Source organism: Mediterraneibacter sp. NSJ-151, assembly GCF_022487435.1.
Taxonomy (GTDB): Bacteria; Bacillota; Clostridia; order Lachnospirales; family Lachnospiraceae; genus Schaedlerella; species Schaedlerella hominis.
In genome coordinates, this window is the sequence record NZ_JAKVPP010000001.1 from 1 (window position 1) to 57,671 (window position 57,671).

General features: G+C 37.3%; 60 protein-coding genes, 2 tRNA genes, 1 rRNA gene, 1 pseudogene and 1 other annotated feature (1 of these 65 running past the window's edge). Of the genes and pseudogenes, 47 read left to right on the forward strand and 17 right to left on the reverse strand.

Annotated elements, in window-relative coordinates; genetic code table 11:
- The 13 genes from LQE94_RS00005 to dnaA form a co-directional block, all read right to left on the reverse strand.
- Window positions 1-339 (reverse strand): 16S ribosomal RNA (locus LQE94_RS00005); the annotation flags it as partial.
- Window positions 340-695: 356 nt separating this feature from the next.
- Window positions 696-783, reverse strand: a tRNA-Ser gene (locus tag LQE94_RS00010).
- A 142-nt stretch (window positions 784-925) separates the two neighbouring features.
- A complete protein-coding gene (locus LQE94_RS00015; protein ID WP_022074925.1) occupies window positions 926-1,480 on the reverse strand; it encodes a Fe-S-containing hydro-lyase in 555 nt (184 codons plus the stop codon).
- Window positions 1,481-1,512: 32 nt separating this feature from the next.
- Window positions 1,513-2,358 (reverse strand): fumarate hydratase, encoded by an 846-nt coding sequence (locus LQE94_RS00020; protein ID WP_022074924.1) that lies wholly within the window; start codon window positions 2,356-2,358, stop codon window positions 1,513-1,515.
- A 114-nt stretch (window positions 2,359-2,472) separates the two neighbouring features.
- Window positions 2,473-3,246 carry an ABC transporter ATP-binding protein gene (locus LQE94_RS00025; protein ID WP_022074923.1) on the reverse strand — a complete coding sequence of 258 codons (774 nt, stop codon included), beginning with the start codon at window positions 3,244-3,246 and terminating at the stop codon, window positions 2,473-2,475.
- Window positions 3,239-4,120: an ABC transporter permease gene (locus tag LQE94_RS00030; protein ID WP_118725187.1), complete on the reverse strand. Its 882-nt coding sequence runs from the start codon at window positions 4,118-4,120 to the stop codon at window positions 3,239-3,241. The genes LQE94_RS00025 and LQE94_RS00030 overlap by 8 nt, the downstream gene beginning before the upstream one ends.
- Window positions 4,121-4,196: 76 nt before the next feature.
- On the reverse strand, window positions 4,197-5,222 hold the full coding sequence (locus LQE94_RS00035; RefSeq protein WP_240576689.1) for an ABC transporter substrate-binding protein: 1,026 nt from the start codon (window positions 5,220-5,222) through the stop codon (window positions 4,197-4,199).
- Between the two features lie 100 nt (window positions 5,223-5,322).
- Window positions 5,323-5,574 (reverse strand) — a binding site (T-box leader).
- 48 nt (window positions 5,575-5,622) lie between these two features.
- The gene (gene gyrA, locus LQE94_RS00040; protein WP_022074920.1) at window positions 5,623-8,130 is read right to left on the reverse strand and encodes a DNA gyrase subunit A; all 2,508 of its coding nucleotides are present in this window, start codon (window positions 8,128-8,130) and stop codon (window positions 5,623-5,625) included.
- Between the two features lie 16 nt (window positions 8,131-8,146).
- Window positions 8,147-10,084 carry a DNA topoisomerase (ATP-hydrolyzing) subunit B gene (gyrB, locus tag LQE94_RS00045; protein WP_022074919.1) on the reverse strand — a complete coding sequence of 646 codons (1,938 nt, stop codon included), beginning with the start codon at window positions 10,082-10,084 and terminating at the stop codon, window positions 8,147-8,149.
- A gap of 11 nt (window positions 10,085-10,095) precedes the next feature.
- The gene (gene recF, locus LQE94_RS00050) at window positions 10,096-11,181 is read right to left on the reverse strand and encodes a DNA replication/repair protein RecF (RefSeq protein ID WP_022074918.1); all 1,086 of its coding nucleotides are present in this window, start codon (window positions 11,179-11,181) and stop codon (window positions 10,096-10,098) included.
- 57 nt (window positions 11,182-11,238) lie between these two features.
- The gene (locus LQE94_RS00055; protein ID WP_022074917.1) at window positions 11,239-11,454 is read right to left on the reverse strand and encodes an RNA-binding S4 domain-containing protein; all 216 of its coding nucleotides are present in this window, start codon (window positions 11,452-11,454) and stop codon (window positions 11,239-11,241) included.
- A gap of 117 nt (window positions 11,455-11,571) precedes the next feature.
- Window positions 11,572-12,681 (reverse strand): DNA polymerase III subunit beta, encoded by a 1,110-nt coding sequence (gene dnaN / locus LQE94_RS00060; RefSeq protein ID WP_022074916.1) that lies wholly within the window; start codon window positions 12,679-12,681, stop codon window positions 11,572-11,574.
- 275 nt (window positions 12,682-12,956) lie between these two features.
- Window positions 12,957-14,327, reverse strand: a complete 1,371-nt coding sequence (gene dnaA, locus LQE94_RS00065) for a chromosomal replication initiator protein DnaA (protein ID WP_117990341.1) — start codon at window positions 14,325-14,327, stop codon at window positions 12,957-12,959.
- Between the two features lie 593 nt (window positions 14,328-14,920).
- Here dnaA and rpmH point away from each other — a divergent pair.
- The 8 genes from rpmH to rsmG all read left to right on the forward strand — a co-directional run bounded on the left by rpmH (window position 14,921) and on the right by rsmG (window position 22,141).
- Entirely contained in the window at window positions 14,921-15,055 is a 135-nt protein-coding gene (rpmH, locus tag LQE94_RS00070; RefSeq protein ID WP_004613283.1) for a 50S ribosomal protein L34, read from the forward strand.
- A 152-nt stretch (window positions 15,056-15,207) separates the two neighbouring features.
- The gene (gene rnpA, locus LQE94_RS00075) at window positions 15,208-15,549 is read left to right on the forward strand and encodes a ribonuclease P protein component (RefSeq protein ID WP_022074914.1); all 342 of its coding nucleotides are present in this window, start codon (window positions 15,208-15,210) and stop codon (window positions 15,547-15,549) included.
- A gap of 55 nt (window positions 15,550-15,604) precedes the next feature.
- Entirely contained in the window at window positions 15,605-15,817 is a 213-nt protein-coding gene (gene yidD, locus LQE94_RS00080) for a membrane protein insertion efficiency factor YidD (RefSeq protein ID WP_022074913.1), read from the forward strand.
- Between the two features lie 12 nt (window positions 15,818-15,829).
- Entirely contained in the window at window positions 15,830-17,113 is a 1,284-nt protein-coding gene (locus LQE94_RS00085; RefSeq protein ID WP_117990339.1) for a YidC/Oxa1 family membrane protein insertase, read from the forward strand.
- A gap of 72 nt (window positions 17,114-17,185) precedes the next feature.
- Entirely contained in the window at window positions 17,186-18,031 is an 846-nt protein-coding gene (gene jag, locus LQE94_RS00090; RefSeq protein WP_117990338.1) for an RNA-binding cell elongation regulator Jag/EloR, read from the forward strand.
- Window positions 18,032-18,118: 87 nt separating this feature from the next.
- On the forward strand, window positions 18,119-19,516 hold the full coding sequence (gene mnmE / locus LQE94_RS00095) for a tRNA uridine-5-carboxymethylaminomethyl(34) synthesis GTPase MnmE (RefSeq protein WP_118738069.1): 1,398 nt from the start codon (window positions 18,119-18,121) through the stop codon (window positions 19,514-19,516).
- On the forward strand, window positions 19,482-21,374 hold the full coding sequence (gene mnmG, locus LQE94_RS00100) for a tRNA uridine-5-carboxymethylaminomethyl(34) synthesis enzyme MnmG (RefSeq protein WP_240576690.1): 1,893 nt from the start codon (window positions 19,482-19,484) through the stop codon (window positions 21,372-21,374). The genes mnmE and mnmG overlap by 35 nt, the downstream gene beginning before the upstream one ends.
- Window positions 21,375-21,427: 53 nt before the next feature.
- Window positions 21,428-22,141 (forward strand): 16S rRNA (guanine(527)-N(7))-methyltransferase RsmG, encoded by a 714-nt coding sequence (gene rsmG / locus LQE94_RS00105; RefSeq protein WP_118725180.1) that lies wholly within the window; start codon window positions 21,428-21,430, stop codon window positions 22,139-22,141.
- A 66-nt stretch (window positions 22,142-22,207) separates the two neighbouring features.
- On the opposite strand, the gene LQE94_RS00110 is transcribed toward rsmG, so the two are convergent.
- Window positions 22,208-23,170 carry an alpha/beta fold hydrolase gene (locus tag LQE94_RS00110; protein WP_240576691.1) on the reverse strand — a complete coding sequence of 321 codons (963 nt, stop codon included), beginning with the start codon at window positions 23,168-23,170 and terminating at the stop codon, window positions 22,208-22,210.
- A 295-nt stretch (window positions 23,171-23,465) separates the two neighbouring features.
- Here LQE94_RS00110 and LQE94_RS00115 point away from each other — a divergent pair, with 295 nt between their 5' ends.
- The 26 genes from LQE94_RS00115 to LQE94_RS00240 all read left to right on the forward strand — a co-directional run bounded on the left by LQE94_RS00115 (window position 23,466) and on the right by LQE94_RS00240 (window position 45,195).
- Entirely contained in the window at window positions 23,466-24,239 is a 774-nt protein-coding gene (locus tag LQE94_RS00115) for a ParA family protein (protein ID WP_186865590.1), read from the forward strand.
- Window positions 24,239-25,174 carry a ParB/RepB/Spo0J family partition protein gene (locus tag LQE94_RS00120; protein ID WP_240576692.1) on the forward strand — a complete coding sequence of 312 codons (936 nt, stop codon included), beginning with the start codon at window positions 24,239-24,241 and terminating at the stop codon, window positions 25,172-25,174. The genes LQE94_RS00115 and LQE94_RS00120 overlap by 1 nt, the downstream gene beginning before the upstream one ends.
- Window positions 25,175-25,221: 47 nt before the next feature.
- The gene (locus tag LQE94_RS00125; RefSeq protein ID WP_118725177.1) at window positions 25,222-25,749 is read left to right on the forward strand and encodes a DUF4446 family protein; all 528 of its coding nucleotides are present in this window, start codon (window positions 25,222-25,224) and stop codon (window positions 25,747-25,749) included.
- A gap of 59 nt (window positions 25,750-25,808) precedes the next feature.
- Window positions 25,809-27,101 carry a serine--tRNA ligase gene (gene serS / locus LQE94_RS00130; RefSeq protein WP_022074903.1) on the forward strand — a complete coding sequence of 431 codons (1,293 nt, stop codon included), beginning with the start codon at window positions 25,809-25,811 and terminating at the stop codon, window positions 27,099-27,101.
- 52 nt (window positions 27,102-27,153) lie between these two features.
- Window positions 27,154-28,029, forward strand: coding sequence for a DUF3881 family protein (locus LQE94_RS00135; protein ID WP_022074902.1), 876 nt, complete (start codon window positions 27,154-27,156; stop codon window positions 28,027-28,029).
- A gap of 380 nt (window positions 28,030-28,409) precedes the next feature.
- Window positions 28,410-28,483: transfer RNA gene (locus LQE94_RS00140), tRNA-Arg, on the forward strand.
- Between the two features lie 326 nt (window positions 28,484-28,809).
- Window positions 28,810-29,775: a ParB/RepB/Spo0J family partition protein gene (locus LQE94_RS00145; protein ID WP_240576693.1), complete on the forward strand. Its 966-nt coding sequence runs from the start codon at window positions 28,810-28,812 to the stop codon at window positions 29,773-29,775.
- Between the two features lie 14 nt (window positions 29,776-29,789).
- Window positions 29,790-30,575, forward strand: coding sequence for a ParA family protein (locus tag LQE94_RS00150; RefSeq protein WP_240576694.1), 786 nt, complete (start codon window positions 29,790-29,792; stop codon window positions 30,573-30,575).
- Window positions 30,565-31,470, forward strand: a complete 906-nt coding sequence (locus LQE94_RS00155) for a ParB/RepB/Spo0J family partition protein (protein ID WP_240576695.1) — start codon at window positions 30,565-30,567, stop codon at window positions 31,468-31,470. Before LQE94_RS00150 ends, LQE94_RS00155 begins: the two co-directional genes overlap by 11 nt.
- A gap of 78 nt (window positions 31,471-31,548) precedes the next feature.
- Complete coding sequence (locus tag LQE94_RS00160; RefSeq protein ID WP_240576696.1) at window positions 31,549-32,547, forward strand: DUF6017 domain-containing protein; 999 nt, start codon at window positions 31,549-31,551, stop codon at window positions 32,545-32,547.
- Between the two features lie 9 nt (window positions 32,548-32,556).
- Window positions 32,557-32,853 (forward strand): hypothetical protein, encoded by a 297-nt coding sequence (locus LQE94_RS00165; protein WP_096240164.1) that lies wholly within the window; start codon window positions 32,557-32,559, stop codon window positions 32,851-32,853.
- Between the two features lie 7 nt (window positions 32,854-32,860).
- Window positions 32,861-33,265 carry a hypothetical protein gene (locus tag LQE94_RS00170; RefSeq protein ID WP_096241593.1) on the forward strand — a complete coding sequence of 135 codons (405 nt, stop codon included), beginning with the start codon at window positions 32,861-32,863 and terminating at the stop codon, window positions 33,263-33,265.
- A 134-nt stretch (window positions 33,266-33,399) separates the two neighbouring features.
- A complete protein-coding gene (bsh, locus tag LQE94_RS00175) occupies window positions 33,400-34,377 on the forward strand; it encodes a choloylglycine hydrolase (RefSeq protein ID WP_173819156.1) in 978 nt (325 codons plus the stop codon).
- A gap of 38 nt (window positions 34,378-34,415) precedes the next feature.
- The gene (locus tag LQE94_RS00180) at window positions 34,416-35,096 is read left to right on the forward strand and encodes a GTP pyrophosphokinase (protein ID WP_005360232.1); all 681 of its coding nucleotides are present in this window, start codon (window positions 34,416-34,418) and stop codon (window positions 35,094-35,096) included.
- 35 nt (window positions 35,097-35,131) lie between these two features.
- Window positions 35,132-36,691 (forward strand): cardiolipin synthase, encoded by a 1,560-nt coding sequence (gene cls, locus LQE94_RS00185; protein ID WP_118062279.1) that lies wholly within the window; start codon window positions 35,132-35,134, stop codon window positions 36,689-36,691.
- Between the two features lie 289 nt (window positions 36,692-36,980).
- A complete protein-coding gene (locus LQE94_RS00190; RefSeq protein WP_055195602.1) occupies window positions 36,981-38,414 on the forward strand; it encodes a phospholipase D family protein in 1,434 nt (477 codons plus the stop codon).
- On the forward strand, window positions 38,393-39,103 hold the full coding sequence (locus tag LQE94_RS00195; protein WP_055195604.1) for a response regulator transcription factor: 711 nt from the start codon (window positions 38,393-38,395) through the stop codon (window positions 39,101-39,103). Before LQE94_RS00190 ends, LQE94_RS00195 begins: the two co-directional genes overlap by 22 nt.
- Entirely contained in the window at window positions 39,103-40,146 is a 1,044-nt protein-coding gene (locus tag LQE94_RS00200; RefSeq protein ID WP_240576697.1) for a HAMP domain-containing sensor histidine kinase, read from the forward strand. The genes LQE94_RS00195 and LQE94_RS00200 overlap by 1 nt, the downstream gene beginning before the upstream one ends.
- Window positions 40,147-40,177: 31 nt before the next feature.
- Window positions 40,178-41,242, forward strand: a complete 1,065-nt coding sequence (locus tag LQE94_RS00205) for an FUSC family protein (protein ID WP_005360242.1) — start codon at window positions 40,178-40,180, stop codon at window positions 41,240-41,242.
- Window positions 41,232-41,804, forward strand: coding sequence for a CDP-alcohol phosphatidyltransferase family protein (locus tag LQE94_RS00210; protein WP_006427153.1), 573 nt, complete (start codon window positions 41,232-41,234; stop codon window positions 41,802-41,804). Before LQE94_RS00205 ends, LQE94_RS00210 begins: the two co-directional genes overlap by 11 nt.
- Window positions 41,805-42,852: 1,048 nt before the next feature.
- Window positions 42,853-43,221: a hypothetical protein gene (locus LQE94_RS00215; protein WP_240576698.1), complete on the forward strand. Its 369-nt coding sequence runs from the start codon at window positions 42,853-42,855 to the stop codon at window positions 43,219-43,221.
- A 126-nt stretch (window positions 43,222-43,347) separates the two neighbouring features.
- A complete protein-coding gene (locus tag LQE94_RS00220; RefSeq protein ID WP_240576699.1) occupies window positions 43,348-43,644 on the forward strand; it encodes a hypothetical protein in 297 nt (98 codons plus the stop codon).
- A 154-nt stretch (window positions 43,645-43,798) separates the two neighbouring features.
- Complete coding sequence (locus LQE94_RS00225; protein ID WP_005611085.1) at window positions 43,799-44,116, forward strand: hypothetical protein; 318 nt, start codon at window positions 43,799-43,801, stop codon at window positions 44,114-44,116.
- Window positions 44,117-44,175: 59 nt separating this feature from the next.
- A complete protein-coding gene (locus LQE94_RS00230; protein WP_005342831.1) occupies window positions 44,176-44,361 on the forward strand; it encodes a DUF6440 family protein in 186 nt (61 codons plus the stop codon).
- Window positions 44,362-44,385: 24 nt separating this feature from the next.
- Window positions 44,386-44,910 (forward strand): flavodoxin family protein, encoded by a 525-nt coding sequence (locus tag LQE94_RS00235; protein ID WP_055057988.1) that lies wholly within the window; start codon window positions 44,386-44,388, stop codon window positions 44,908-44,910.
- Between the two features lie 75 nt (window positions 44,911-44,985).
- Complete coding sequence (locus tag LQE94_RS00240) at window positions 44,986-45,195, forward strand: DUF6219 family protein (RefSeq protein ID WP_008392833.1); 210 nt, start codon at window positions 44,986-44,988, stop codon at window positions 45,193-45,195.
- Between the two features lie 102 nt (window positions 45,196-45,297).
- Here LQE94_RS00240 and LQE94_RS00245 read toward each other — a convergent pair whose 3' ends face one another.
- Complete coding sequence (locus LQE94_RS00245) at window positions 45,298-45,468, reverse strand: hypothetical protein (RefSeq protein WP_240576700.1); 171 nt, start codon at window positions 45,466-45,468, stop codon at window positions 45,298-45,300.
- Between the two features lie 157 nt (window positions 45,469-45,625).
- On the opposite strand from LQE94_RS00245, the gene LQE94_RS00250 reads away from it, so the two are divergent.
- The 13 genes and pseudogenes from LQE94_RS00250 to LQE94_RS00310 all read left to right on the forward strand — a co-directional run bounded on the left by LQE94_RS00250 (window position 45,626) and on the right by LQE94_RS00310 (window position 56,465).
- Window positions 45,626-45,868: a molecular chaperone gene (locus tag LQE94_RS00250; RefSeq protein ID WP_240576701.1), complete on the forward strand. Its 243-nt coding sequence runs from the start codon at window positions 45,626-45,628 to the stop codon at window positions 45,866-45,868.
- Between the two features lie 265 nt (window positions 45,869-46,133).
- Window positions 46,134-46,463: a DUF6442 family protein gene (locus LQE94_RS00255; protein ID WP_005608366.1), complete on the forward strand. Its 330-nt coding sequence runs from the start codon at window positions 46,134-46,136 to the stop codon at window positions 46,461-46,463.
- Window positions 46,460-46,666, forward strand: a complete 207-nt coding sequence (locus LQE94_RS00260) for a helix-turn-helix transcriptional regulator (RefSeq protein WP_003865061.1) — start codon at window positions 46,460-46,462, stop codon at window positions 46,664-46,666. Before LQE94_RS00255 ends, LQE94_RS00260 begins: the two co-directional genes overlap by 4 nt.
- 9 nt (window positions 46,667-46,675) lie before the next feature.
- A complete protein-coding gene (locus LQE94_RS00265) occupies window positions 46,676-46,978 on the forward strand; it encodes a hypothetical protein (protein WP_008121271.1) in 303 nt (100 codons plus the stop codon).
- A 19-nt stretch (window positions 46,979-46,997) separates the two neighbouring features.
- Window positions 46,998-47,795: a YhfC family intramembrane metalloprotease gene (locus LQE94_RS00270; RefSeq protein WP_240576702.1), complete on the forward strand. Its 798-nt coding sequence runs from the start codon at window positions 46,998-47,000 to the stop codon at window positions 47,793-47,795.
- A gap of 78 nt (window positions 47,796-47,873) precedes the next feature.
- Window positions 47,874-48,065 carry a YdbC family protein gene (locus LQE94_RS00275; RefSeq protein WP_055249572.1) on the forward strand — a complete coding sequence of 64 codons (192 nt, stop codon included), beginning with the start codon at window positions 47,874-47,876 and terminating at the stop codon, window positions 48,063-48,065.
- A 330-nt stretch (window positions 48,066-48,395) separates the two neighbouring features.
- Window positions 48,396-48,623 (forward strand): annotated as a pseudogene (locus LQE94_RS00280) (GNAT family N-acetyltransferase); the annotation flags it as partial.
- Window positions 48,624-48,655: 32 nt separating this feature from the next.
- Window positions 48,656-50,578 (forward strand): hybrid sensor histidine kinase/response regulator, encoded by a 1,923-nt coding sequence (locus tag LQE94_RS00285; protein WP_240576703.1) that lies wholly within the window; start codon window positions 48,656-48,658, stop codon window positions 50,576-50,578.
- A gap of 521 nt (window positions 50,579-51,099) precedes the next feature.
- Window positions 51,100-51,339, forward strand: a complete 240-nt coding sequence (locus LQE94_RS00290) for a DUF6061 family protein (RefSeq protein ID WP_006859036.1) — start codon at window positions 51,100-51,102, stop codon at window positions 51,337-51,339.
- Window positions 51,340-51,588: 249 nt separating this feature from the next.
- Window positions 51,589-52,278, forward strand: a complete 690-nt coding sequence (locus LQE94_RS00295) for a response regulator transcription factor (RefSeq protein ID WP_009265522.1) — start codon at window positions 51,589-51,591, stop codon at window positions 52,276-52,278.
- On the forward strand, window positions 52,275-53,306 hold the full coding sequence (locus tag LQE94_RS00300; RefSeq protein WP_006859034.1) for a sensor histidine kinase: 1,032 nt from the start codon (window positions 52,275-52,277) through the stop codon (window positions 53,304-53,306). The genes LQE94_RS00295 and LQE94_RS00300 overlap by 4 nt, the downstream gene beginning before the upstream one ends.
- A 151-nt stretch (window positions 53,307-53,457) precedes the next feature.
- A complete protein-coding gene (locus LQE94_RS00305; RefSeq protein ID WP_006859033.1) occupies window positions 53,458-54,123 on the forward strand; it encodes an ABC transporter ATP-binding protein in 666 nt (221 codons plus the stop codon).
- A gap of 14 nt (window positions 54,124-54,137) precedes the next feature.
- Window positions 54,138-56,465, forward strand: coding sequence for an ABC transporter permease (locus LQE94_RS00310; RefSeq protein ID WP_117593969.1), 2,328 nt, complete (start codon window positions 54,138-54,140; stop codon window positions 56,463-56,465).
- A 195-nt stretch (window positions 56,466-56,660) separates the two neighbouring features.
- Here LQE94_RS00310 and LQE94_RS00315 read toward each other — a convergent pair whose 3' ends face one another.
- Both LQE94_RS00315 and LQE94_RS00320 read right to left on the reverse strand, forming a co-directional pair.
- Window positions 56,661-57,368 (reverse strand): DUF6040 family protein, encoded by a 708-nt coding sequence (locus LQE94_RS00315; protein ID WP_008394183.1) that lies wholly within the window; start codon window positions 57,366-57,368, stop codon window positions 56,661-56,663.
- Window positions 57,346-57,671: the end of a MobA/MobL family protein gene (locus LQE94_RS00320; protein ID WP_107029154.1), read on the reverse strand. Its footprint extends 1,396 nt past the window's final position; 326 of the gene's 1,722 nt are visible here — the last part of the coding sequence; the start codon falls outside the window, past its right edge; the stop codon is at window positions 57,346-57,348. Before LQE94_RS00320 ends, LQE94_RS00315 begins: the two co-directional genes overlap by 23 nt.

Genomic DNA, 57,671 nt, shown 5'->3' on the forward strand with positions numbered 1-57,671 from the left:
AGTCCCAATGTGGCCGGTCGCCCTCTCAGGCCGGCTACTGATCGTCGCCTTGGTAGGCCGTTACCCCACCAACCAGCTAATCAGACGCGGGTCCATCTCATACCACCGGAGTTTTTACCTCTGCACCATGCGGTGCTGTGGTCTTATGCGGTATTAGCAGTCATTTCTAACTGTTATCCCCCTGTATGAGGCAGGTTACCCACGCGTTACTCACCCGTCCGCCGCTCAGTCACAATACTCGTCATTCCGAAGAAATCCAAGTAAAGTGCTTCGCTCGACTTGCATGTGTTAAGCACGCCGCCAGCGTTCATCCTGAGCCAGGATCAAACTCTCGTTAAAAGTGTTTGTTCTAGTCAAGATTAACTCTAGCTAATCTATCCTTTTACTGTTGTTTTGGTTTGCTATAAACCGTTCTTAAAAAATTTTCTCTTAAAGAAATTTTCAAGGATCTGTTGTCTATTGTTTAGTTATCAATGTTCTTTGTTTTGTTGTCGTTTGCGACAGCTTTAATAGATTATCACATCTTTTGTCGTTTGTCAACAACTTTTTTATTTTTTTCTGTTTCGCTTCAAGTCACTCTCTCGATGTCTTGTTTGCGACAGCTAAAATAGAATATCATGTTTTTCATCTCTTGTCAACAACTTTTTTAATGTTTTCAAGTTTGATATTCTTTCGATGCATTGTCTTGCATCAAACGGAGAAAGAGGGATTTGAACCCTCGCGCCGGTCACCCGACCTACACCCTTAGCAGGGGCGCCTCTTCAGCCTCTTGAGTATTTCTCCTAGTACTGAATAACACCTATATACCAATAGGATTATTTAGTTCAACGCAACAGCGCAGAATTTATTATATAAGAGAATCCTGCACTTGTCAACGTCTTTTTCAAATTTTTTTACTTCATTTTTGCATTAATTTTATTTTTGTCTATTTTTCAACACAATACTGTTTAATAGCTGTTTCATAAAGATTATTACCCTCGCTGTCAATTACTACTATAACAGGGAAATTTTCTACTGTTAATTTACGAATAGCCTCTGTTCCAAGATCTTCATACGCAACAACTTCTGAACTCGTAATACATTTTGATAATAATGCTCCTGCTCCTCCAACTGCTGCAAAGTATACTGCATCATTTCTCACAATTGCATCAATTACAGCTTGTGAACGTTTTCCTTTTCCTATCATTGCACCTTGTCCAAGATCTAATAGCTGCGGTGCATACTTGTCCATACGGCTTGCTGTTGTCGGACCCGCTGAACCAATTGGTCTGCCTTCTCTTGCTGGAGACGGTCCCATATAATAGATTATCTGTTCTTTAATATCTATTGGTAAGTCTTCACCCTTTTCAAGGATTTCATACATTCTTTTGTGTGCAGCATCACGTGCAGTATAGATTGTTCCTGTTATGTATACATAATCTCCTGCTTTTAATGTTCTTGCTACTTCTTTTGTAATCGGAGCTGTTATATGTTTATCCATTTTTATATCCTTTCTCTTTATCTATGAAAATATTAAATTTCCCGGATTGCATGTCTGTTTACGTGACAACAAATATTTACCCCGACCGGAAGTCCTGCTATATGAGTCGGATATGTATTGATATTAACAGCCAATGCTGTCGTTGTACCACCAAGTCCTCCTGGTCCGATTCCCAGGCCATTAATTTTCTCCAACACTTCTTCTTCCATCTCTTTAACATATGGAATATCTGAATGTGTTCCTACTTCACGAGTCAGTGCTTCTTTTGCCATCAATGCACATTTTTCAAATGTGCCACCGATACCAACACCAACTACCATTGGCGGGCATGCATTTGGTCCAGCATCTTTCACAGCTGTAAGAATTGCCTCTTTCACTCCTTCAATTCCTTCTGCCGGTTTCAGCATGAACACTCGGCTCATATTCTCACTTCCAAATCCTTTTGGTGCGACTTTTATTTTTACCTTATTGCCGGCAACGATTTTTGTATGCAGAATTGCCGGTGTATTGTCTTTTGTATTTTCACGGATCAATGGATCTTTCACAACAGATTTTCTCAAGTATCCATCTACATAACCCTGTCGTACACCTTCATTGACTGCATCTTCAAGCAAACCTCCTTCAAAATGTACATCCTGGCCAATTTCTAAAAATATAACTGCCATTCCTGTGTCCTGACAAATCGGAATCATATCCTCTGCTGCTATTTTTAGGTTTTCCTGTAACTGCCCTAAGATTTGTTTTCCAAGTGGAGATTTTTCTGTTTGCTCCGCCTGTTTCATTGCTTTATCCATATCCGGTGACAGATAATGATTTGCTTCAATACACATTTCCTTTATATTTTTCGTGATTTCATTTACATTTATTGTACGCACCATAGCTCCTCCAATCACTTTGCTTTTGTATTTTTCTTTTACTATCATACTACCACATTGATACACTTCGCAAGAAAAAAGGATGAGTACACACCCGTATCCTCACCCTCGTTATTCTTAATTTCCACATTCAATACTGATTTCATTGAATTTTCCAAGAATATCCTCAATTTGTATTTTCTTTTTTTCTTCTCCGGAGTAATCCATAACTGCTTTTCCCTGATGTAACATCAGCAGTCTGTCGCCATACTCTACTGCATATCGAAGATTGTGTGTTACCATAATTGTTGTCAAATGCTTCTCTTTCACAACCTTATCAGTCAATTCCATAATCAAATCTGCTGTTTTAGGATCTAATGCCGCAGTGTGCTCATCTAAGATCAAAAAACGGATTGGTGTGAGGGTTGCCATTAAAAGTGCCATTGCCTGACGCTGTCCGCCCGACAATACACCTACTTTAACATCCATCTTGTCTTCAAGGCCAAGACCTAACTGACTAAGCTGCTCGCGATAAAAATCCAGTCTTGCTTTATTTTTTCCCATACGAAGACCATATATCTTACCCTTATTATCTGCAAGTGCCATATTCTCTGCAATGGTCATACTTGGACATGTTCCCATTGCCGTATTCTGAAATACTCGGCCAATATATTGATTTCTCTTAAATTCCTTCTCTTTTGCAATATCTTTTCCGTCAATGATAATACTTCCTGAATCAAGAGGAATGCTTCCACAAATTAAATTCAGCATAGATGTTTTTCCGGAGCCATTACTTCCCACCACAGAAACAAATTGGCCATCATCAATTGTTAAGTTGAAATTTTCAAACAAACACATTTCATTGATTGTTCCATGATTATAAAATTTATGAATATTTTTTAACTCAAGCATTGACTTTCACCTTCTTCTTTCTGTCTACACTAACAACTAAAATCACAAGGAACAGAATTGCTGTAACTAATTTTGTTGCTGTTGCTCCTGCAAATTTGAGAGCAAGTGCAACACATAATTTATAAAATATAGAACCTATGATAACTGCTGTTGTTGCTTTTACAAATGACATTTTCTTAAAGAAACTCATTCCAATGATAACACTTGCAAGACCTATGACAAGTGCACCTGTTCCCATTGAAATATCAAAAACTTTTGATTGCTGTGCAAATACACATCCACTCAAAGCAACAAGTCCATTTGAGATTGCAAGCCCAAGAATCTTTACATTTCCCTTATCTTTGGCAAGAGATGTTACAATTACATCATTATCGCCAACCGCACGAAGCAAATATCCTGACTGTGTTTTCATGTACAAGTCCATTAATATTTTACAGATTAATACAAGAACCAAAATAATTACAATATCCATCCATGCCGGAACCTGGTTTCCGAACAGTTTTTTTGTCATTTCATTTCTGAAAATTGTATTGCAGGAAAATAATGGCACATTGTTTGTTCCTGCAATATACAAATTAATTGTATATAATCCTGTCATCATAATGATACCTGATAACAAATCTCTTACCTTAAACTTTACATGAATCAATCCTGTACATATTCCGGCAACGATTCCTGCTGCAAATGCGATAATCAATGTCAGATATGGATTGACACCAACTTTCAATAATGCTGCCGTAACAGCCGCGCCCATTGGAAATGTTCCGTCTACTCCTAAATCTGGAAAATCCAGAATTTTATATGTGATATATACTCCAAGTGCCATGATTCCATAAATCATACCTTGTTCTAATACACTGATTAAAAAATCCATATCTGTCAACCTCTCTACCTTACAACTTTAAAAATCGTTCCTGCTCACATTTTTTGAACAGGAACTTTTTCTTTTTTTAATTTTCTGTAATCTCTGTGAATGATTCTACAGCACGCTCTTTCATTGTATCCGGTACTGTGATTCCAAGATTTTCTGCTACTTTTTCATTTACATAAAGGCTGCTTTCTGTGATCAGTTCATAATCCATTTCAGATGCACTTGCTTCGCCTTTTAAGATTTTTGCTGCCATTTTACCTGTGTCTTTTCCAAGCTGTGTATACTCGATTCCTTCTGCAGCCAGGCATCCAAGCTTAACCTGCTCGATTTCGCTTCCAAATACCGGGATTCCCTTTTCGTTTGCCAATCCCAGAACTGTAGGAAGTGCACTTACAACTGTATTATCTGTCAGGTTTGTAAGACAATCTACTTTTCCGAGCAGATCAGATGCTGCAAGCTGAATTTCTGATGTATTTGTGATACCTGTTTTTTCAATTTTGAATCCATATTTGTCAGCCAGTTTTTCATATTGTTCAATACTGTATACAGAGTTTGCTTCGCTTGTTGTGTAGAGAATACCGATTGTTTTTGCATCCGGCAAGATTTCTCTAATCATCTTAAGCTGTGCTTCAACCGGCAGTTCATCACTTGTTCCTGTTACATTTCCAACTGGAGATTTATCATCATTTGCAAGTTCTGCTGCAACCGGATTTGTAACTGCTGTGTATACAACCGGGATATCCGTTTCCATTGCTGCGTTGTATGCTGCCTGTGCACTTGGTGTTGCGATTGCACAAATCATATCAACTTTATCAGCTACGAACTGATCTGCGATCTGAGCTGCTGTTCCTGTATCTGCATCTGCGTTATTTGTTACAATTTTTAAATTTTTTCCTTCTTCAAGTCCCTCTTCCTTTAAGCCCTCAATAAAGCCTTCACGACAGTTATCTAACGAACCATGTTCAGCAAACTGGCTGATTCCGATTGTATATGTCTTTTCATCACTGTTTGCACTATCAGAAGTTTCTTTTGATGCTCCACATCCTGTCATCATTGCTACTACCATGTTCATTCCCAATACAACTGCTAATACTTTCTTTTTCATAATTTGTTCTCTCCTTTTGATTTGATTTTTAATCTTGACATTTTAGGAAAGATTGAGGGTTCATTCTTCATGAAATAAAGAAAAGCGCCCCAAGCCTTATGCTTGAGACGCTAATAATATCATGTATTATTATCGCGGTACCACTCAAATTGACGAATCGTCCACTTTCCACGTACTGTCATACGCTCCTCATTGATAACGGGTTTGGTTCCCGACAACGCCTACTCTGTAGATTACATTTCAGGCTGCCCTCGAAAGTCCATTCAGCAATTCTCTTCATACAGCAATCCCACCACCTGCTGCTCTCTGAAATGTTGATGAAAAGCTTACTCCTCTTTCTCAACGGTTTATGAATATACACACAATTTAGTACAAATCTTTTGATTTGTCAATACATTTTTTAATTTTCTTCTTCCTGTTGTGATTCTTCTTCAGAAATCTCCACTTCTTCACCATCAATTTCCGCAGATGTTCTGCGTACTTTCGCAATGCTTACTACAGTCTCATTTTCTTTCAGGTTAATAAGTTTCACACCGGATGTAATTCTGCCATACTTAGAAATTGTATCACAAGCCATACGGATGATAATTCCATCGCTGTTGATCATCATAATTTCATCGTCTTCATTTACAGCCTTCATACCAACTACATTACCTGTTTTTTCTGTGATCTTGTAACATTTTACACCTTTACCGCCACGGTTTTGTGCAGTAAATTCGCCCATAGCCGTACGCTTACCCATACCTTTTTCAGATACGATCAACAGACAATCTCCCTGTGTGTCTACCTGCATACCGATCACTACATCACCATCACTGAGATTAATACCGCGTACCCCCATAGAAGTTCTTCCTGTAGTACGGACATCTTTCTCGTCAAAGCGGATACACTGACCATATTTGGTTACAAGAATAATATCTTTTTCATTGTCTGTAATTTTTACTTCGATCAACTGATCGTCATCACGCAACGTGATTGCAGCAAGACCTTTCTTGCGCACATTGACATATTCTCTAAGTGGTGTCTTCTTAACAAGACCCTGCTCTGTTGCCATAAATAAGCACAGATTATCATCATATGCCTTAATTGGGATCATTGCTGTAATCTTTTCTTCCGGCATCAGCTGCAGCATATTAATGATTGCTGTACCTCTTGATGTTCTGGAAGCTTCCGGGATTTCATATCCTTTCAGACGATATACACGTCCTGTATTTGTGAAGAACATAATATAATCGTGTGTAGAGGTCATGAATAATTCCTGGATATAATCATCATCCAGTTTCTGCATACCCTTGATTCCTTTTCCTCCACGATTCTGACTCTTGAATGTGTCGATTGTCATACGTTTGATGTATCCCAATTTTGTCATTGTAATAACGACATCCTGTCTTGGAATCATATCTTCCATCGAGATATCATATTCATCATAGCCAATCTGTGTTCTTCGATCATCACCATATTTTTCAGAAATCACAAGAATCTCTTTTTTGATAACGCCAAGAAGAAGTTTACGGTCTGCCAAAATAGCTCTGTATTCCTCAATCTTTTTCATCAATTCTGCGTATTCATTTTCAATCTTTTCGCGTTCCAAACCTGTCAGAGCTCTCAGACGCATATCTACGATAGCCTGTGCCTGTACTTCTGTCAGTTCAAATTTTTCTATTAATTCTGCTTTTGCTTCCTGCACATTTTTAGACGCACGGATAATACGTATCACTTCATCGATGTTATCTAAGGCGATCAATAATCCCGCTAAAATATGCGCACGTTCTTCTGCTTTATTCAGATCATATTTGGTTCTTCTTGTAACAACCTCTTCTTGATGCTGCAGATAATAATTAAGCATCTCAAGCAGATTCATTACTTTTGGCTGATTATTGACCAACGCAAGCATAATTACACCAAATGTATCCTGTAGCTGCGTATGTTTATATAACTGATTCAAAATAATGTTCGGATTTACATCACGACGCAGTTCAATACAGATTCTCATACCTTCTCTGCTTGACTGATCACTCAAATCTGTAATTCCATCAATTTTTTTATCTCTTACCAGCTCTGCGATTTTTTCAATTAATCTTGCTTTATTTACCATGAATGGAAGTTCTGTTACAACAATACGATTCTTTCCATTCTGCATTGGCTCAATATTAGAAATTGCACGTACACGAATCTTTCCACGTCCTGTGCGATAAGATTCCTCGATTCCTTTTGTTCCCAGAATTTCTGCTCCTGTCGGGAAGTCAGGACCTTTTACAATCTCGAGAATCTCTTCCAGCGTTGTCTCCGGACGATCTTCAATCTGGTCATCAATGATTCTTACTACAGCACTGATAACCTCACGAAGATTGTGTGGTGGTATATTTGTTGCCATACCTACTGCAATACCTGATGTTCCGTTAACCAAAAGATTTGGAAATCTTGATGGCAGTACAGTTGGCTCTTTCTCTGTCTCATCAAAGTTCGGCACGAAATCAACAGTATCTTTGTTGATATCCGCTGTCATCTCCATGGAAATCCTACTCAAACGAGCTTCTGTGTATCGCATGGCAGCAGCACCATCACCATCTACTGAACCGAAGTTTCCGTGACCATCTACCAGAGGATATCTGGTAGACCATTCCTGAGCAAGGTTTACCAAGGCACCATAAATTGAACTATCACCATGTGGGTGATATTTTCCCATCGTATCTCCGACGATACGTGCACATTTACGATGCGGCTTATCCGGACCATTATTCAATTCTATCATAGAATACAGAATTCTTCTCTGTACCGGTTTTAATCCATCTCTTACATCCGGAAGCGCACGTGCGGCAATAACGCTCATGGCATAGTCGATATAAGATGTTTCCATCGTCTTTTTCAAATCGACTTCATGAACTTTATCAAAAATATTATCTTCCATCGTTTATCTCCTTCTGTTAGATATCTAAGTTTTTGACGAATTTTGCATTTTCTTCAATGAACTCACGTCTCGGTTCAACCTTATCACCCATCAGGGTTGTAAACGTCAAATCAAGTTCTGATGACGTCTCATCATCCATTGTAACTCTAAGCAGTACACGATGCTCAGGATCCATTGTTGTATCCCACAGCTGCTCTGCATCCATCTCTCCAAGACCTTTGTATCGCTGGATCTTATTATTTCCATCTCGTCCTACTTCAGCCAAAATATCATTCAATTCTTCATCGCTGTATGCATACCAGACTTTTTTATTTTTTTCCAGCTTATACAACGGAGGCTGTGCCAGATATACATATCCCTGTTTGATCAGTTCCGGCATAAAACGATACAGGAATGTCAACAACAGTGTACTAATATGGGCACCATCCACATCGGCATCGGTCATGATAATAATTTTGTGATAACGCAGTTTGCTAATATCAAAATCATCATGGATACCTGTTCCAAATGCTGTGATCATCGCTTTGATCTCTGCATTTGCATAAATTTTATCCAGACGTGCTTTCTCTACGTTCAGAATCTTGCCTCGCAGTGGCAAAATAGCCTGCGTTGCACGATCTCTTGCCGTCTTTGCAGAACCGCCGGCGGAATCTCCCTCGACGATGTAAATTTCACAATTAACCGGATCTTTATCCGAACAGTCAGCCAGCTTTCCAGGAAGTGACATACCTTCCAACGCGGATTTTCTTCTTGTCAGGTCCCTTGCCTTTCTGGCAGCTTCTCTTGCACGCTGTGCCATTACAGACTTCTCAACTGTCATTTTACCGACAGCCGGATTCTGCTCAAGGAAAATACCAAGCTGAGTACTAACGATATTATCTACCGCCCCCCTTGCCTCGCTATTTCCTAATTTCTGTTTTGTCTGTCCTTCAAACTGAGGGTCCTCAATCTTAACACTGATAATGGCTGTAAGACCCTCTCGGATATCCTCACCTGTCAGATTCGGTTCGCTGTCTTTAAGCAGCTTATTCTTTCTTGCATAATCATTGAATGTCTTTGTCAATGCATTACGGAATCCAACCACATGGGTTCCACCTTCCGGCGTTGTAATGTTATTAACAAATCCATACGTATTATCGCTATACGAATCATTGTGCTGCATTGCAACTTCTACATACACATTATCTTTCATGCCTTCGCAATAAATGATCTGGTCGTACAACGGTGTCTTACTTTTGTTCAGGTAAGTAACAAATTCCTTGATACCGCCTTCGTAATGGAATGTCCGCTCAACCAATTCCTCTTCACGTTCGTCACGAAGAATGATCTTCAGTCCTTTTGTCAAAAATGCCATCTCGCGGAAACGCTGTTTTAATGTGTCATAGTCAAATATTGTCTCCTCGAATATCTCTTTATCAGGCAAAAATGTAACTTTTGTTCCTGATAATTCCGGGTCACATTCTCCGATCACTTTTAATTTATAAATAACTTTACCACGCTCATATCTCTGTTTATAAATCTTTCCTTCGTGATAAATTTCTACTTCAAGCCATTCTGAAAGTGCATTTACAACAGATGCACCTACTCCATGCAGACCTCCGGATACCTTGTATCCTCCTCCACCGAATTTACCGCCGGCATGAAGGACTGTAAATACAACTTCTACTGCCGGAAGTCCTGTCTTATGGTTGATTCCAACCGGAATACCTCGACCATTATCAACAACCGTAATAGAGTTTTCTTTGTTGATCGTAACTGTGATTATATCACAATATCCTGCCAGTGCCTCATCAACAGAGTTGTCGACAATCTCATATACCAGATGATGAAGTCCTCTCCCCGAGGTGCTGCCGATGTACATACCCGGTCTTTTTCGAACCGCTTCTAATCCTTCCAAAATCTGGATTTGATCCGCTCCATATTCAGCGTCAAATTCTGTACCTGTTGCACCCATCTAAAAACCTCCTAATTTTCTTTTGCTACAGTTCCATGCTCTACATGGAATATTTTGTTTATAGAAAACCTGTGATTTACAAACTCATCCAGCCCTGTACAGGTAATGACAGTCTGTATATCGTGGATACTATCCAATAAATAGTTTTGCCTATGTTTGTCAAGTTCAGACAACACATCATCCAATAATAAAATCGGCGTATCTTTGATCAGCATACGCACCAGCTCAATCTCTGACAATTTCAAAGATAATGCGGCTGTTCTTTGCTGCCCTTGAGAACCAAATTTGCGAATATCAATCCCATCTGTACGAAAACACACATCATCACGATGTGGTCCCGCAGAAGTGCTTTTAAACTTAATATCCCGATTTCGGTTTTTCTTTACAGCCTCCTCAAAAGACATGTCCCCAATAGAAGATTCATAGGACAAAACAAGCGTTTCTTTTCCACCCGTCAACTTGTAGTGAATGTCAGAAATAATATCATTCACCTGTTCTATAAATCTTTTCCTTGCTTCGATTACTTTCGTTCCATATTCAACTAATTGCATATCCCATATATCCAATGTATCGATCAGATGCTCCTGATAAGCAATTTCCTTGAGCAAGGAATTCCGTTGATTAACTGCCCGGTTATAATTCGCCAGATTGTTCAGGTATACCCTGTCCAACTGAGATAATTCCAAGTCAACAAAACGTCTTCTTCCAGCCGGTCCCTCTTTGATAATATTCAAATCTTCCGGTGAAAAAAAGACAAAATGAATCAAGCCAAATAATTCACTGGCTTTTCGGATTGGTATTTTATTGACTGCAATTCCCTTTGGACTGTTTTTTTTCAAATGCATGTCGATTTGAAAATCCACTCCATTTTTTTCAACAATAGTCTCAATGTGAGATTCTTCCTCACCAAACCGGATCATATCCCGGTCTTTTGTCCCACGATGAGACTTTGTTGTTCCGGATAAATACAATGCCTCTAGGATATTGGTCTTTCCCTGGGCATTATCCCCATACAAAATATTGGTTCTGGAATCAAACGCCATATTCAACAATTCGTAGTTTCTATAATTTTTAAGCTTTAACGACTTAATTATCATAATTTTTTCCTAACGTTCCAAGCGTATAGGTACGTAATTATTCTACACGCTTTTGCATTATTTTTCAATTTTTATTTGAATACCATCAAATTCGACTAAATCTCCCTCGTATAACTTGCGTCCTCTTCTGGTATCAATCTCGCCATTCACTAAAACAAGCCCTTCTTGGATCACTTCTTTTGCTTCTACGCCGGACTCAACTGCTCCAACAGCCTTTAATGCCTGACCAAGTTTAATAAATTCTTCATTTTGTCTGATTTTTATATGTTCCATCTCTATTCCTTTCATGCAATTCCGTTAATAGTTCACTTTTTAAACACACTTTGTCGTTTTAGAATTATCTGACAATTTGCATTCTGCATATTATGCATATTTATGCATTTTAATTTTTTATGCGACAGCGTTAAAGTTAACCGGCAGGATCAAATAAATATATGATTGCTGTTCATCCTTGATAAAACAAGGTGCTTTTGCATTCATGAAATATAAATCAACCTGTTCATCCTCAATAACACGAAGTGCATCGATCAAAAATTTAGGATTAAATCCGATCAAAAGATCTCTTCCCTCTTTCGAGATAATGATTTCTTCATCCATTGATCCAATCTGCGATTTGATTTTTAGTTCCATTGAACCATCCGCAATGTTGATAATAATTGGTTTTTTATCACCTTCTTTTATCAACAAAGTTGCACGGTCGATACAATCTAAAAGTTCACGTTTATTTACAGTCACTTTTGTTTCATAATCACTGGATAACATCTGATCAATTCTGAAATATTCTCCTTCGATCAGTCTCGATACAACCAAAGTATTGCCAAATTCAAAGACGACATGATTTTGAGTAAATGAAATTTCAACTTCAGCCTCGGATTCGCCCCCAATAATTTTGCTTATTTCCTGAAGAGTCTTCCCAGGAACAATTACTTTTCGAGAACCATAAGAATTTTTCAATTCGATATTGCGAATGGAAATTCTATGACCATCAAGTGATACAACTTTTAATAAATTATCATGGATTTCAAAAAGTTCACCACTCATCATCTTGTTTGTATCATTGTCAGCGATAGAAAAAATGGTCTGACGGATTACTTCTTTCAGTGTAAATTCAGAAATTGTGATGGAATCCTCTTTTTCAATTGCCGGTAAATAAGAAAAATCTTCACCTGATTGAGCTGCAATCGTAAACTTTGCTTTTTCACAAGTGATTAATGTCTGATTATCAGCACCAACTTCAATCACTACATCGTTGTCTGGAAGTTTTCGAACAATTTCTGAAAAAATCTTAGCATTCAAAGCTATAATTCCATGTTCAAGAATCTCACCTTCAATACGTGTTTCGATTCCAAGTTCCATATCATTAGCTGTTAATTTAATAACATTCATGGATGCATCAATCAGAATACATTCAAGAATAGGCATTGTTGTTTTTGAAGGAACTGCTTTAGATACAATACCAACTCCTTTAACGAGATTTGATTTACTGCATATAATTTTCATGTCGAGATCTCCTTTCGTGAAAGTGTGGATAAAACTTTCAGCGTGTGTATTTATATATTTAAAAAGAAAACTTTTCCGCCGTAATCGTCGTAGGGGCTGTGGAAAAGTGGATAACTACCCGCAAGCCTTGAAACACAAGGGCTGAGCCACTTTGATAACTATGTTGAATTCCATGGGATAAGGTGGAAAGTAAATGGGGATAAAAATTTTGCGTTATCCACAGAAATGAAGCTTTCCACTGCTTATCCACAGAGTTTTAACATAGTTATTCACATTTATACGGGATTTATCTTCTTTTTTATAATATTGATAGTATTATTTAACGCTTCATCGGTAGTAATATCGTGTTCTATTTTTTTAACTCCATGGCTAATAGAAGCATGATCTTTCCCTCCAAGGATAGCGCCGATTGCTTTCAATGGCGTATCTGTCATACAACGGCAGAGGTACATGACAATCTGACGTGGAAGTACAATTTCAGCGTTTCGTTTTTTACCTTTGATTTCTGTTACCGGTACATTAAAGTGCTCGGAAACAACATCAATGATCAATTCAGGTGTGATTTCTCTATTATTATCAGGAGATACGATATCTTTAAGAGCTTCAGCTGCAAGAGGAATATCGATTTCTTTTTTCTCAAGATTAGCCAGAGCAATCAGTTTATTTAAAGAACCTTCCAGTTCTCGAATATTGGATTTTACGTTATTGGCAATATATTGCATAACATCATCCGGAATATGATAACGCTCTAATCCGTCCAATTCCTCTTTCTTGCGAAGAATCGCCATTCTGGTTTCGTAGTCAGGAGACGAAATATCTGCGATTAGTCCCCATTCAAAACGGGTACGCAAACGAGCCTCCAAAGTTTCAATGTCTTTTGGTGGCTTATCACTGGAGATAATAATCTGTTTTCCTGCTACATGCAGATGGTTAAATGTGTGGAAAAATTCTTCCTGCGTACTTTCCTTTCCTATAATAAACTGGATATCATCGATTAAAAGTACGTCATTATTCCTATATTTTTCGCGAAACGTGGTCATTGCCAGTTCATTTCCGTTTTTACCGACTTTCAAAGCATCAATCAGTTCGTTCGTAAAAGTTTCACTTGTTACGTAAAGAACCTTTTTTGATGGATCATTTTCTAATATAAAATGTGCAATAGAGTGCATCAAATGGGTTTTTCCAAGTCCAACACCTCCATATAAGAAGAGAGGATTATAGATTTCTCCAGGTGATTCCGCTACTGCAAGGGAAGCTGCATGTGCAAAATTATTGTTGCTTCCTACAACAAATGTATCGAAAGTATAGCGAGGATTTAGATTAGCATTCTCGAAAATAGCGTTCGACTGTTGTTTTTTTGTTGTTGTTTCTTTCTTTTTCTTAATAATAACACTGTCTTCAGTTACAAAAGAGACCTCATATTCCGTACCGGTCACTTCTGCAATACATACCTTAAAAGGAAGAAGATATTTATCTTCAATGTGTTCCAGACTTGCTTTTAATTTCACAAGAATGTATACCGTATCATCGGTAACTTCATAAACAGTAAGTGGTGCAATCCACGTATTGTATGAAATATTCGATGAACAGTACTCTAATTTCATCTTATTTAGGATCTGCTCCCAATTTTTTTCTACGGTGTTCATCAATCGTACTCCTAATCCATATAATATCTCCAAATCTGTTCGTTAGAGAGACTTTTACTTTTATAGTGTACATCAAAATATCCACATAAGCAATGAAAAAAGATGTGAATAACTCTTATGAACACTTTCAACACGTGAAAAAAGTTGAAAAATAAGACTTTTTTTGTGAAAAAAATATTTTTCAACAAGTTATTTTGCAGTTATACACAGGTTTTTCACAGAAATTCACAAAGTTATTCACCCCATGTGGATAACTTTGTGAAAAATCGTGGATAACTGATTCTAAAACACAAGATATAGGGGCGAGTATTCACTTGAAGTAGCAGAACTATGTAAAAAATGAGTTTTCCACAAATGTGAATAACAAAAAAAATGAAGAATATTTAGAAGAAAGCGAGAAATATGGCAGGATTTGCTTGACTTAGAGCAGTTTTTTGAATATAATTAAGAGCAGTGTCTTTCTGGATTTATATATAAGAAAGAACTGAAACTGTAGAAACTATATACTATATTATAGTGATGAACTTGATATTGTCAGGAATACTTAAGAGATTCCTGAAGAACTATATCACACAAAGGGAGGTGTATTCAGAATGAAAATGACATTTCAGCCAAAGAAAAGATCTAGATCTAAGGTTCATGGATTCAGAGCAAGAATGAGCACAGCAGGCGGAAGAAAAGTATTAGCTGCCAGAAGAGCAAAAGGAAGAAAACAGTTATCAGCTTAGGCCGCAATTTTGTGGCCTTTTCTTCTATACAGATTTATCTCAGTCGAGAAGACTCCAACCTCTTCAGGTGGTGAGTAATAGACGTTCGACTTGAATTTTTAGAAGAGATACGTGGAAACGTATGAGGACTTTAATTCGAAAAGGAAATAATTATGAAATTTTCCGAATCTTTGAAAAAGAATAAAGATTTTCAGACTGTTTATCGACAGGGAAAATCTTATGCAAATAAGTATCTGGTTCTATATATTATGGAAAATCAGACAGAGAAAAACAGAATTGGAATTTCTGTAAGTAAAAAAGTAGGGAACAGTGTTGTAAGACATCACCTTACAAGATTGATAAGAGAGAGCTATCGACTTCAAGAAGAATGTTTCCAAAGAGGATATGATTTAGTGGTAATAGCAAGACAGAGTGCAAAAGATGTCACGTATAAAGAAATGGAAAGTGCACTCATCCATTTGGGAAAGCTTCATAAAATATATAAGACTGTTTAGAATACTAAGAAAATTGTAGTTAAACAGTGGAAAAAATAAGAGGAATGTGACGCAGATGAAGAAGATTTGTATCAGTATGATTCGATTCTATCAAAAATATCTTTCACCTATGAAGATGAGATATCATTGCATTTATACTCCTACGTGTTCTCAATATGGAATTGAAGCCATTGAGAAGTATGGTGTATTAAAAGGTGGACTGCTAACTGCATGGAGAATTTTGCGTTGCAATCCATTTGCAAAAGGTGGATATGATCCAGTACCTTAAGGAGGAAAAGATATGTACGGAGTATTGGCTGCCGGTTATGGTGACTGGCCAATCATTCATCAGATAGCATGGTTGCTTGGAAAATTGATGAATGGAATCTATAATATTATGGATGGCGTATTCGGAGTACAGAATATCGGTGTTTGTATTATTATATTTACAATTATTATTTATACGCTGATGATTCCACTTACTGTAAAACAGCAGAAGTGGTCAAAGATGTCAGCGGTAATGAACCCTGAAATTCAGAAAATTCAGAAAAAGTATGCAAATAAAAAAGATCAGGCTTCCATGTTGAAACAACAGGAAGAATTACAGATTGTTTATGAAAAATACGGTGTATCCCCAACAGGTGGATGTCTTCCGATGTTGATCCAGATGCCAATTTTATTTGCGTTGTATCCTGTCATTCAGAATATTCCAAAATATGTTGATGGTGTAAAAGCAGCATATATGCCGGTCGTAGACCAGATTATGCAGGTAGATGGATTCCAGAAAATTATGGAGACAATCGGAGCTGCAAAACCGGTATTAATGAGTGCAACTGCATATGATTATTCAAAAGCCGACACATTGGTTCAGGTATTGTATAAATTCCAGGATTCTACATGGAATTTATTGGTAGATAAGATGCCTTCTATTGAAACTGTAGTAGATGCTACTACAAAGACAATGGGACATTTGAACAATTTCCTTGGAATTAATATTGGTGAGACACCAATGACAATGCTTACAAATTCATTACATCCATTTTCAATTGTTGGAATTATTCTTGCTGTAATCATTCCAATCATGGCAGGTCTTGCACAGTTTATCAGTGTTAAACTCCAGCCACAGCCAGCAATGGATGAGAATAATCAGATGGCAGCATCTATGAAGACAATGACTTATACAATGCCATTGTTCTCAGTATTTCTTGGATTTACACTTCCTGCAGGTCTTGGTTTGTACTGGGCAGTCAGTGCAGTTGTAAGATGTGTACAGCAGGTAGCAATCAACAAATATTTACAGACAAAATCTTTGGATGATATGATCAAAGAAAATCAGGAAAAAGCTGCAAAAAAACGTGAGAAAAAGGGTACATCTGCTAAAGAATTAAATAAGATGGCAACTACAAGTACAAAGAATGTAGAGCATAAGAAAACTTCTACTATGTCAGAAAAAGAAAGACAGGAAAAATTGGAGAAGGCTGCCAGCTATAATAAAAATGCGAAAGCAGGAAGTCTTGCTTCAAAAGCCAATATGGTAAGCAGATTTAATGGCAATAATTCTGGCGATAACAAGAATGAGAAATAGGATAGGGTAGACGAATCGCAATTTCGAAGGGAATGAGTGATTTCGGATTGTTGGAGAAAGGATGGATTCGGGATGAACGGTAGTATCAGAGTTTCAGCAAAAACAGTTGAAGATGCAATTACAGAGGCATCCATTCAGCTCGGAATTACAAGTGATAAACTTGAGTATGAGGTAATTGAAAAAGGAAGTGCCGGATTTTTAGGAATCGGGATGAAACAGGCTGTGATCGAAGCTAGAAGAAAAGTGGAAGAGAAGCAGGAAACTGAAATTGTAGAGGAAGTTAAAAAAGAGATTCAGCAAGTAGCAGCAGAAGAAGTGAAAGCAGAAGAGAAAATTGTTGAAGAAGTAAAGGCTGAGATCGAACATGATGAAAAGCCAAAACAGACTACAGAAAAAGTAGAGAAAAAAGAAGAAATCAAAAATGATGCTCCAGTAAAAAGAGAAGTAGAACTGGCTGAAGTAACAGATGAAACAAAAGAAGCTGTTTCGACATTTTTGAAAGACACATTAAAAGCCATGGGTATGGAAGTGGAGATTGCATTGGATATTGATGAAGATGGATCTCTTAGTATCAATATGTCCGGCCCGAATATGGGTATTTTGATTGGAAAACGTGGTCAGACACTGGATTCTCTGCAATATCTTGCAAATCGTGTTGCAAATAAGCATCAGAGCGGTTATGTAAGAGTAAAGCTTGATACAGAAAACTATCGTGCAAGAAGAGAAGAAACTTTGAAACACCTTGCAAAAAATATTGCACATAAGGTAAAGAGAAATAGAAGACCTGTAGCATTAGAGCCAATGAATCCTTATGAGAGAAGAATTATTCATTCTGCACTCCAGAATGATCCTTATGTAACAACACATAGTGAAGGGGAAGAACCTTATAGAAAAGTAGTTGTCACATTGAAAAAATAGTGATGTAGGTGATAGAGGACGGTTTACGCTTCACGGAATAATTTCGTGAAGTGTGAATCGTTCCTTTTGTTTAAGAGGAGAATTGCGATGTATAGTAAAGAGACGATTGCGGCGATTTCTACAGGAATGTCGAATTCAGGAATCGGGATTGTCCGAATTAGTGGAGAAGAAGCATTTCAGGTAATAGATAAAATATATAAGGGAAAAGAAGTGTTGTCAAAAGTGCAGTCACACACCATACATTATGGGTATATAGTGGATGGAAAAGAGACGATAGATGAAGTGCTTGTCAGTATTATGCGGGCGCCAAGAACATTTACCGGTGAAGATACTGTTGAAATTAATTGTCATGGCGGCGTTTATGTGGTAAAAAGAGTATTAGATACAGTACTTCGAAATGGGGCAAGACCGGCAGAGCCCGGAGAATTTACAAAGAGAGCTTTCTTAAATGGAAAGATGGATCTTTCTCAGGCAGAAGCAGTGATTGATGTGATTACTGCAAAAAATGAATATGCACTGAAGAGTTCTATGAGCCAGTTAAAGGGCAGTGTAAAGAAAAAGATAGAAGAGATTCGAAAGCAGATTATTTATCATACGGCATTTATTGAAACCGCATTGGACGACCCCGAACATATTAGTGTTGATGGTTATGGGGAGCAGTTGGAAGGCGTTGTGGAAACATTGTCGGAAGAATTAAAAGATTTGATTGATTCTTCGGAAAATGGAAGAATCATGAAAGAAGGAATTCAGACAGTTATTCTCGGAAAGCCAAATGCCGGAAAATCGTCTCTTTTAAATGTTCTTTCAGGAAGAGAACGTGCAATTGTAACAGATATAGAAGGTACAACGCGAGATGTGCTTGAGGAACAGATTCAGATTCAGGGGCTGAATTTAAATGTGATCGATACAGCAGGAATACGTGAGACGGAAGATAAGGTAGAAAAAATCGGTGTAGATAAAGCAAAAGAATATGCAGAGCAGGCAGATTTAATTATCTATGTTGTAGATGCATCACGTGAACTTGATGAAAATGATATAGAAATCATGAAAATCATTGCAGGTAAAAAGGCGGTCATCTTATTAAATAAAATGGACCTGAACGTACTCATTTCAAAGGAAAATCTTGAACAACAGCTTCATAAAGAAATTGGCGGGGCGTGCAAAAATATTCCGATGATTGAAATATCTGCGAAGGAAGAACAGGGAATCAGAGATTTTGAAAATCTGTTAAAAAAGATGTTTTTGCAAGGTGAGATTTCATTTAACGATGAAGTATATATTACAAATATGAGACAAAAATCGGCACTTCAGGATGCATATAATTCATTAAAAAAGGTGAAAGAAAGCATTGAGATGGGAATGCCGGAAGATTTTTATTCCATCGATCTGATGGATGCATATGAGGCACTTGGAAGTATTACAGGAGAAACGATAGGAGAAGATTTGGTCAATGAAATATTCAGTAAATTCTGTATGGGAAAATAAAGATTATTATGATGTTGCGGTTGTCGGAGCAGGACATGCAGGTTGTGAAGCAGCACTTGCGACGGCTCGTTTAGGATTCAAAACAGTGATGTTTACGGTGAGTGTCGACAGTATTGCAATGATGCCTTGTAATCCTAATATCGGTGGAAGCTCAAAGGGACATCTGGTGCGAGAACTAGATGCACTTGGCGGTGAGATGGGAAAGGTAATTGATAAGACATTTATTCAGTCTAAAATGTTGAATCAATCAAAAGGGCCGGCAGTACATTCGCTTAGAGCGCAAGCTGACAAAGCAAATTACAGTAGAACAATGAGAATGGTATTACAGAATCAGGAAAACTTAGATATCCGTCAGATGGAAGTGACAGATATTTTGACAGAGGATGGAAAGATAACAGGAGTACAGACCTATTCCGGTGCTATTTATCGTTGTCGTGCGGTTGTATTATGTACAGGAACATATTTGAAAGCAAGATGTATTTATGGAGAAGTAAGTACACAGACAGGACCAAATGGACTCCAGCCTGCAAATTACCTGACAGATAGTTTGAAGTCGCTGGGTATCAAAATGTATCGTTTTAAGACAGGAACTCCTGCGAGAATTGATAAAAGAACAATTGATTTCAGTAAGATGGAAGAGCAGAAAGGCGATGAGAGAGTAGTACCATTTTCCTTTACAACAAACCCGGAAGACGTTCAGATAGATCAGGTTTCCTGCTGGCTGACTTATACAAATGAGAAGACACATGAGATTATAAGAAATAATTTGAGCCGTTCTCCACTGTATTCAGGAATGATTGAAGGAACAGGACCGAGATATTGCCCATCCATTGAAGATAAGGTTGTCAAATTCGCAGATAAAAACCGTCATCAGGTCTTTATTGAACCGGAAGGACTGGAGACAAATGAGATGTATGTCGGTGGAATGTCAAGTTCATTACCGGAAGATGTACAGTATGCAATGTATAGAAGTGTTCCAGGCCTTGAAAACGCCAAAATCGTGCGAAATGCATACGCAATCGAGTATGACTGCATCGATGCCAGACAATTGAAAAATACGCTGGAATTCAAAGCCGTAGAGGGGCTTTTTAGTGGCGGACAGTTTAACGGAAGTTCCGGATATGAAGAAGCAGCAGCACAGGGGTTGATTGCGGGCATTAATGCGGCAAGAAAATTGCAGGGAAAAGAAGGTATTGTGATTGACCGTTCAGAAGGTTATATAGGCGTTTTGATTGATGATCTGGTAACAAAAGAAAGTCATGAACCATATCGAATGATGACGTCAAGAGCCGAATATCGTTTGTTATTGCGTCAGGATAATGCAGATTTAAGATTGACTAAAAAAGGCTATGAGATTGGTTTGATTTCAGAAGAAAGATACCAGAAACTGCTTAGAAAAGAAGAACTCATCCAGAAAGAAATAGAGCGTGTTGAACATATTAATTTAGGAACTTCAGAAGCTGTACAAAATTTATTGAAACAGCATGAAAGTACGCCGCTGACTTCTGGAACAACGATGGCAGAATTGATTCGAAGACCAGAACTGAATTATGAAGCTCTTGCACCGGTAGATCCAAACAGACCAGAATTGGACTATGATGTTGTAGAGCAGGTTAATATTAATATTAAATATGATGGATATATTAAACGTCAACAGCGTCAGGTAGAGCAGTTTAAGAAACTTGAGAGCAAGCTTATACCGGAAGATATTAATTATGATGAGATTCAGAGTCTTCGTATTGAGGCAAAACAGAAATTGAATGAAATGCGTCCGTCCTCCATCGGTCAGGCGTCCCGAATTTCAGGAGTATCTCCTGCAGATGTGTCTGTATTGCTTGTATATTTGGAAAGAAAGTAAAGTGAATTTAATAAATTAACGTGTTAAAGTGAAAGAAAGTAAGAGGCATATAAATGGAGAATAAGTTTGAACAACAATTGCAACAACTTAATATCCAGCTGAACGAAGTGCAAAAAGAGCAATTTCATAGATATTATGAATTACTTGTAGAGTGGAATAAGGTGATGAATCTCACCGGAATTACAGAATATGATGAAGTAAATGAAAAGCATTTCGTAGATAGTCTGGCAATTGTAAAAGCGATTGATATTCAGAATGTAAATACAGTGATAGATATAGGAACAGGGGCAGGATTTCCAGGATTGCCATTGAAAATTGCATTTCCACATTTGAAGGTTGTATTGTTAGATTCATTGCAAAAAAGAGTGAAATTCTTAAATACAGTAATAGAAGAACTGGGGTTGAAAGATATAGAGACACTTCATGGAAGGGCCGAGGACTATGCAAAAAAAGCAGAATATAGAGAACAGTTTGATCTTTGCGTGTCGAGAGCGGTTGCAAATCTCTCTACATTGAGTGAGTACTGTATTCCATATGTAAAAGTAGGCGGAGCATTTATTCCATATAAAAGCGGAGAGATAGAAGACGAATTAAAACAGGCGAAGAAGGCTGTTAAAATATTAGGCGGAAACGTAAGAGATGTTGTTAAATTCCAATTGCCTGGAACAGAGATCGGAAGATCTTTTGTGGAGATTGATAAATTGGAAATGACAAAGAAAAAATATCCGAGAAAAGCAGGATTACCATCTAAAGAACCACTGAGTTAAACCAAAAGGGACAGAGTTAATGGCTTTTTCATTCAGAAAAAGCCATTAACTCTGTCCTTAAATAGTTTATGCGGTTAAATCAAAATAAATCTTAATGTTTTCTAATACATCTGTTGGAGCTTCAAGCTGTGGCAGATATTTTGTCTTATCAATCTCACAAATTTCAATTGCAGGTAATTGATTTTGATACTGGCTTGCTGCAAGACTATATTCTGGATTGCCATTTCCTACAATAATAAAGATACTATTGTCAATTTTTGACAGACAGTTTAATACATTTGCATTTGTAAAATTAGAACAAATATTAGCGTATAAATATCTTCCGTGAGATTTCTCAGACTGAGATGCTTCTACATATGCGGCTAAATCCCTCTTCTTGAATTTACAATGATCATAGAAATAATCAGTCATAAAATTCTCTTCAATACGATCTTTACTTACTAATAAATTGTAAATAAACGTTCCGATTATAGGAGTGCAGAGAATATATTTTAACACTTTATTATAATGCTTTGGTGTTTTTGAAGCATCAATAATACTCTCAGGATTAATCAATAAAATACGATCAATAACAGTATCATCATTTGCACAAGTCATCAATGCGATAGATGCGGAATGACCGGTGGATATAATATCTGTTTTTTCGCCAATGACATTTTTAATAAAATCTGTCAGTAACTGTACATACAAATAATTTGTATAAGTCAAATTTGGCTTTTCAGACAATCCGCAACCAAGCAAATCAATAGTGTATACAGTATTTGTCTTTGCAAGATCATTTTTTATCTTATTCCATTCGTAAGAAGAACTACAGACATTTAAATCATGAACTAACAAAATCGGAGAACCGGAGCCTTCTTTTGTATAAAAAATGCGGCCGTAAGTCCAATCGTAATAATTCTCACCATTCTTGGCAAGAATATTATCTATAGTAGAAATATGATATATGAATCGATTAAATATATGAAGTGCACTTAATGTACCAGCTGTTATTGCAGATAAAGTTAAAAATTTCTTTTTAAAACTCAAAAAAATCAACCTCCTGACATTTTGAAATAGTGTATTTGGATTTTTACTTTTTGAATTTACAGTTGTAAAATCATATCTATTATACTACAAAATGAGAATGGATAAAACCTTTTCCAGATGAAAAAACTAAATTAATAAATTGCAAAATGTTTCACGTGAAACATTTTTGTGAAACTTCACAACAGAACAATAAAATAATGTTTCACGTGAAACATTTTAGAGAAAAAAAGATTTGCAGTAGAATCTCTTTTGGTTTGGTGATATAATATGGAAGTAACGCGAAAGGAGTACAAAAATGAGTAGAATTATCGCTATTGCAAACCAAAAGGGCGGAGTTGGAAAAACAACAACGGCAATTAATTTATCATCTTGTCTTGCAAGTTTTGGAAAAAAAGTTTTGTCAATTGACCTCGACCCACAGGGAAATATGTCGAGTGGACTTGGCGTAGATAAGGATGAAGTGGAATATAATGCGTATGATTTAATCATAGGTAATGCAAAAATAGAAGATTGTATTTGTAAAAATGTAATTGAAAACTTAGATGTACTTCCTTCTAATATAAATCTGTCGGCAGCAGAAATTGAATTAATCGGTGTTGATAATAAGGAGTTTATTATTCGAGACGAAGTGGCAAGAGTAAGAGATAATTACGATTATGTTATTATTGATTGTCCACCGGCATTGAGTATGCTTACAATTAATGCAATGACTACAGCGGATTCAGTTTTGGTTCCAATTCAATGTGAGTATTATGCATTGGAAGGATTAAGCCAATTAATTCATACAATCGAACTTGTTCAAGAAAGATTAAATCCTTCTTTGAAAATTGAAGGAGTAGTCTTTACAATGTATGATGCACGTACAAATCTTTCGCTGCAGGTTGTAGAAAATGTAAAGGATAATTTGGATCAAACGATATATAAAACAATTATCCCAAGAAATATCAGACTGGCAGAGGCTCCTAGTTATGGTATGCCAATTAACCTGTATGATCCAAAATCTACAGGTGCAGAAAGTTATATGTTACTGGCCGAAGAAGTAATCAACAAAGGGGAGGAAGACGACTGATGGCGGTAAAGAGAAATGGACTTGGAAAAGGACTGGACAGTTTGATTCCAAATAAAAGCGATAAGCTGACAAAACCGGAAACGAAAAAGAATAATAGTGAAGTAAAAGTATCTCCGGCTAAAAAAATAAAAGAAGACCCGAAAGCTAGTGAAATATTATTAAAGATTAATCAGGTCGAGCCGAATCGTGATCAGCCAAGAAAAGAATTCGATGAAGATGCATTATTAGAACTTGCAGATTCAATCAAACAATTTGGTGTTTTACAGCCATTATTAGTTCAGAAAAAGAAAGATTATTACGAAATCATTGCAGGTGAAAGAAGATGGAGAGCTGCAAAACTGGCGGGATTAAAAGAGGTGCCGGTTTTAATCAAATCTTATACAGATCAGGAAATAGTTGAAATATCATTGATTGAAAATATTCAACGTGAAAATTTAAATCCTATAGAAGAAGCAATGGCATTTAAACGTTTGTTGGAGGAATTTCATTTAAAACAAGATGAAGTGGCAGAAAGAGTGTCAAAGAGTCGTACAGCAGTAACGAATTCTATGCGACTTTTGAAATTATCAGATAAAGTAAAACAAATGATTATAGATGATATGATCAGTACAGGACACGCTCGTGCACTTCTTGCAATTGAAGATGAAGAACAACAATATTTACTTGCTACAAAGATTTTCGATGAGAAACTGAGTGTTCGAGAAACAGAGAAACTTGTTAAGTCTTTAAAGAATCCTAAAAAAGAGGTAAAAAAGACAACTTCGGAACATCAGTTTATATATAATGATATTGCTGAAAAAATGAAATCCATTATGGGTACAAAAGTAAATATCAATGCGAAAGCAAATGGAAAAGGAAAAATAGAAATTGAATATTATTCGGAAGAAGAACTTGAGAGAATATATGATTTGATGATGACAATCCATAATGTATAAATGTAAAAAGAAGATATATAGATAGTGAAAGGTGGATTTTGTCAAATATGAAAATAGATCCGATGTATTTGATTATAGCGTTGTTTTTAGTGCAGGTAGTTCTGTTTATACTTTTAATCAATATCAATATGAAGTATAATCGATTAAAAGCAGCCTATACAACATTTTTGAAAGGAAAAGACGGAAAGAATCTCGAAGAGAGTTTCTTTGAAAAATTTAGTTTATTAGATGAAGTAGAGAAAATTGCAAAAGAAAACAAAGAGGAAGTCAGAAATCTTAGAAAACAAGTGCAAAAGACATACCAAAAAGTTGGAATTGTCCGTTATGATGCATTTAACGAAATGGGAGGGAATTTAAGTTTTGTACTTACTATGTTAAATGATCAAAACAGTGGATGGCTATTAAATGCAATGCATAGTCGTGAAGGTTGTTATACTTATATTAAAGAAATAATAAACGGAAAGAGCTATGTGGAATTAGGTGAAGAAGAAAAAGAATCTTTGGAGCGTGCAATTTTCCAAGAAGTATATGATATAAAAGATGTAGATTTTAAGAAAACAGCAAAAAGGGCATAATTGTCCAAAATAATTAAAATGTATAAAATCTCAAAACAGAGTAAGAGGAGGAAGATGAGATGTTAGATATTAAATTTGTGAGATCAAATCCGGAGGTTGTAAAACAGAATATTCGTAACAAATTCCAGGATGCAAAATTACCATTGGTAGATGAAGTGTTAGAGTTAGATGCAAGAAACCGTGAAATTAAACAGGAAGTAGAAGCTCTGAGAGCTGAAAAAAATAAAATTTCTAAACAGATCGGTGCATTGATGGCACAGGGCAAAAAAGAAGAAGCAGAAGAAGTAAAGAAACAAGTTGCTGCTAATGGAGATAGAATCGAGGCTCTTTCAAAAGAAGAGAAGGAAGTAGAAGAAAAACTGAAAAAAGATATGATGACAATTCCAAATATCATCGATCCATCTGTACCGATTGGTAAAGATGACAGCGAAAATGTGGAAGTAGAACGTTATGGTGAGCCAGTTGTTCCAGATTTTGAAATTCCATATCACGCAGAGATTATGGAAAGTTTTGATGGTCTTGATCTTGACAGTGCAAGAAAAGTTGCAGGAAACGGATTCTATTATCTGATGGGAGATATCGCAAGACTTCACTCAGCAGTAATCTCTTATGCAAGAGACTTTATGATCAACCGTGGATTCACATATTGCGTACCACCATTTATGATCAGAAGTAACGTAGTTACAGGTGTTATGAGTTTTGCAGAGATGGATGCAATGATGTACAAAATCGAAGGTGAAGATTTATATCTGATCGGAACAAGTGAGCATTCTATGATTGGTAAATTTATCGATACACAACTTACAGAAGATCAGCTTCCACAGACATTGACAAGTTACTCACCTTGCTTCCGTAAAGAAAAAGGAGCACATGGTATTGAAGAACGTGGAGTATATCGTATTCACCAGTTTGAAAAACAGGAAATGATCGTTGTCTGCAAACCAGAAGACAGCAAAGAATGGTATGATAAATTGTGGCAGAACACAGTAGATCTCTTCAGAAGCATGGATATTCCAGTACGTACATTAGAGTGCTGCTCTGGAGACTTAGCAGACTTGAAAGTAAAATCTGTGGATGTTGAAGCATGGTCTCCAAGACAGAAGAAATACTTCGAAGTAGGAAGCTGCTCAAACCTTGGCGATGCACAGGCTAGAAGACTTGGAATTCGTGTGAAAGGAAATGATGGAAGCAAATATTTTGCACATACTTTGAACAATACAGTAGTTGCACCACCAAGAATGCTGATTGCATTCCTTGAAAATAACCTTCAGGCAGATGGTTCTGTGAAGATTCCAGAGGCATTACAGCCATATATGGGTGGAAATACAGTTATCGTTCCAAAACATAAATAATAAGAAGATAAAGAAAAATCCCGGAGCAATCCGGGATTTTCTGGAGAAATAGATGCATCAATATTTAAAAGCTATTGGCTTTGGAAAAATTCAGTCGAAGAAAGAATTAAAGCAATTATTAAATCAGGTGGAACAGGAATGTACACATCAGATGGTTGTGTCGTATTCAGACGATACAGATTACTGTGAGCTGCAAAAAGAATATGGACAGTGTATGGGAATTACAGTTTGCGGTGAGTTAGATGGAGAAGATTGTTTTGAAGCAGATTACTATTTCCCGTATTTTGAAGGTAGCGGAATTACAACATATTCTGAAGTATCGATAGAAAGAAGAATTGAAAAAGAAGCATATGTAGGGATATGTGAAGATTCAAAAGTAGGAATCAGTTTGATATTTCATGTGCAGAACGGCGTGGAATACATGAAAGAAAAACAGCTTGGTTTTCTTTCGCAAGAACAAACATCTGTAACCTTTTCAGGACTTGCTCTTGACGGAAAAATTTTATTTCCAATAAAGAAAAGCGAAGTGCAGGTCAAGCAGGAACAAGAAAATTCTAGGAATCGTAAAAATCTGCTAAATGCAGCCAGACAAGGAGACCCAGGAGCAATCGAAACATTGACATTGGATGATATGGACATATATTCTAAGGTATCCCGAAGACTTATCACAGAGGATGTATTTTCAATCGTAGATACATATTTCATGCCACATGGTGTAGAGTGTGATGTGTATTCAATCATGGGTGAAATATTGGCAGTTCGTGAGCGGGAGAATGTGCTTACAAAAGAAGTGGTATATCAGATGAAATTAGATGTAAATGAGCTGCAGTTTGATATTTGCGTACCAAAGAGTAAGGTGCTTGGTGAGCCGGAAATCGGGCGCAGATTCAAAGGAAAAATCTGGCTGCAGGGATATATTAATTTTTAAAAAGGATATATAAATTTAGTTGAATTTAGAAGGCACGAGTGTTAAAATAGTAAACGTGATGCACTCGTGCATAAATAAAAAGAGAATAAATTCTCTCAAATAGGATGTGTCGTCATAGCTCAGCTGGATAGAGCACTCGCCTCCTAAGAGAAAGCCGAGGCATTCCCCAAAGGGAAAAAATGAAAAACAACTTTCAGTTCGAATCTATTCTGAAAAATGCTAATGGTGACAACAAAGCATTCTCCAAATTGGGGAACGTTCTAATGTTACCAAATCAAAAAAATCTGTAGATTGACAACTCGAAAAAGAGTTGATAATCTTATATATGGCCGAAGGAAAAAATCCCAGAAACCCAGTAAAATCAAGGGTTTGCGGCATGTGTCGTCATAGCTCAGCTGGATAGAGCACTCGCCTCCTAAGCGAGGGGTCGGAGGTTCAAATCCTCTTGGCGACGGGCTTCAAAGCGTTCGAAAATGTTAGCTGGATTAGCTGACAGCGAACGCTTTTGTTATTTTCTAATCACGTTCGTGACATGAAATTCCATTCAAAATGATTAATTTCCAGCTAACGCAATCCGATTTTTGTTAGCTGACAGCTAATCAAAATTACCGGTTTGCAAACATGGGTTTTAAGAAGTCCAGCTAACATTTGGGTTCCGCTCCGTTGTCACCCCTTATTCGGGGATGTAAATCAGAGAAAAGGCGGAAAAAGAAACAATCTCTCCCAAACCAGCAAACATGAATTAGCTGAAACAGTATTCAATTCTATTAGCTACAGCTAATGGTCAAACAGCAATGTCTGTTTGGAACTTTACTATCTATAAAAGTTCCAGGCAGGCATTTTTTAGTTCCTGAATCCTGGAGGAAAGGAGTCAAGATGACTGAACCAAACAGGCAATCAGGAGTAAACGAAGAAAGAATCATAGAAATTGAGATTGAGCGTCTTCGACCGTTCAAAGAGCATCCGTTTCAAGTGAAAGATGATAAGGAAATGTTTCTTCTGCAGGAAAGCATTGAGAAGTATGGAATATTAAATCCGCTGATCGTCAGACCGGTACCGGATGGCTACTATGAGATCATATCCGGCCACAGAAGAAAACATGCTGCGGAGAAACTGGGATATCGTAAAGTACCGGTGATTATCCGGGTATTAAGTGAAGATGATTCCATTTTAAGTATGGTGGATTCTAATCTTCACAGAGAACGGATCAGCTATAGCGAAAAAGCTTTTGCTTACAAACTGAAGAATGACGTACTAAAAAGAAAAAGTGGTCGAAAAAAGAGCCAAGTTGACCACAAAACACCAAGAAAACGATCGATAGATATTATCAGTGAGGATTGTGGTGATAGCCCAAAACAAGTGCAGCGTTATATATCACTGACAAAGCTTATACCGGAAATGTTGCAGAAACTGGATGATGAGATTATTTCTTTTTGTTCGGCAGTAGAGATTGCTGCATTGAAAGAAAATGAACAAAGAGAACTGCTTAAAGCAATGGATTATGCACAGGCGATTCCGTCACTCTCACAGGCCCAGAGGATCCGGCAACTGAGTAAAGAAAAGCAGTTGTCACTGGAAAAGATGGAAGAAATCATGTGTGAAGTTAAAAAAGGTGAGATCACCAGAGTAGCATTTACCAATGAGCAGCTACACAAGTATTTTCCAAATTCTTATACACCGGCAATGATGAAACGGGAAATACTGGCACTGCTAAAATTATGGAAAAAAGAATCATGGGAAAGTTAAAGGAGGAAGAAATCATGTGTAAAGTTACATCCGTAGTAAACCAGAAAGGTGGAGTCGGCAAGACCACCACAACCGTAAATGTAGGTATTGGACTGGCAAGAGAAGGAAAGAAAGTGTTGCTGATCGACGCGGATCCACAGGGAAGTTTAACCGCAAGTCTTGGATATGAGGAACCGGATGATCTTCGCATCACATTGGCAACGATCATGATGGATGTCATCAACGAAGAAGAAATCTCTCTGGAAGATGGGATTTTACATCACCAGGAAAATGTAGATTTTCTCCCGGCAAATATTGAGCTTTCCGCACTGGAAGTAACGATGGGAAATGTTATGAGCAGAGAAATGATCATGAAAGAATATATCGATGCGATACGATGCCGATACGATTATATCCTGATTGACTGTATGCCGAGCCTTGGTATGATGACAATCAATGCACTGGTCTCTTCCGATTCTGTGTTGATACCTGTGCAAGCCGCATATCTGCCGGTGAAAGGACTTCAGCAGCTGATCAAGACCATTCTTACAGTAAAGAAAAGACTGAACCGGAAACTGGCGATTGAGGGCATTCTCCTGACCATGGTAGATTCCAGAACCAATTACGCAAGGGATATTGCATCGAGAGTACATACAACCTACGGAAGTCAGATCGAGGTATTTGAAAATGTGATCCCGATGTCTGTAAAAGCTGCTGAGACCAGTGCAGAGGGAAAAAGCATCTACATGCACTGCCCGAAAGGAAAAGTTGCCGAAGCATATAAGAACTTAACACAGGAGGTTTTGAAAAATGAAAAATAGAAGTGGCGAAAAGATTAAACTGGCAAGCATTGATGAACTGCTGGGTGTGGTAAATGAAGAATCTGCAATGGAGATAGAAATCAGTAAGATCCATCCGTTTAAAAATCATCCGTTCAAGGTGCTGGATGATGAAAAGATGCAGGATCTGGTTGAAAGTGTAAGGATCAATGGAGTACTGACACCGGTACTGCTTCGAATGGATGATAATGAAGAATATGAAATGGTATCCGGTCACAGAAGAATGCATGCAGCACAGCTTGCAGGACTGACGACAATTCCGGCAATCGTAAGAGAATTATCGGATGATGATGCGGTGATTGCGATGGTGGACGCTAACATTCAGCGAGAGGAACTGTTACCGAGTGAGAAAGCATTTGCATATAAGATGAAAATGGATGCTATGAGAAGAACAGCAGGTCGTCCGACAAAAGAAAATACCCGACAAAATGTCGGGAATTATGAGACGGCAGATCTCATTGGAAAGGATAATGGAGAAAGTGGACGACAGGTTCAAAGATATATTCGCCTCACGGAATTAATACCAGAACTTTTAGATCTGGTAGATAAGAAAAAGCTCCAATTTACAGTTGCTATTGATATCTCCTACATCGATAAGGAAGTACAGGAATGGATCTACGAATATATCCGCGACACCGGATTTATCAAGCCAAAGCAGATTGCAGCACTTAGAAATCAGCTAAATGATGGACCAATCAATCAGATCCAGATGTTATCAATTTTCAATAACTGTGTGATGGCAAAGAAAGTATCCCGGTCTCTTACTTTCTCAGAAAAGAAACTGACAAAGTATTTTCCGGATGATTATACAGCCAAAGATATGGAGCAGGTGATTGAATCATTATTAGAAAAGTGGATGCAGGAACAGTCCTGTTAAGGAGAGAAAAAGCTAAGAAAACAATGTCAAAGAAGTTTAAAAAGAGGACTTCTTAGCAGAAAATGAAAGGAGGAAACTATGGAGAAAAAAATGACATTTAATTATTTTTACGGTACCGAAGCTGATCAGTTCAGCTTCTACCGCATACCAAAAGCATTATTTACAGACAGTTATTTTAAAGATTTATCGAGCGATGCTAAAATTTTATATGGACTGATGTTGGATCGAATGTCTCTTTCCATCAAGAATCAGTGGTTTGACGACAAAAACAGAGCATATATCTACTTTTCCATCGAAGATATCATGGAATTACTGAACTGTGGCAGAAATAAAGCCATTAAATCCATGAGAGAACTGGATGACGAAACAGGGATTGGCCTGATTGAGAAACGCAGACAGGGATTTGGAAAGGTGAACGTTATCTACGTGAAAACCTTTATGCCTGAGAAAACAGATGAGAAAAAATTTGAAGAGGAATTAAAGAAGTTTAAAAAACAAACTTCTGTGGAAAATGAGGAATCTACAGAAGTTTACATTTCAAACTTCATGAAGTCCCAAAATCAAACTTCTAGAAGTCCCGAAAACAAACTTCAAGAAGTTTACATTTCAAACCCTAATAATACTAATCTTAGTGATACTGAAATGAATGATAATAAATCTAATCCTATCATATCTGTGGATGAGAAAAGATTTGATAGCGATAATTGCTCTGAGGATTATCAGGCTTATGAAAACCTTGTCAAAGAGACCATTGATTATGAATCACTGGAAGTAACCCATCATGACGATATGCGACAGGTAGATGAAATCGTGAACCTGATTGTAGAGACTGTGATGTGTAAAAATGACAAGATCTTGATTGCCAGCAACTGGTATCCGGCATCACTGGTGAAGAAAAAATTTCTGATGCTGACCTATTCACATATCGAGTATGTCTTACACTGTATGAGTGGTAACACCACAAAGGTGAAGAACATCAAGAAATATTTATTAGCAGCCCTGTTTAATGCACCGTCAACGATGAACGGGTATTATCAGGCAGAGGTGAACCATGATATGCCAGGACTGGCAAGATAGGAGGTGCACATGTTTATTTTAAAACTTGCTGGGAAGATATTATTACTGCCGGTATGGCTGATCCTTTTTGTGATCGGCCTGGCAGTAAAGATGACAGTACAGACTTATGCGGTTGTCAGAGGGATCCTTGGGTTTATATTCACTTTGTTGATTATAGCGACTGCATACTGTTACCATGACTGGGCACAGGTTGCATTTCTGTTTTCGCTGAGTGTAATTCTGTATCTGATCCTTTTTGCAGGAGTGTTCGTAGATACTGTACTGGACATGACAAGAGAACGTATTATTGATTTTATTATATCGTGAGGAGGACATGAAAATGAGCGAAAACAATGATTATATTCAGTTACCACCACTTAAAAAAGACACACCGTCCGATGTGATAGCATTTATGTGGGAGTACATGAAAGTACCGGAGGATTCAAGAGAAAAAGTTAAGAATCTGCTTAAAGATGCAAATGAAAATGGCGTAAAATTAAGTCATCAGGCACCAACACTGTATGATGTTGTCCCAAAAGAAGAAATTGCTGAATTTGAAGAGCTTATGCGCAAAACCATAGCTGACATTGTATCAGAAGCCAGTAGCGTTGCCTGTTGGGTGTATGTGCAGAAATATGTGAAGCACAAAACCCTAAACGAAATGCTGCAAGAATTGCCAGACGTAGGTCAATTCATCCTAGCTATGGATACCTGGTTTGAAAAACTGATGGAGAAATAATCTAGGAAAATAGTTTAAAGTTTACATGTTATGATCATGTATGAAGTTGGAACAAAATAAAAGAATTGTGATATAATATTGTTCAAGAAAAAGCTCATTGACATATTTCAATCTATTTAGGAGGATAAACGATCATGTGTACAGCAGCAACTTATAAAACAAAAGATTTTTACTTTGGACGAACCCTCGATTATGAATTCTCTTATGGTGATCAGATAGTAATTACACCACGTAATTATGCGTTTAATTTTCGCCATGTTGGCGATATGAAAAATCATTATGCAATTATTGGAATGGCTCATGTTGCTGAGGATTATCCTTTGTATTATGATGCTATGAATGAAAAAGGAGTGGCAATGGCAGGACTGAATTTTGTCGGAAATGCTGTTTATGCCGCGATTAAGCCAGATGTGGAAAATATTGCACAGTTTGAATTTATTCCGTGGATTTTAAGTCAGTGTTCTTCTTTAGTTGAAGTTTGCGAGCTTCTTGAACGAATTAATATTGTTAATACTCCTTTCAGCGAGCAATTACCATTAGCACAATTACACTGGATCATTTCTGATGAGAATGAGTCAATTACGGTAGAATCTATGTCAGATGGTTTGCATATTTATGACAATCCAGTAGGAGTGCTTACGAATAATCCGCCATTTCCACAGCAGATGTTTCAACTAAATAATTATATGTATTTATCTCCTAAACAGCCCAGAAATACTTTCTGCGAAAATTTGGCTCTTGATGCATATAGTAGAGGTATGGGAGGATTAGGTCTTCCGGGAGATCTCTCATCTTCCTCACGCTTTGTACGTGTAGCTTTTACAAAGGTAAATGCAATTTCAGGTGAATCAGAGGAAGAAAGCGTTAGCCAATTCTTCCACATTCTCGGATCTGTGGATCAGCAACGAGGATGTTGCGAAGTAGCGGATGGAAAATATGAAATCACATTGTATACGTCGTGTTGTAATGTTACAAAAGGTATTTATTATTACAATACTTATGAAAACCATCAGATCAGTGCAGTAGATATGCATGTAGAAAATCTGGATAGTGATAAAATGATTTGTTATCCAGTAATTCAAGGAGAACGAATCAACTATCAAAATAAATAATGTTTTGAAATCAGGGATGAGGTAGAAAGGAAAGTTCCATGACAAAAGATGAAGTAAAAAAACTCAGGATGAACAGTCCGGAATCACTACAGTTTTTAAATAATGCTACAAAATTTTATAATTTAATGATGATGTATCGTTGTGCTATTCGGGAGATACAAACTAAACTTGAGGTTTTGGATGATGAATTTTCAGTTGAGAACAATCGAAATCCTATTTCTTTTATAAAAACAAGAATTAAGCAGCCCAATAGTATTTACGATAAACTACAGAAGATGGGATATGAATTTACAACAGAAAATATACAGACATATCTCAATGATGTAGCAGGCGTTCGAATAGTTTGTGCGTTTATTGACGATATTTATATGATATCAGATTTGATTACCCAACAGGATGATATTAAAGTTATTGAAATAAAAGATTATATAAAAAATCCAAAATCGAATGGTTATCGAAGCTATCATATGATTGTTGAAATACCAGTATTTTTTGCTAAGGGTAAAACACCTATGCGTGTAGAATTACAGATTCGAACCAATGGTATGGATTTCTGGGCAACATTGGAACATCAACTTCGCTATAAAAAAGGAATTGAAGAAATGCCTGGCTATGATGAGATAAGTGAAGAATTACTTCATTCTGCAAGAGCTATCATTGAAGCAGATAATGAAATGCAGAGAATAAAAGACAAAATTGGTATGTTCCACGAAATTTAGGGTGAAAACTGAGCAAGTAGGAAGGTGGAATATATATGAAACAAGATACTTTAGAAGGCAAAGCAAAAACAAAAAATGGGGTAAAACGGCTGTGTTTTTCCATAATCTGCATTCTTCTGGAAGTGATTTTTATTATTACTATCGTAACACGCTTGAATGAATATGCAGAAATCATAAATTTATTTACAAGGATTTTGGGTGGAATCTTGGTTTTGGGATTGTACGCATCAAATAAGACATCCTCTATGAAAATGCCTTGGGTCATCTTAATTCTAATTTTCCCAATTATGGGTGTAGGCCTGTATTTGTTGATTGGTTTGAATGGTGGCACACATAAAATGCGTGAGCGATACGCAGAAATTGATAGCAAATTGTTACCAATGCTTCCGGACAGTCAGGAGTGTTTGAGCAAAATAAAAGAAACAATTCCGAAAGCAGGAAATATAGCAAGTTACATACAAAGAAATTCGCAGTATCCAATCTATCAGAATACGGACATTGTGTATTTTGATGAAGCAGTGAAAGGACTAGAGGCACAGCTTAAGGATTTGGAGAAAGCACAGAAGTTTATCTTTATGGAATATCATGCGATAGAAGACGCTGAAGCATGGCATAAGATTCAAGATGTTCTGGAAGAGCGAGTAAAAGCAGGTGTGGAAGTTAGAGTATTCTACGATGATATGGGTTCTATAGGCTTTATTAACACAGATTTTGTGAAAAAGATGGAAGCAATAGGAATTCATTGCCGTGTATTCAATCCGTTTATGCCAGGTTTAAATCTGTTTTTGAACAATCGTGATCATAGAAAAATAACAGTTATTGATGGAAAAGTCGGATTTACAGGTGGATATAATCTAGCAAACGAATATTTTAATTACACACACCCGTATGGACAGTGGAAAGATACAGGTATTCGTTTAGAAGGAGATGCTGTTCAGTCGCTTACGGTGACATTTTTGGAAATGTGGAATGCAGTAAGTGATAAGGATGCTAATGATTCTGATTTTAGTAAATATCTTTTCCACTATGATTATGCGGCACAGCAAACTGGGTTTGTTCAACCTTATGCAGACAGCCCTATGGATAATGAGCAAGTAGGAGAAGAAGTTTATATCAGTATGATAAATAAAGCTGAAAAATATTGTTGGTTTATGACTCCATATCTAATCATAACAGATGAAATGACGCATGCGTTATGTCTGGCTGCTAAGCGAGGGGTAGACGTAAGAATTATCACACCTGGTATCCCTGATAAAAAATTCATTTATAATATAACTCGTTCTTTTTATCATGGATTAGTTAAACATGGTGTTCGTGTTTATGAGTGGACTCCTGGTTTCTGCCATGCAAAAATGAGTGTGGCAGATGACTGTATGGCAACTTGTGGAACAATTAATCTGGATTATCGAAGTTTATATCACCATTTTGAAAACGGCTGTTTTATGGCAGATTGTCAGGCAGTTGTGGAAATAAAAAATGATCTGATAAGAACGATGGGAGAATGTCGTGATGTGACAGACCAATATCAAACCGGACGAAGTGCATATTTGCGACTGGGACAATTATTTATGAGATTATTTGCTGGATTGCTATAAGAATCTGATGAAACGACCTTTCAAAAAACAGTTGATTTAGAAGTTAACTGTTTTTGAAAGGCCGTTTTTGCTATATCTAACAGTCTGTTGTACAAAGAAGATTTTGCATGGATAGTGATTAATACAACGGAGTAAGAAAAGCTCCTTCATATATTAGAATAAAAATATGACTGTTTCATTAAAAAGAAGCCGGTCATATTTTTTATGAAAAATAAATTTTGTTGAGGTTAAATTGAGATTGACTTTGTATTGTATAAGTATGAAATAAAAAGGAATCAGGTGATGTACAATGAAAAAGCATAAAATATGTAAAATCCTTCTTGTTATACTGGCAATTTTTTTATGTGTGGCTTTTTATGAATTGCTCGGAATCTGCGTTGCATATAAAAAGCAGCCGGAAGTGTCCAATACAACCAAAAAAGAAACAAAAAATGGGTCATGGAACGAATGCAGTGAAAATACAGAACGGGCAGTAATCATAGAAAAGAATCCAGAAGCGCTTTTACAAAGAGTGCGTTTGATTAAGAATGCAAAAAAGGAAATTATTCTTTCTACTTTTGCATTTCAATCCGATGAAAGTGGAAAATTGATTTTAGGAGCACTGCATGATGCGGCAGACAGAGGTGTACATATTCGTCTGTTAGTAGATGGAATGGAGAGCTGGATTGATATGGAAGGAAATCCGTATTTCTATGGATTATCTTCCCATGAGAATGTTGAAATTAAACTGTATAATAAGGCCAATCCGTTGAAACCGTGGAAAATGATGGGTAGAATGCATGATAAATATTTGATTGCAGATGGAAAGAGATATATTCTTGGGGGAAGAAATACATACAATTATTTCCTGGGTGATTTTCCGGGACATAAGAACTATGACAGAGACGTGTTAGTGGTTTGCGATGAACCTGAGAAAGAAAATTCAGTTAACCAGTTGTCAGAGTATTTTGAAACCATATGGAATCAGGAAGACAGTGATTATTTTCATGACAATAAAAAACTGGCAAATAGAAAATCTGTAAAGAACGCAGTTTTAGAGCTGCAGAACGGCTATCAGAAATATTTTGAAGAGAATAAGGAAAGAATCTGCGATACTGATTACACGGACGAAACTTTTGAGACAGAAAAGATTGCATTAGTGTCAAATCCTATTCACACAGGTTCCAAAGAACCAGTAGTGTGGTATCAGTTGGGAGAATTGATGAAAAATGCAAAAAATCGTGTGAAGATCCACACGCCATATATTATCTGTAATGATATGATGTATAATACATGGGAGGAGATTGCAGAGAACGTTTCAGATTTTTCTATCATGACAAATTCAGTTGCGAATAATGGGAATCCATTTGGGTCTGCCGATTATGCGAAAAACAGAAATAGAATCTTAAGTACAGGAATTAATATCTGGGAATATGAAGGCGGTTATTCATACCACGGAAAAAGTATTCTGATTGACGATGATCTGTCTGTAATCGGTTCCTTTAATATGGACATGAGAAGTGCATATCTGGATACGGAACTGATGCTTGTAATACGCAGTAAAGATATTAATAAACAGTTGGAAGAGGGCATGATGGAATATGAAAGAGTGTCCCGCCAGGTATTGGAAGATGGAACCTATCGTGATCCATATCATGTAGAGCCAATCGAATTAACAAAGAAACGTCAGAGAAAAATATTTTTGGTACAGCATCTGCTTGGATGGGCAAGGTATCTGTTTTAATAAGGAGGAAGGAAAACGTGTTTCAAATATTGATTGTAGAAGATGATAAAGAATTAAGCCAGCTATTCCAAAAAGTGCTTGAGAAGAATGGATATCAAGTCAAAAGTGCATCGGATGGAGCACAGGCATTAGAAGTATTGGATAAGGAATATATTGATCTGATCATTTCTGATATTATGATGCCGGTTATGGATGGCTATGAACTGGTGTCAGAACTTCGCTCAGCAGGATATCAGATACCAGTGCTTATGATCACTGCGAAAGGTTCCTTTGATGATATGCGCCAGGGATTTCTTTCGGGAAGTGACGATTATATGGTAAAACCGGTAAATGTGAATGAAATGGTTTTAAGAGTCGGAGCACTGCTTCGCCGTGCACAGATACTGAATGAACACAAAATTGTGATCGGTTCAACAGAGTTTGATTATGATGCAATGACGGTTACAACTGATAAGGAAAGTCTTGTTTTGCCTAAAAAAGAATTCCTGCTTTTATATAAGCTTGCAACTTCGCCAGGCAGAACATTTACAAAACAACAGTTGATGGATGAAGTATGGGGATACGAGACGGAGGCAGACCCACATACGATAGAGGTACATATAGGAAGAATCAGAGAGCGTTTTAAAGATAACCCGGATTTTGAAATTGTAACAATGCGTGGAATTGGATACAAGGTGGTGAAAAAATAATGGAACAAAAGAAAGAAAAAGGATTGCGGATCCGATCCTGTCTGACTGGTGCAATCTGGCTGGCACTTGTATTTTCAACAGTTATATCTGCTTTATTATTTGCTTTTTTGAATCATTTTTTTAATCTGCCGGGCAGCATACCTGTGCTTGGCTGGCTTTTGATTTTCAATACATTGATTGCAGGGCTGATCACTTCCTTTATTAATGCAAAGTTACTGGAACCAATTACTAGGCTTAGTAAAGCAATGAAGGAAGTTTCTCGGGGAGATTTTGAACAGCATTTGGAAACGAACAGCCGTATAGCAGAAGTTGGAGAATCTTATCAAAGTTTTAACGTTATGACAAAAGAACTTCGTGCAACAGAGGTGCTGCAGATGGATTTTGTATCTAATGTTTCTCATGAGTTTAAGACCCCGATTAATGCCATTGAAGGATATACAATGCTGCTTCAGGGAGAAGAACTGTCTCCGGATCAAGAGGAATATGTAGAAAAAATCTTATTTAACACCCAAAGACTTTCCGGATTGGTTGGTAATATTTTGCTGTTATCCAAGTTAGAGAATCAGAATATACCAATGAAAAAAACAGAATATCGTCTGGATGAACAGATCCGCCAGGCATTTCTTTCATTGGAAACAAAATGGACAGAAAAAGAAATTGGTTTTCAGGTAGAATTGGAGGAAGTTAAATATACTGGGAATGAAGGACTTTTTATGCATATCTGGATAAATCTTTTGGATAATGCGATTAAGTTCAGCCCTTCAAAGGGGACAATTACGATGTTTCTGAAACAAGAACAGGGTTCTGTTAAGTTCATTCTGGAAGATGAAGGACCAGGAATAGAGGATGATGTAAAATCCAGAATATTTGACAAGTTCTATCAGGTAGATGGATCTCATAAAGCAGAAGGAAATGGCCTAGGTCTTGCACTTGTAAAACGGATTGTAGATAGTGCCGGAGGAACAATCAAAGCAGAAAACCGTGAATATGGTGGATGCAGATTTGTTGTAGAGCTTCCAATACAGAAAGATGAGGCCATATAAGTTTAAGAAAAACAGATAAAGGAGGAATTACATGACATTTTATCAGGAATTGCAGTTAAATCAGGCAGGTTCTAAAAATCTGTTGAAAAAGAGTGAAACAGTGAAAGAAAAATCATATCATATACTGGTATATTTGGTAAAGATAGCTGTTACAATGGCATTTTGTTTTTTATTTGTTACTATTTTCAGTATCTTATTTGGAAATGAGAATAGTATTGTGGGTGTAGTAGTTTTATTATGCCTTATGGTATTTCGGAATGCGGATCTGGGGATCCACACCGGACAATCTACGATGCTTTTGGCTTTGTTCTTTGTAATTATGACTGTATGTCCGCATTTAGCAAATCAGTTTTCACCGGTATTGGGAATGCTGTTAAATATTGCGGCACTGGCTGTGTTGATTCTGTTCGGATGCCATAATCCATTCATGTTTAATCAATCTACATTGGTTCTTGGGTATCTGCTGCTATATGGTTATGATGTTACGGGAAAAAGCTATCAGATGCGATTAGTCGGAATGGCTTTAGGTGCAGCACTTACCTGCTTCGTATTTTATCGAAATCATAAAAACAGAACTTATAAAAGAAATCTGAAAGATCTGATACAAGAATTTGATATCACTTCTTCCAGAACAAAATGGCAGATATGTCAGATTTTATGCGTACCGATTGTCCTTTGCATTGCAGAACTTTGTAATATGCCACGTGCAATGTGGGCTGGTATTGCGGCCATGTCCGCGATTTTGCCATTTATGGAAGATATGCACTACAGAGTCCGTAAAAGGATTGTCGGAAATATTGCAGGTGTTATATGTTTTACAGTATTATATTTTCTGCTTCCTTCGTCAATCTATGCATATATAGGAATTCTTGGTGGAATCGGTGTAGGACTTTCAGCACAATATGGCTGGCAGGCAGTATTTAACACATTTGGTGCTTTAGCCATTGCTGCAGAGACTTATGGACTACAAGGAGCGGTTAGTCTTAGAGTGATTCAAAATGTTTTTGGTGTTGTGTTTGCATTAGCATTTTGTGTTATATTTTATTGGTTTATGTCAAAAAAAAAGGAAAGTGAGGCGACCGTACATGCAGAGTGAAGTGAATCAGGAAGAAAATTTGAATAGAATTATTACGGTTCCTAATCTTCTTTCTTTTTTTCGGCTTTGCCTGATTCCGGTAATTATATGGAGCTATTGTGTAAAGAAAAATCCTCTGTTAGCTGGAGAAATCTTATTGCTGTCTGGTCTTACGGATCTTGCTGATGGATATATCGCAAGAAGATTCCATATGATTAGTAATTTGGGAAAAATACTTGATCCGGTGGCCGATAAGCTGACACAGGCAGCGATGTTAATCTGTCTGTTTACTCGGTTTCCGCATATGCTTCTTTTAATCGTAATAATGGCAGGTAAGGAGCTGTATATGGCAGTCAGTGGATGTCTTGTGATACGAAAGACAGGAAAAGTACACGGTGCAGACTGGCATGGAAAGATAGTAACCTTTTTATTATATGGAACTGCAGCGGTGCATATTATATGGTTCCACATTACACCTATGGTATCAGATCTGTTGATTGGTTTGTGCGCTATAATGATGGTCATATCGGTCGCTCTGTATATTATCCAGAATACCAGGACTCTTAAGGGAGAGACTGTATAAGCAATTTTATATTGCAATGACTAGAAAAATATTTAGGAGAATATTGATGAGATAAAGAAGGATAAAAACTTAACCTGGATAGAATCAGAACAGATAATTTTTGCATGGCTGGATAAAGACAATCAGGTTACTCCGTTAACGGACGAGCAATTAAATCCGGTATGGAAAATACTAAATTACGAAACAGGGAAATATGAATCTGTTCAGAAACACTTCCGAGTATTTGAAGTGTAGAAGTTTTGTGATACAAAGTGTAAACGTAAGAAAAAATAATACATTTGCGGTCAATTTGTTATCGACAGTTGACCGCAAGCACGGTATAATAGACATAGATCTAATAAGAAAACCAAATAATCATTACTGTAAAATGTCAGGTAATGGTAGTCATCATTTATAATTGGAAGGAACAGGTTGGCTTTACCCTAATGGTGGAAAATCCACTATTTTTCCACCCAAACTGTAATTCCTCAGATGAAAACAGGTTTTCTTATCTTTTCTGAAATTGACAGAAAAAGCAGTAAAATCAAGGCTTTGAATGACTTTGATTGACATAGAATGCAAGCTGTTTTCTGTACCAGGATGAACTCCTAAGCGAGGGGGCGGAGGTTCAAATCCTCTTGGCGACGGGCTTCAAAGCGTTCGAAAATGTTAGCTGGATTAGCTGACAACGAACGCTTTTGTTATTTTCAAATCACGTTCGTGACACAAAATTCCATTCAAAATAATCAATTTCCAGCTAACGCAATCCGATTTTTGTTAGCTGACAGCTAATCAAAATTACCGGTTTGCAAACATGGGTTTTAAGAAGTCCAGCTAACATTTGGGTTCCGCTCCGTTGTCACCCCTTATTCGGGGATGTAAATCAGAGAAAAGGCGGGAAAAGAAACAATCTCTCCCAAACCTGCAAACATAAATTAGCTGAAACAGTATTCAATTCTATTAGCTACAGCTAATGGTCAAACAGCAATGTCTGTTTGGAACTTTACTATCTATAAAAGTTCCAGGCAGGCATTTTTTATTTCCTGAATCCTGGAGGGAAGGAGTCAAGATGACTGAGCCAAACAGACAATCAGGAGAAAACGAAGAAAGAATCATAGAAATTGAGATTGAGCGTCTTCGACTGTTCAAAGAGCATCCGTCTCAGGTGAAAGATGCAAATGAAAATGGCATAAAATTAAGTCATCAGGCACCAACACTGTATGATGTTGTCCCAAAAGAAGAAATTACTGAATTTGAAGAGCTTATGCGCAAAACCATAGCTGACATTGTATCAGAAGCCAGTAGCATTGCCTGTTGGGTGTATGTGCAGAAATATGTGAAACAGAAAACTCTTGACGAAATGCTGCAAGAATTGCCAGTAGCAGGCCAGTTTATCATTGTCATGGATACCTGGTTCGAAAGACTGATGGCGGAATAATGGATGCTATGATAGAATAAAGAAAACGATTTGAAGTGCAAATCGGCGTTTGGAAGTTGCTATGGCTTAATAAAGTATAAGTGGTTTTCAAAATTGCAATTCAAATCACTACGAATAAAGTCGAATTTGTTTGATGAATATTACAAAGATACTTGTGCTATTAGAAAGAGTGATATGATTGCCTTTTTACAGGAAAACTCAGTATATTCACTAAAAGATGGCATTGGAGAGTGTGAAGCAACCGTTCAAATTTATGTTGGAGAAAAAGAAAAGCAATCAATGAAAAAATCTGCTAAAATCATTCATGAAAAATTGCAGGATAGTTTTATACAAGTTCTTCCTAATATGTATCATGGAGAGTTTTCAATAAACCACGCAGATGATTATGTGAGAAAACTATTAGAAATAGTAAAGCGAAGGTAACTTTCAGTCTTCAGCAGAGACTGAAAGCAACAGAAGATTTGAATTGACCGAGCTCTTTGAGCGAGGGATACTTCTTGTCCGAAGGGCAAGAAGGTGGCACTGAGAAGAATTAAAACAATTTGAAGTTGTGAACTTAGAATTAGAGGTGTTGAAAATGAAAATAATAATTATATTTATTGATTTACTGATGGCAACTGTTCTCTTTTTTGTTGGAAGATTTTTTATCAAATCAAGGAATACAGAAAGAAGTGTGCTGTTTTTATCAGGAGATTATACTGGATTAAACACAGAGAAAATATGCAGAGTTACTGGAAAACGGATTAAGACATGGGCAATGCTCTTTTGTCTTGGCGGTATAATTGATTTTATCAAGCTGGGCGCAGGAATAATAATAGTTTCCGTTTTTTTTATTATCTTACTTGTATTTCATTTGGTTGATATGACTATAAATCGAGACAAGTACCGGGTATAAATTCAAGTTTGTATAACAGGAAAATTTAAATTTAACGCTTGAAAAAAGGAGAAATAAACATGGCAAAGAAAGAAGAAAGATTTGAAGTTACATTTAGAGACGGAAGTCAGCTTAAGGATGAAGGAGTTCGCCAAATCCTTGTAGATAAGGAGACTGGGGTTAACTATCTTTGTTGGAAATCTGGATATGGAGCGGCTATTACACCTCTTCTGGATTCAGAAGGAAAAGTCATAGTTACAAAGTAAAATCGAAAGTTGGAGGATACACACATGAAAATTGTAATCATTAATGGAAGTGCCAGAAAAGGAAACACGCTGACAGCAATCAATGCATTTATAAAAGGAGCGTCAGAAAAGAATGAAATTGAAATCATTGAACCCGACAAACTCAACATTGCACCATGCAAGGGATGTGGTGTCTGTCAATGCTCTAAGGGATGCGTCGATAAGGATGATACAAATCCTACAATTGATAAAATTGCTGCCGCAGATATGATTCTTTTTGCTACGCCAGTTTATTGGTGGGGAATGTCAGCACAATTGAAATTAGTCATTGATAAGTGCTACTGCCGTGGATTGCAGTTAAAAAATAAAAAAGTGGGCACGATTGTTGTAGGTGGTTCTCCCGTAGACAGTATCCAGTATGAGCTGATTGATAAGCAGTTTGACTGTATGGCAAAATATCTTTCATGGGACATGCTTTTCAATAAATCATATTATGCAACAGCCAGAGATGAACTTGAAAAAAATAAGAATTCCATGAACGAACTTGAGGGAATCGGAAAAAATTTATAAAGCACACTCCAAATTCCAGTTTGTATATATCTTTTAAAAGGTATATGATTAAGAAAAACGGCAGGAGGTATCTGAATGAAATCACATAAATATTGGTCTATCGGTGCACTGATTACAATGCTTGGAACTTTTTATACAGGTTATAAGGGATCAAAAGAAGGCCATAAGTATTTTGCAGCAAGTTCTTTGCTTTGCATGATTATGGCTATTTATACAGGACACAAGATGATTTCTGGTAAAAGTAGGAAGAAAAAAGAAGTTTCAGTAGAGAGTGTTGAAGATTAAAAAACAAAATATTTTAATAAATAACGCCGGTGCGGGATTTTTGATATCCAGTACTGGCGTTATTTATTCTACAGGGGCTTGGGGGTGTAGCCACCAAATATATTATTCATTTTCGTTTTCAGAAAGTTTGTTAATGATCCACTCCCTATTGATAACAATATCCTCATCATCGCGGAGATCTTTGAAATCAGTGCAGTGTGAAGAAGCAAATTCATACATATTGTCAATGTCAACTGCATCAGTGATCTCACCCTTATTAATGATTAGCAGCAACAATCAGACCTCCCGAAATCAACAGGATGGAAAACCTAAGAAACGAAGATCCGTGATCAAACGATTGCATCAGAAACAGATTGCCATTGCTCGCCGGTCCGGAAAGCCGATACCCAAATACCTGGATCAGGAAATGGAAAGAAAGCGAGGATAGAATATGCGAAGGTTAAAGTGTGAAAAAGAAACGATTATTCTGACCAATGAAGATGACGGATTCTATGATGTGTATACCTTCAATCAGAGCTTGCAGAAACGGTTACGGGGCTTTTCTGTGAAGTATCCGGATGATTGCTGGTTGAAAGGATCTTCGGAGGATGGAAGTGAAACGTATATGATCAAAAAGGGACGGTTGTCATTGAATTTAAGACCACCCTATTCCAAGGATAGGATTGATGAATAACATTCGAGCCTGTGCCGATGAGATTGTATTGAATGATATTGTGTATTCTTAACGGATACCAACCGAAGAAGAACTGCTGTCAAACCGATGGCAGTTTTTCTTTTTCGGCAAGTATTCAAGAAGTCATTAAGTCGTGAGCATAATCGAAGTGATAGAAAAGTTATCTCTTATATCGGTTGTAACTTTTTTATGATTCTATTGACAAGAAAACTTGGCATGTGTATAATTAAAATATGCAAAGAAAACTTGGTATGGAGGTGTTTTTATGAAAAAGGACGAAATCTTAAATGCAAGCAGAAAAGAACATCGCAATAAGGACTTGGCTGAAATGGAAGTGGTATATCAAGCCGGAAGTCACGCAAGCAGAGTTGGTGCTTTAGTGTGTTGTTTGCTTTCGCTGTTATCTTCTGTGCTTGCTCATACTATGATTTACAGTCCGTGGGTTATATACTTCAGCATTATTGCAACACAATGGTTAGTTCGTTTTATCAAAATGAAGCGAAAGAGCGATTTGGTCTTGACTGTTCTGTTTTTTGTGCTTTCCATTTTGGCATTTGTTGGATTTGTTAGCCATCTTTTAGAGGTGAGAATATGAAAGAACAATTACAACTGAAAAATCACTTAAAGGAAGTTCGCACAGAAGCAAATCTTTCTCAAGCTCAGCTTGCAGAAATGGTAGGGGTATCAAGAAATACCATTAGTTCTATTGAAACAGGACAGTTTAATCCAACTGCAAAATTGGCTCTAATTCTTTGTATTGCATTGGACAAAAAATTTGAGGAACTATTCTATTTTTAGGAGGTCATTATGGAAAATATTATAATGTTGATTTTGGGAGTGTTCATATCTGTTGTGGGAATTGTAAATATCAAAGGCAATATCAGCACAATTCACTCTTATAACAGGCGAAAAGTAAAGGAAGAAGATATACCAAAGTATGGAAAAACAGTCGGCACAGGAACGCTGATTATAGGAATATCTCTTGTATTAGGTTTTATTGTTTCGTTTTGGAGTGAAATAATTATAGATTATATCATTCTTCCAGCAGTTATTGTCGGATTAGGCTTTATATTGTATGGACAGTTCAAATACAATAAAGGAATTTTTTGAGAATCAGGGAGGTATAAAGATGGAATTGAACACAATATCAGGTCTGGCGATAGCGGGAGTTATCTGCTCCGTTGTCCTCTCGATGGGGGTACCGATTGCTTTGTTCATTGCAGGAAGGGTGAAGCTTAAGGCAAGGATTTCCTCGTTCTTTATCGGAGCAGGAACCTATCTGCTGTTTGCCATGCTGTTGGAGCAGTTGCTGCATGTTCTTGTCATTCAGTTCTGCGGACTGAACGCACAGAGCAGGCCATGGCTTTACTATGTGTACGCGGCTTTGGCTGCAGCGGTTTTTGAAGAGACCGGAAGACTGATTGCCATGAAGTTCTGGATGAAGAAATGGCTGGATTTTCCAAATGCACTGATGTATGGAATCGGGCATGGCGGTGTGGAGGCCATTCTGCTTGGAGGACTCTCCGGAATCAGCAATCTTGTGTCCATGCTGATGATCAACAGCGGAGCCATGCAGAATACGCTGGCGGTACTTCCTGCTGAGTCTGCAAACCAGACCGTGTCACAGCTGTCGGCCCTATGGACAACACCGGCACCACTCTTTTTTGTAAGCGGAATCGAAAGAATCAGTGCCATCATTCTGCATATCGGATTGTCACTGCTGATCTACCGGGCGGTAAAGGCAGGCAAATGCAGGACAGCGGCTTTTACAGTGGTTCTTGCATATGGGATTCATTTTATCGTGGACTTCTTTGCCGTGGCAGGTCCGGCGCTTCTTCCCATCTATGTGATTGAAATTGGTGTCTTTGTGATGGCAGCCGGAACTCTTGTTATGGCGCTGAAGATGGGAAGGATGGAAGAACTGTGAATTCCAGTTTTCTGCTATCATAAAACAGAATATATCTGACAGAACGCACCGTAGAAATACGGTGTTTTTTGTTACCCAATAGGGATACTTTCAGAAAGTGCCAAAGGTTGGAAAAAAGAATTAAATATGATTTCATGGAATGGAGCTGCAGAAAAATATGATATTCGTGACTGGGCACCAGAACATGAAAAAATGGGAAAAGGAATTACTTTATCTCAAGAAGAGGCAGAAGCTCTGTATGAGTTACTGGGTAAAACTCTAAAAAAATAGTTGTAATTAAACAAGCCAAAGACGTTTGATTGGGTGAACAGTTAAATGTCTTTGGCTTTCTTCGTAGAAATATAAATTTAATCCAACTCCGCCCCTAACTCATACCTCCAATATTCTGCCGCTTCATACTCTCTAGGTTCTGAGAGTACTGGTACGGTAAAGAGTTCAACCGGAACACCGAGTGTTGATCAGGCAGATTTTGTTTGCAACAACTTCAATTTCTGTATGTGTACCCCTCTATATAACGAAACGCTCAGAGGCTGTTTTACAGTGGGGGAAAAGAAAAAATATCAAAAAATTGATGATTAATGGTGAGCTTGTGATAGAATGGAAAAAATAGAAGGTATTTTTGTCTCCGATGAAATGCAGTCATGTGGCATAGGTAAGCTTTTATTAGATTATGTTAAGGATAAAAAAGTTAGCTTACGATTAAATGTATACCAGAAGAATGCCAGAGCAATTTCTTTTTACCAAAGAGAAGGGTTCATTATTCAATGTGAAGGTTTGGATGAAGCTACTGGTGAAAAAGAGTACACCATGCTATGGAAACGAAAATAGAAATCGAAATTTGGAGGATGTGAATGAGCAGCATGAAGAAAACAAAAGAAGGAATTAATTTGAAAAAACTCCTTAGGCTGAAGAATACAGGCAGTATCTTTGTGATTGCGGGACTTTTGATAATTTTGGTAATAGCGTCGTACACATATATTCTGCAAAGTTCTTACACTAAGACCGCCCTTGAAACAGAAATCACACGTGACACAGCGAGTGCAGATGCAGTACACAAACTTGTGAATGGAAAAATCGGCAAAGAAGATTTTGATCAAATCAAAGATCAATCTGATGAAAAGAAGCAATTATATAAGGATATTTCTTCATATTTCAATGAAATCAGAACACTGAATTCTACTCGATATATTTACACCGCTACAAAAAATGAAGAAGGAAAACTCGTTTATGTGGTAGACGGTTTGGATCCGGATGCGGATGATGTAAGACACCCTGGAGATTATATTGAGGAAGAAATGGTTCCGTATATTGATAGGGCTATTTCTGGGGAGAATGTGTACTCTCAGGATATCATTGATACAACATGGGGTCCGATTTTTACGGCTTGCTATCCTATAAGCGCAAATCATGATGGGACAGGAGAAATCATTGGCGCATTTTGCATTGAAATGGATATGCAATCAGCTTATGGAATGGTTGAAAAGACGAATCATATTTCCATCATCTGCGGTTTAGTCGCAGGAGCTGTATTGCTTTTAATTTGTCTATATACCTATTATGTTTACCAGAAAAGCAAGGCAGAAGAGCAAAAACAAAAACAATTATTAATGACCGCCGCTGAGGAAGCAGATGCTGCCAACAAAGCAAAATCTGCGTTTTTGCTTAATATTAGCCATGACATCAGAACGCCAATGAATGCCATTATTGGATTTACAAACATTGCGCTTCACCAGAACACGATTTCAGATATTCATGATAGCTTGGAGAAAGTTCAAAAAAGTTCGAATCATCTTCTCTCTTTGTTGAATGACGTTTTGGATTTCAGTCGCATTGAAAGCGGAAAAGATATCATTTCGCCTGAGCCAGTGGACATTACTCAATTGACAGATAACGTCCAGGCGATTATGAATGGACTTCTTTATAACCGAGATCTTAAGTTTGAAGTACATCGAGAAAGACCAAAGAACCCATATGTCCTTGCGGATGTTACGCGTATTCGAGAAGTCCTGGTGAATCTTCTTGGCAATGCTGTGAAATTCACAAAGGACGGTGGAAAGATTACTTTGGATATCAGCAGTTACCCCGGAACGGATGAGAAACATATCATAATTCGTTATGTTGTTCAAGATAATGGTATTGGCATGAGTGAAGAGTTCCAGAAAGAATTATTCAAGCCGTTTTCACAAGAAGATGATGCTAATGCCAGAACCAAATATAAGGGAACCGGTCTTGGCATGGCCATCACAAAAAAACATATAGATATGATGGGCGGTTCAATTGCTGTTGAGAGTAAAAAAGGTGTAGGTACTACATTCACTGTGGAGATTCCACTGGAGTTGACAGAACAAGTTATTCAATCAAAACAAAAACAACCTCTACATAGAGATTTGACAGGTGTTCATGTTCTTATGGCAGAGGATAATGATCTAAATGCTGAACTTGCTACGATAATGCTAGAAGATGCCGGTATGACCGTAACACGCGCATCAGATGGAAAAGAAGTCGTGAATTTGTTTAAAAATCATCCACGAGACACATACGATCTTATTTTGATGGATATTATGATGCCAAACATGGATGGACACCAAGCAACGAAAGCTATTCGAGCCCTGGGTATAGAGCGCCTCGATGCGGTTAGGATTCCAATTATAGCTTTGTCTGCAAATGCTTTTATAGATGATATTCAGGAATCCATGGATTCAGGCATGAATGACCATATTTCCAAGCCGATTAACATGGAGGAATTAATCGATACTATCACTAAATACATTAAACACGATTAGGAAAACAAAGAAGTTAATTCTGATGAAAAGTTTGCATTGGCCTTGTCGGATGCGAAAGTGCAAGTTTCCTATGATTATGATACGGGTCGCATCACCACATTTCTTATCAGCACCCAGCACCAGGAGGACACCTCTGTTATGGATATTCGCCCGCTGGCGGAAGCTGTCATGGAAACCGCCGGGAAGATCAAGAACGACAATATGTCCGATCAGGATTTCTACAAATTCCAGTTGATATTTCACATATTTTAGGAAATTTAATAACTGTTATATTTGATTATCAAATTCTTCGCAAACCCTTGAAAATACTAAGTTTGTAGCAAGTGAACTTTCCCTTACTCTTTCCCTTGTGTTACATTTTCCCATTGCTTTTCATGAACCTTAATATGGGAAAAATTAAGGGAAAGAAAATTTCATAACACAATATAACATATAACAATAACGACATGGTGAACTGATTGAAATGTTTTCGATATTTAACTCTGTAACTGATTATCAAAAGAAAATGGAGATAAGATACGATGAGAACAATTTATGCAGAATATAATATAAACCACGATAGTATTGATGTTTACACAAGTGCTGGATATATGCTTCGCATTGATTGCTGGGAAGCTGAAAAAAATTTAAAAACCACATATGGATCAGAATGTGCGCTTACTTCATTGGCTGTGGATGAGCCTTTGGAATATGCAAGATTATATCTTGATGGCAATTTACAGATGTGGGTGGATACAGAAGATTCATTAGAACTTTATTAAGCAAGAAGTGAGATAGTGTTGTAGGGAGTTTCCTGTAGTTAAAGATACCACACCCGATATGATGAACCCACGCTTATACACTACCAGCTATGATAAAAGAAAGGACAGCAATTTGACACTGCTGTCCTTTCTTTTATAAAATTGCAGTACACAGAAAAAAGCTGTAAAATGAAAAATATATTTGTCCTTGTAACAATTCTCGGACATTTGCCTGTTATACTATCTGCAAAAAGAAAAGGAAGTGATAATATGAAGCATATTTTAATTGTCGAAGATGATAATCTTTTGAATAAAACGCTTACTTATAATTTGGAATTGGACGGTTACACAATAACTTCTGTTCTGAATGCAAGGACAGCCGCTGAATCATTAAAAACAAACATTTTTGATTTGGTATTGCTGGATATAAATTTACCAGACGGAAATGGTTATGACCTATGCCGTCTTATCAAGCCAGAGCATCCTGATACAGTAGTTATATTTCTAACTGCCAACGATCAGGAAAGCAATCAGATACGGGGATATGAAGCTGGTGCAGTGGATTATATCACGAAACCTTTTTCGATTAGTGCTTTGCAGCGAAAAATCAAAGCCATGTTCGCTATGTTGGAGCATCACAAACCAGCTAAGGATATTTACGAGGATGGTAGCTTGTTTCTGGATTTTTCGGAACAATTTGCAAGTTTGAACGGGAAACCATTAGCACTTTCTGCGATGGAATATAAAATGTTGAACCTATTTCTTAAAAATCCGAAGCAGGTACTTACTCGCCAACAATTTTTAGAAAAACTGTGGGATGTTGATGAAAAATATGTAGATGAACATACCCTTACTACTTCTATCAGCCGTATTCGCAGTAAGATTGAAGCGGATGGCGACACATATATCAAAACGGTTTATGGTATGGGGTATCAATGGACAGGAGGCGAAAAGAAATGAATCTGAATAACCTTTCTGCTAAGAAAATTTGTAGACTGGTTAGTGCTGGCATGGTTTTCTCTATGCTGGTAATTACCGGTATTTTCGGCGGTATAATGCAGGATATACGAATTTTTATAGTGGGTGGAACATTGACACTCTGTGCGTTTTTCTGGATTTGGCTATTGGTGCTGATTTTTGGAAAACGCCTTTCTCATTTTACTTCTAATTTGTGCCGGACGCTGGACAACATGATTGATGGAAACGAGGAATTACAAAAGTCAAATGATAGTGAAACTCTTTTTGCCCGTATCAACCACCGCTTAATTCGGTTGTATGAGATTATGCAGAAAAACCGGCACAAGGTAGACATGGAACGACAGGAGCTTCAAATGCTGATTTCTGATATTTCACATCAAGTTAAAACGCCTGTCAGCAATTTGCAAATGGTAACGGACACACTTTTAACAAAGCCTGTTTCAGAAGAAGAACGGATGGACTTTTTACAAGGCATACGTAGTCAGACTGATAAACTGGATTTTCTGTTCCAAGCACTGGTTAAAACGTCCCGGTTGGAAACCGGAGCAATACGATTAGAAAAGAAAGACAGCAGCTTATTCCATACGCTTGCACAAGCCATGAGCAGTATTGTATATGCCGCAGAGAAAAAAGAAATTGCTGTATCCGTGGATTGCCCGGAAAATTTGATAATCTCCCATGACAGCAAGTGGACAAGCGAAGCCCTTTTCAATCTGCTGGACAATGCAGTAAAATACACTCCGTCAGGTGGAAAGATTTCTGTATCAGTGGTTCAGTGGGAAATGTACGTAGAGGTCAAAGTGACCGACACCGGCAAGGGCATTTCAGAAAGCAATCAGGCTGCCATCTTCCGGCGCTTCTATCGTGAGGAAGAAGTACACGATCAACAGGGTGTGGGAATAGGTTTGTATTTGGCTCGTGAGATTGTAACAAGGCAAGGGGGCTATATCAAGGTTGTTTCAGAGCTGAGGCAAGGCTCAGAATTTTCTATTATGCTTCCTGTAAGGTAAGATATAACCACTTTTTTTGAAATGTCCGAGCGTTGTAACATTTCACTCTGATTTTCGATAAAAATTTTTTCTATCTCGGACATTTGTGTAACATTTGTGGTTTACAATGGCTTTATCAACAGATAGAAAGCCTTGAAAGGAGCATTTGAATATGAGCATTTTACAAACAATCGACTTAAAGAAGTATTACGGCACAGAACCAAATATTACTCGTGCCCTTAATGGTGTAAATTTTACTGTGGAACAGGGAGAATTTGTTGCCGTAGTTGGAACTTCCGGCAGCGGTAAGTCTACATTGCTTCACATGATGGGAGGACTTGATACCCCCACTTCCGGCAGCGTGATTGTACGGGGAGAAGAACTCGCAAAAAAGAATGATGATGAATTGACAATTTTCCGCCGTCGTAACATCGGATTTATCTTCCAAAATTATAATCTGGTTCCGATTTTGAATGTATATGAAAATATCGTCCTGCCTGTGGAACTGGATGGCGATACAGTAGACCAGAAATTTATGGACGAAGTTGTGTATATGTTGGCTTTAGAAGATAAACTGGAAAATATGCCGAACAATCTTTCAGGCGGTCAACAGCAACGTGTAGCGATTGCACGAGCTTTAATTACGAAGCCTGCGATTATCCTTGCTGATGAACCGACCGGAAATCTTGATAGCAAGACCAGTGCAGATGTGTTAGGGCTTTTGAAGCATACCAGCGGAGAATTTAATCAGACCATTGTAATGATTACTCACAACAACGAGATCGCTCAACTCGCAGACCGCATTGTACGGATTGAAGATGGTAAAATTGTTGGCTAAAGGAGGTGGGAATTATGAATTATCCTTTTGAAAATGATACCAGTGCAGTAATTAAAAAATTAGCACGAAAAAGTGTGCGTTTTGATAAGAAGAAAAACTTATTTTGCCTTTCGGCAATTATTGTAGCCGTTGCTATGATAATGATGTCGTTGCTCACAGTGCAAAATATCATTTATCAAAATCAGAAAGAAATCGAAGGATTACATCAAGGGATTTTCTTTGACATTACGCAGGACAGTAAAGAAAAGTTGTTAGCAAACGAAGAAGTAAAAAGTGTAGGACTTTCCTGTAATATCAAAACAGTGAAAGAAAATTCTAAAGAACTGTCTCTGATTTATTATGATGATGACATGCTTAGTTTGATTCCTGCCTTTGACGGAAAATATCCAGAGAAAGCAAGTGAAATTGCTGTTACAGATGCCTTTTTTGCCAGTGAAAATAAGTCTCCGGAAATCAACGCCATAGTTCAGTTGAATCTGGATGGTACTTTGAAGAATTATACTATTGTTGGTATTTATCATGATAAAACTTCTACCGCTTATCCTGTTTTTGTTTCACTTGAAAAATGCCGGGAATTACGTGGAAATAACCTGCTTAATGGATATGTTTGGCTTGAAAATGCAGATACCCTTACAAAAGACGAAGCAACAGAAATATTATCTCAAATTTCAGAGGAGACTGGACTGAATAATTGGACAGTCAGCAGTTACTATGATTATGTAAATACAACTTTGTCCTTCAGTAATTATGCGGTATATGGTGTAGTTGCTGCCATTTTGTTTTTAGCTGCCGCACTTGTAATTTACAGCATTTTCTATATTTCGGTTGGACAAAAAGTTGCTGAGTTCGGACAGCTTCGGACAATAGGGGCAAGTAAAAAGCAAATTTATAAAATAGTTCTTAAACAGGGTTATATGCTTGCAGTTCCGGGGATTTTAATTGGTAGTATCATGGGAACGATCATCAGCTATTGTCTGCAATCAAAAGGCTGGTCAGTATTTGCATTTATTGTTTCTCTATGTGGCGCATGCCTTTTTGGAATACTGCTTGTTTATATTAGTGTTCGTAAACCAGCAAAAATTGCAGCGAATACTTCTCCAATTTCCGCCCTGAAAAATCCAGTGGGAATTGTAAATTACCGCACTCACAAAAGACATCGTATTACGCCTGTATATTTAGCGAAAATCAGCTTTTCCAGAAACAGAAAAAAATCTCTATTGACCATTTTATCATTGGGACTGTGCGGAGTTATATTTTTCCTTGCAGCAAGTTATCAGAGTTCTTTTAATGCCGAGAGTATGGCTCGTTATTGGGATATGAAGTACGGAGATTTCAAAATCAGCATTGATTTAGAAAACGAAAGTGAAAATTTGGATGCTCTCTTGCAGAAAGAATATTTTTCTGATTATGTAAAGCGTGTTGGAGATATAGAGGGAGTTAGCAATATATTTACTTATGCTACCGTACCAGTTGATTTCTCAACAGACAATGATATTTCAGATAGCACCTTGATGCTCGGCTATAATGAAAAGGATTTGGCGTCGCTAAATGCAGCGGTTTTGTCTGGAAATATTACTGATGATACAGAATTAGTTGTAAGTGATCCCGAACGTATTTATGATGTTTACCATTGGAAACCTCAAATTGGGGATACTGTGACCTTTAATTTCAAAAATCATAGTGGTAAAACAATAACAAAAGCATTCAAAATTGGTGCAATCACTTCCAGCAATGATGGAATGGGTGGCTATATTTTCAGAATGCCGGAAAATATGCTCAAAGAACTTGCAGGTTATGACTGTACATACGCAATCGAAATACAAGCAGAAACTGAATATCAGGAGATAATCGAGCAAGAACTCAAATTACTCGTTTCTGACAATAGGGATGTTCGCTTACAAACCCTTCAAGATTTTATTGTAGAACACCAATCAGACAATCGTGCAGGTTTTACATTAGCTTATGCGATTGCAGCCATCTTGTGGATATTTGCGGTCATCAATCAAATCAATCTTACTGTGACAAATCTTTTATCACAGAAACAGGAAATGGGCACACTAAAATCTATTGGTATGACAAATAAGCAGTTGAAGCAAGCATTTATGATGGAAGGTCTTTTTACTACTTTGATTGCATTGCTTATAACTGCTGTTGTTGGAATCCCCGGCGGATATGCAATCGGTATATTTTTGAAAAATGCAGGCATGTCTACGGGATTTGTATTTCCGGTTGTTGCTTTTACTCTTTTTGCTGTTGCTATGTTTATGCTTGAAAGTTTGATGACAATATTGCTTATTCATTCATGGAAGAAGCAATCTGTTATTGCAATAATGCGAAATTGATGATAGAAAGCTTTTCATATCTCGGTCAGCTCCACAATTACATTACTCTGCTGATACAGCCAGTCCGTAAATTCTTTCGGGCTGGCTGTTCCTGTTTTTACAGCCTTTTTTCTCTGTAATACTTCTTTTCATACAGTAAATTTTCACTAGGCTGGTATGGAGTAATTTTACTGTCTATACAGTAAGTTGAAAATACTAATATGGTCTTTTTTCTAACCAAACTTTAAGATAACATCTAATTCCAACATATGCGCCCTGCGAAAGTACGAAAAGCAATAGAAGATTTACTGACAGTACTTTTTTGATTGATTCTCCAAAATAAATGACAATAGCAACACTTGTCAGTATCATTAGTAGAGTAATAACATCCCAACAGTTTTTCTTATATAATTCTATAACCTTTATTTCTATCAGTATCGCCAGCATCCCTGTTCCTGCCATACATATTCCTACAATCAATATTAGCAATAACCAATATACCATTCCGGCTATAAAAGCATTTGGAATTTTTGTACTAATCTGTGCCGCAGAATGCCCGGCATCAATCGTCCATCCGACAAAGGTTTGTATGAATGATGCTAAATCATTGAAGAATGATTTACAATCGACAAGGAACATATCTGACTGTACTGCCTGAAAAAGAGTGGTTGTCAACGAATACCATGCAAGAAGGAACAAGGTTGTTTGGAACATTACCGTTTTTGCTTTATACTGTCCTGCAAGTCGCTCTTTTTGTGTTTCGTATTTTGCTTTTGCATTCTGATAGGCTGTCCGGTTACAGGCTTCACATTTTTCATAGAGTACCGGCTTTTCTACCGGTATTTCTACGATTTTCTGATGTGTCCGGGCATAATCCCGTTCCTGTGTTAAATAGCATATTTTATCTTGACATTCCTCTATCATGACGTTTGCGCTTCGCAACTTCTCTTTCTCGATCCGCAATGCTCTGTCTGCCAGCTTCAAGTCGTTCTTTAATGCTTGAATATTCCCGGCTCTGTTCTCTTTGTTTAATTTCTCGTTCAAGGTCAGAGATTCGCTGAGCTGCGTCTTCAGTTCCACGATAAGCTGTTCTTTCTGTTCTAGTTCTTCTTGTATCTCCTCGGTCAAGAGCAGAAGTTCTTCCAACTGTTCGGCGTTCTTTGATTCTCTGGATTCGTTCATCTATATCACGTCCTTTCTCTATCTGCTGTTCCAGTTCAGCAATTC

Coding starts and splice junctions, on each gene's coding strand:
- LQE94_RS00015 (WP_022074925.1), bottom strand. CDS start 1,480: ATGGATAAACATATAACAGCTCCGATTACAAAAGAAGTAGCAAGAACA.
- LQE94_RS00020 (WP_022074924.1), bottom strand. CDS start 2,358: ATGGTGCGTACAATAAATGTAAATGAAATCACGAAAAATATAAAGGAA.
- LQE94_RS00025 (WP_022074923.1), bottom strand. CDS start 3,246: ATGCTTGAGTTAAAAAATATTCATAAATTTTATAATCATGGAACAATC.
- LQE94_RS00030 (WP_118725187.1), bottom strand. CDS start 4,120: ATGGATTTTTTAATCAGTGTATTAGAACAAGGTATGATTTATGGAATC.
- LQE94_RS00035 (WP_240576689.1), bottom strand. CDS start 5,222: ATGAAAAAGAAAGTATTAGCAGTTGTATTGGGAATGAACATGGTAGTA.
- gyrA (WP_022074920.1), bottom strand. CDS start 8,130: ATGGAAGATAATATTTTTGATAAAGTTCATGAAGTCGATTTGAAAAAG.
- gyrB (WP_022074919.1), bottom strand. CDS start 10,084: ATGGGTGCAACAGGTACAGAATTTGACGCTGAATATGGAGCGGATCAA.
- recF (WP_022074918.1), bottom strand. CDS start 11,181: ATGATAATTAAGTCGTTAAAGCTTAAAAATTATAGAAACTACGAATTG.
- LQE94_RS00055 (WP_022074917.1), bottom strand. CDS start 11,454: ATGGAACATATAAAAATCAGACAAAATGAAGAATTTATTAAACTTGGT.
- dnaN (WP_022074916.1), bottom strand. CDS start 12,681: ATGAAAATTATATGCAGTAAATCAAATCTCGTTAAAGGAGTTGGTATT.
- dnaA (WP_117990341.1), bottom strand. CDS start 14,327: ATGAACACCGTAGAAAAAAATTGGGAGCAGATCCTAAATAAGATGAAA.
- rpmH (WP_004613283.1), top strand. CDS start 14,921: ATGAAAATGACATTTCAGCCAAAGAAAAGATCTAGATCTAAGGTTCAT.
- rnpA (WP_022074914.1), top strand. CDS start 15,208: ATGAAATTTTCCGAATCTTTGAAAAAGAATAAAGATTTTCAGACTGTT.
- yidD (WP_022074913.1), top strand. CDS start 15,605: ATGAAGAAGATTTGTATCAGTATGATTCGATTCTATCAAAAATATCTT.
- LQE94_RS00085 (WP_117990339.1), top strand. CDS start 15,830: ATGTACGGAGTATTGGCTGCCGGTTATGGTGACTGGCCAATCATTCAT.
- jag (WP_117990338.1), top strand. CDS start 17,186: ATGAACGGTAGTATCAGAGTTTCAGCAAAAACAGTTGAAGATGCAATT.
- mnmE (WP_118738069.1), top strand. CDS start 18,119: ATGTATAGTAAAGAGACGATTGCGGCGATTTCTACAGGAATGTCGAAT.
- mnmG (WP_240576690.1), top strand. CDS start 19,482: ATGAAATATTCAGTAAATTCTGTATGGGAAAATAAAGATTATTATGAT.
- rsmG (WP_118725180.1), top strand. CDS start 21,428: ATGGAGAATAAGTTTGAACAACAATTGCAACAACTTAATATCCAGCTG.
- LQE94_RS00115 (WP_186865590.1), top strand. CDS start 23,466: ATGAGTAGAATTATCGCTATTGCAAACCAAAAGGGCGGAGTTGGAAAA.
- LQE94_RS00120 (WP_240576692.1), top strand. CDS start 24,239: ATGGCGGTAAAGAGAAATGGACTTGGAAAAGGACTGGACAGTTTGATT.
- LQE94_RS00125 (WP_118725177.1), top strand. CDS start 25,222: ATGAAAATAGATCCGATGTATTTGATTATAGCGTTGTTTTTAGTGCAG.
- serS (WP_022074903.1), top strand. CDS start 25,809: ATGTTAGATATTAAATTTGTGAGATCAAATCCGGAGGTTGTAAAACAG.
- LQE94_RS00135 (WP_022074902.1), top strand. CDS start 27,154: ATGCATCAATATTTAAAAGCTATTGGCTTTGGAAAAATTCAGTCGAAG.
- LQE94_RS00145 (WP_240576693.1), top strand. CDS start 28,810: ATGGTCAAACAGCAATGTCTGTTTGGAACTTTACTATCTATAAAAGTT.
- LQE94_RS00150 (WP_240576694.1), top strand. CDS start 29,790: ATGTGTAAAGTTACATCCGTAGTAAACCAGAAAGGTGGAGTCGGCAAG.
- LQE94_RS00155 (WP_240576695.1), top strand. CDS start 30,565: ATGAAAAATAGAAGTGGCGAAAAGATTAAACTGGCAAGCATTGATGAA.
- LQE94_RS00160 (WP_240576696.1), top strand. CDS start 31,549: ATGGAGAAAAAAATGACATTTAATTATTTTTACGGTACCGAAGCTGAT.
- LQE94_RS00165 (WP_096240164.1), top strand. CDS start 32,557: ATGTTTATTTTAAAACTTGCTGGGAAGATATTATTACTGCCGGTATGG.
- LQE94_RS00170 (WP_096241593.1), top strand. CDS start 32,861: ATGAAAATGAGCGAAAACAATGATTATATTCAGTTACCACCACTTAAA.
- bsh (WP_173819156.1), top strand. CDS start 33,400: ATGTGTACAGCAGCAACTTATAAAACAAAAGATTTTTACTTTGGACGA.
- LQE94_RS00180 (WP_005360232.1), top strand. CDS start 34,416: ATGACAAAAGATGAAGTAAAAAAACTCAGGATGAACAGTCCGGAATCA.
- cls (WP_118062279.1), top strand. CDS start 35,132: ATGAAACAAGATACTTTAGAAGGCAAAGCAAAAACAAAAAATGGGGTA.
- LQE94_RS00190 (WP_055195602.1), top strand. CDS start 36,981: ATGAAAAAGCATAAAATATGTAAAATCCTTCTTGTTATACTGGCAATT.
- LQE94_RS00195 (WP_055195604.1), top strand. CDS start 38,393: ATGGGCAAGGTATCTGTTTTAATAAGGAGGAAGGAAAACGTGTTTCAA.
- LQE94_RS00200 (WP_240576697.1), top strand. CDS start 39,103: ATGGAACAAAAGAAAGAAAAAGGATTGCGGATCCGATCCTGTCTGACT.
- LQE94_RS00205 (WP_005360242.1), top strand. CDS start 40,178: ATGACATTTTATCAGGAATTGCAGTTAAATCAGGCAGGTTCTAAAAAT.
- LQE94_RS00210 (WP_006427153.1), top strand. CDS start 41,232: ATGCAGAGTGAAGTGAATCAGGAAGAAAATTTGAATAGAATTATTACG.
- LQE94_RS00215 (WP_240576698.1), top strand. CDS start 42,853: ATGACTGAGCCAAACAGACAATCAGGAGAAAACGAAGAAAGAATCATA.
- LQE94_RS00225 (WP_005611085.1), top strand. CDS start 43,799: ATGAAAATAATAATTATATTTATTGATTTACTGATGGCAACTGTTCTC.
- LQE94_RS00230 (WP_005342831.1), top strand. CDS start 44,176: ATGGCAAAGAAAGAAGAAAGATTTGAAGTTACATTTAGAGACGGAAGT.
- LQE94_RS00235 (WP_055057988.1), top strand. CDS start 44,386: ATGAAAATTGTAATCATTAATGGAAGTGCCAGAAAAGGAAACACGCTG.
- LQE94_RS00240 (WP_008392833.1), top strand. CDS start 44,986: ATGAAATCACATAAATATTGGTCTATCGGTGCACTGATTACAATGCTT.
- LQE94_RS00250 (WP_240576701.1), top strand. CDS start 45,626: ATGCGAAGGTTAAAGTGTGAAAAAGAAACGATTATTCTGACCAATGAA.
- LQE94_RS00255 (WP_005608366.1), top strand. CDS start 46,134: ATGAAAAAGGACGAAATCTTAAATGCAAGCAGAAAAGAACATCGCAAT.
- LQE94_RS00260 (WP_003865061.1), top strand. CDS start 46,460: ATGAAAGAACAATTACAACTGAAAAATCACTTAAAGGAAGTTCGCACA.
- LQE94_RS00265 (WP_008121271.1), top strand. CDS start 46,676: ATGGAAAATATTATAATGTTGATTTTGGGAGTGTTCATATCTGTTGTG.
- LQE94_RS00270 (WP_240576702.1), top strand. CDS start 46,998: ATGGAATTGAACACAATATCAGGTCTGGCGATAGCGGGAGTTATCTGC.
- LQE94_RS00285 (WP_240576703.1), top strand. CDS start 48,656: ATGAAGAAAACAAAAGAAGGAATTAATTTGAAAAAACTCCTTAGGCTG.
- LQE94_RS00290 (WP_006859036.1), top strand. CDS start 51,100: ATGAGAACAATTTATGCAGAATATAATATAAACCACGATAGTATTGAT.
- LQE94_RS00295 (WP_009265522.1), top strand. CDS start 51,589: ATGAAGCATATTTTAATTGTCGAAGATGATAATCTTTTGAATAAAACG.
- LQE94_RS00300 (WP_006859034.1), top strand. CDS start 52,275: ATGAATCTGAATAACCTTTCTGCTAAGAAAATTTGTAGACTGGTTAGT.
- LQE94_RS00305 (WP_006859033.1), top strand. CDS start 53,458: ATGAGCATTTTACAAACAATCGACTTAAAGAAGTATTACGGCACAGAA.
- LQE94_RS00310 (WP_117593969.1), top strand. CDS start 54,138: ATGAATTATCCTTTTGAAAATGATACCAGTGCAGTAATTAAAAAATTA.
- LQE94_RS00315 (WP_008394183.1), bottom strand. CDS start 57,368: ATGATAGAGGAATGTCAAGATAAAATATGCTATTTAACACAGGAACGG.